52 protein-coding genes, 2 tRNA genes and 1 pseudogene (1 of these 55 cut by a window edge) are annotated in these 55,771 nt (G+C 61.3%); 24 read left to right on the forward strand and 31 right to left on the reverse strand.

What is annotated here, in order from left to right; translation table 11 throughout:
- Positions 1-223: 223 nt before the first annotated feature.
- The 3 genes from LQ232_RS21300 to LQ232_RS21310 form a co-directional block, all read right to left on the reverse strand.
- Positions 224-1,120 carry a putative phage abortive infection protein gene (locus tag LQ232_RS21300; protein ID WP_230182409.1) on the reverse strand — a complete coding sequence of 299 codons (897 nt, stop codon included), beginning with the start codon at positions 1,118-1,120 and terminating at the stop codon, positions 224-226.
- 471 nt (positions 1,121-1,591) lie between these two features.
- Positions 1,592-1,735 carry a hypothetical protein gene (locus tag LQ232_RS21305; RefSeq protein WP_230182410.1) on the reverse strand — a complete coding sequence of 48 codons (144 nt, stop codon included), beginning with the start codon at positions 1,733-1,735 and terminating at the stop codon, positions 1,592-1,594.
- Complete coding sequence (locus LQ232_RS21310) at positions 1,732-2,079, reverse strand: zinc ribbon domain-containing protein YjdM (RefSeq protein ID WP_230182411.1); 348 nt, start codon at positions 2,077-2,079, stop codon at positions 1,732-1,734. Before LQ232_RS21310 ends, LQ232_RS21305 begins: the two co-directional genes overlap by 4 nt.
- A 238-nt stretch (positions 2,080-2,317) precedes the next feature.
- Between LQ232_RS21310 and LQ232_RS21315 the strand changes: the two genes are divergently transcribed.
- A complete protein-coding gene (locus LQ232_RS21315; RefSeq protein ID WP_230182412.1) occupies positions 2,318-3,145 on the forward strand; it encodes a hypothetical protein in 828 nt (275 codons plus the stop codon).
- 340 nt (positions 3,146-3,485) lie between these two features.
- Here LQ232_RS21315 and LQ232_RS21320 read toward each other — a convergent pair whose 3' ends face one another.
- From LQ232_RS21320 to LQ232_RS21380, 13 genes are all read right to left on the reverse strand, one after another.
- Entirely contained in the window at positions 3,486-3,953 is a 468-nt protein-coding gene (locus LQ232_RS21320; protein ID WP_230182413.1) for an ImmA/IrrE family metallo-endopeptidase, read from the reverse strand.
- Positions 3,950-4,273 (reverse strand): hypothetical protein, encoded by a 324-nt coding sequence (locus tag LQ232_RS21325; RefSeq protein ID WP_230182414.1) that lies wholly within the window; start codon positions 4,271-4,273, stop codon positions 3,950-3,952. Before LQ232_RS21325 ends, LQ232_RS21320 begins: the two co-directional genes overlap by 4 nt.
- Positions 4,274-4,557: 284 nt before the next feature.
- Positions 4,558-4,633 (reverse strand) — tRNA-Asn (locus tag LQ232_RS21330).
- A gap of 116 nt (positions 4,634-4,749) precedes the next feature.
- The gene (locus tag LQ232_RS21335; RefSeq protein ID WP_230182415.1) at positions 4,750-6,936 is read right to left on the reverse strand and encodes a TonB-dependent siderophore receptor; all 2,187 of its coding nucleotides are present in this window, start codon (positions 6,934-6,936) and stop codon (positions 4,750-4,752) included.
- Between the two features lie 42 nt (positions 6,937-6,978).
- Positions 6,979-8,052, reverse strand: coding sequence for an NAD(P)/FAD-dependent oxidoreductase (locus tag LQ232_RS21340; protein ID WP_371820350.1), 1,074 nt, complete (start codon positions 8,050-8,052; stop codon positions 6,979-6,981).
- A 2-nt stretch (positions 8,053-8,054) separates the two neighbouring features.
- The gene (gene fdxA / locus LQ232_RS21345; RefSeq protein ID WP_230182416.1) at positions 8,055-8,378 is read right to left on the reverse strand and encodes a ferredoxin FdxA; all 324 of its coding nucleotides are present in this window, start codon (positions 8,376-8,378) and stop codon (positions 8,055-8,057) included.
- A 43-nt stretch (positions 8,379-8,421) separates the two neighbouring features.
- Positions 8,422-9,243, reverse strand: a complete 822-nt coding sequence (gene cobA, locus LQ232_RS21350; RefSeq protein WP_230182417.1) for a uroporphyrinogen-III C-methyltransferase — start codon at positions 9,241-9,243, stop codon at positions 8,422-8,424.
- Positions 9,244-9,254: 11 nt separating this feature from the next.
- Positions 9,255-10,559, reverse strand: a complete 1,305-nt coding sequence (locus tag LQ232_RS21355; RefSeq protein WP_230182418.1) for a sulfate adenylyltransferase subunit 1 — start codon at positions 10,557-10,559, stop codon at positions 9,255-9,257.
- Positions 10,559-11,518, reverse strand: coding sequence for a sulfate adenylyltransferase subunit CysD (gene cysD / locus LQ232_RS21360; RefSeq protein ID WP_230182419.1), 960 nt, complete (start codon positions 11,516-11,518; stop codon positions 10,559-10,561). The genes LQ232_RS21355 and cysD overlap by 1 nt, the downstream gene beginning before the upstream one ends.
- A gap of 33 nt (positions 11,519-11,551) precedes the next feature.
- Positions 11,552-12,322 (reverse strand): phosphoadenylyl-sulfate reductase, encoded by a 771-nt coding sequence (locus tag LQ232_RS21365; protein ID WP_230182420.1) that lies wholly within the window; start codon positions 12,320-12,322, stop codon positions 11,552-11,554.
- Positions 12,319-12,804 (reverse strand): DUF934 domain-containing protein, encoded by a 486-nt coding sequence (locus LQ232_RS21370; protein WP_230182421.1) that lies wholly within the window; start codon positions 12,802-12,804, stop codon positions 12,319-12,321. Before LQ232_RS21370 ends, LQ232_RS21365 begins: the two co-directional genes overlap by 4 nt.
- A 20-nt stretch (positions 12,805-12,824) precedes the next feature.
- Positions 12,825-14,525 (reverse strand): nitrite/sulfite reductase, encoded by a 1,701-nt coding sequence (locus LQ232_RS21375; RefSeq protein WP_230182422.1) that lies wholly within the window; start codon positions 14,523-14,525, stop codon positions 12,825-12,827.
- 82 nt (positions 14,526-14,607) lie between these two features.
- The gene (locus LQ232_RS21380; protein ID WP_230182423.1) at positions 14,608-15,303 is read right to left on the reverse strand and encodes a sulfite exporter TauE/SafE family protein; all 696 of its coding nucleotides are present in this window, start codon (positions 15,301-15,303) and stop codon (positions 14,608-14,610) included.
- 178 nt (positions 15,304-15,481) lie between these two features.
- On the opposite strand from LQ232_RS21380, the gene LQ232_RS21385 reads away from it, so the two are divergent.
- Complete coding sequence (locus LQ232_RS21385; protein ID WP_230182424.1) at positions 15,482-16,411, forward strand: patatin-like phospholipase family protein; 930 nt, start codon at positions 15,482-15,484, stop codon at positions 16,409-16,411.
- A 3-nt stretch (positions 16,412-16,414) separates the two neighbouring features.
- Here the strand turns inward: LQ232_RS21385 and LQ232_RS21390 are convergent, their stop codons facing one another.
- Positions 16,415-16,876, reverse strand: coding sequence for a DUF192 domain-containing protein (locus tag LQ232_RS21390; protein ID WP_230182425.1), 462 nt, complete (start codon positions 16,874-16,876; stop codon positions 16,415-16,417).
- 204 nt (positions 16,877-17,080) lie between these two features.
- On the opposite strand from LQ232_RS21390, the gene icd reads away from it, so the two are divergent.
- Positions 17,081-18,334 (forward strand): NADP-dependent isocitrate dehydrogenase, encoded by a 1,254-nt coding sequence (gene icd / locus LQ232_RS21395; RefSeq protein ID WP_230182426.1) that lies wholly within the window; start codon positions 17,081-17,083, stop codon positions 18,332-18,334.
- Positions 18,335-18,417: 83 nt separating this feature from the next.
- Here icd and LQ232_RS21400 read toward each other — a convergent pair whose 3' ends face one another.
- Together LQ232_RS21400 and LQ232_RS21405 are read right to left on the reverse strand one after the other, a co-directional pair.
- Positions 18,418-18,726, reverse strand: coding sequence for a hypothetical protein (locus tag LQ232_RS21400; RefSeq protein WP_230182427.1), 309 nt, complete (start codon positions 18,724-18,726; stop codon positions 18,418-18,420).
- Positions 18,723-19,355 (reverse strand): TetR family transcriptional regulator, encoded by a 633-nt coding sequence (locus LQ232_RS21405; protein WP_230182428.1) that lies wholly within the window; start codon positions 19,353-19,355, stop codon positions 18,723-18,725. Before LQ232_RS21405 ends, LQ232_RS21400 begins: the two co-directional genes overlap by 4 nt.
- Before the next feature lie 197 nt (positions 19,356-19,552).
- On the opposite strand from LQ232_RS21405, the gene LQ232_RS21410 reads away from it, so the two are divergent.
- Together LQ232_RS21410 and LQ232_RS21415 are read left to right on the forward strand one after the other, a co-directional pair.
- Positions 19,553-20,293: a fumarylacetoacetate hydrolase family protein gene (locus LQ232_RS21410; protein ID WP_230182429.1), complete on the forward strand. Its 741-nt coding sequence runs from the start codon at positions 19,553-19,555 to the stop codon at positions 20,291-20,293.
- Between the two features lie 2 nt (positions 20,294-20,295).
- Positions 20,296-21,348 carry an MBL fold metallo-hydrolase gene (locus tag LQ232_RS21415; protein ID WP_230182430.1) on the forward strand — a complete coding sequence of 351 codons (1,053 nt, stop codon included), beginning with the start codon at positions 20,296-20,298 and terminating at the stop codon, positions 21,346-21,348.
- A 26-nt stretch (positions 21,349-21,374) separates the two neighbouring features.
- Here LQ232_RS21415 and LQ232_RS21420 read toward each other — a convergent pair whose 3' ends face one another.
- Both LQ232_RS21420 and LQ232_RS21425 read right to left on the reverse strand, forming a co-directional pair.
- A complete protein-coding gene (locus tag LQ232_RS21420) occupies positions 21,375-22,544 on the reverse strand; it encodes a zinc-dependent alcohol dehydrogenase (protein ID WP_230182431.1) in 1,170 nt (389 codons plus the stop codon).
- Between the two features lie 169 nt (positions 22,545-22,713).
- Entirely contained in the window at positions 22,714-23,511 is a 798-nt protein-coding gene (locus tag LQ232_RS21425) for a tetratricopeptide repeat protein (protein WP_230182432.1), read from the reverse strand.
- A 174-nt stretch (positions 23,512-23,685) separates the two neighbouring features.
- On the opposite strand from LQ232_RS21425, the gene LQ232_RS21430 reads away from it, so the two are divergent.
- Positions 23,686-25,215, forward strand: a complete 1,530-nt coding sequence (locus LQ232_RS21430; RefSeq protein ID WP_230182433.1) for a hypothetical protein — start codon at positions 23,686-23,688, stop codon at positions 25,213-25,215.
- Between the two features lie 67 nt (positions 25,216-25,282).
- Positions 25,283-25,828 carry a hypothetical protein gene (locus LQ232_RS21435; protein ID WP_230182434.1) on the forward strand — a complete coding sequence of 182 codons (546 nt, stop codon included), beginning with the start codon at positions 25,283-25,285 and terminating at the stop codon, positions 25,826-25,828.
- On the opposite strand, the gene LQ232_RS21440 is transcribed toward LQ232_RS21435, so the two are convergent.
- Positions 25,797-26,276: a DUF421 domain-containing protein gene (locus LQ232_RS21440; protein WP_230182435.1), complete on the reverse strand. Its 480-nt coding sequence runs from the start codon at positions 26,274-26,276 to the stop codon at positions 25,797-25,799. The genes LQ232_RS21435 and LQ232_RS21440 overlap by 32 nt on opposite strands.
- A gap of 564 nt (positions 26,277-26,840) precedes the next feature.
- On the opposite strand from LQ232_RS21440, the gene LQ232_RS21445 reads away from it, so the two are divergent.
- Genes LQ232_RS21445 through LQ232_RS21455 form a run of 3 tightly spaced genes read left to right on the forward strand, consistent with a single transcriptional unit; the run spans position 26,841 to position 29,933 of the window.
- A complete protein-coding gene (locus LQ232_RS21445) occupies positions 26,841-27,152 on the forward strand; it encodes a hypothetical protein (protein ID WP_230182436.1) in 312 nt (103 codons plus the stop codon).
- A gap of 19 nt (positions 27,153-27,171) precedes the next feature.
- Positions 27,172-28,551 (forward strand): TolC family protein, encoded by a 1,380-nt coding sequence (locus LQ232_RS21450; protein WP_230182437.1) that lies wholly within the window; start codon positions 27,172-27,174, stop codon positions 28,549-28,551.
- The gene (locus LQ232_RS21455) at positions 28,548-29,933 is read left to right on the forward strand and encodes a multicopper oxidase domain-containing protein (RefSeq protein ID WP_230182438.1); all 1,386 of its coding nucleotides are present in this window, start codon (positions 28,548-28,550) and stop codon (positions 29,931-29,933) included. Before LQ232_RS21450 ends, LQ232_RS21455 begins: the two co-directional genes overlap by 4 nt.
- On the opposite strand, the gene LQ232_RS21460 is transcribed toward LQ232_RS21455, so the two are convergent.
- Positions 29,927-30,118, reverse strand: coding sequence for a heavy-metal-associated domain-containing protein (locus tag LQ232_RS21460; RefSeq protein ID WP_230182439.1), 192 nt, complete (start codon positions 30,116-30,118; stop codon positions 29,927-29,929). The two genes, LQ232_RS21455 and LQ232_RS21460, sit on opposite strands and share 7 nt — an antisense overlap.
- A gap of 208 nt (positions 30,119-30,326) precedes the next feature.
- Here LQ232_RS21460 and LQ232_RS21465 point away from each other — a divergent pair, with 208 nt between their 5' ends.
- On the forward strand, positions 30,327-32,501 hold the full coding sequence (locus LQ232_RS21465; RefSeq protein ID WP_305878759.1) for a cation-translocating P-type ATPase: 2,175 nt from the start codon (positions 30,327-30,329) through the stop codon (positions 32,499-32,501).
- Positions 32,498-32,899, forward strand: coding sequence for a Cu(I)-responsive transcriptional regulator (gene cueR, locus LQ232_RS21470; RefSeq protein ID WP_230182440.1), 402 nt, complete (start codon positions 32,498-32,500; stop codon positions 32,897-32,899). Before LQ232_RS21465 ends, cueR begins: the two co-directional genes overlap by 4 nt.
- On the opposite strand, the gene chrA is transcribed toward cueR, so the two are convergent.
- A complete protein-coding gene (chrA, locus tag LQ232_RS21475; RefSeq protein ID WP_230182441.1) occupies positions 32,896-34,245 on the reverse strand; it encodes a chromate efflux transporter in 1,350 nt (449 codons plus the stop codon). The two genes, cueR and chrA, sit on opposite strands and share 4 nt — an antisense overlap.
- Positions 34,246-34,430: 185 nt before the next feature.
- Between chrA and LQ232_RS21480 the strand changes: the two genes are divergently transcribed.
- Together LQ232_RS21480 and LQ232_RS21485 are read left to right on the forward strand one after the other, a co-directional pair.
- Positions 34,431-36,056, forward strand: a complete 1,626-nt coding sequence (locus LQ232_RS21480) for a ShlB/FhaC/HecB family hemolysin secretion/activation protein (protein ID WP_230182442.1) — start codon at positions 34,431-34,433, stop codon at positions 36,054-36,056.
- A gap of 23 nt (positions 36,057-36,079) precedes the next feature.
- Positions 36,080-36,595, forward strand: a complete 516-nt coding sequence (locus LQ232_RS21485) for a hypothetical protein (RefSeq protein WP_230182443.1) — start codon at positions 36,080-36,082, stop codon at positions 36,593-36,595.
- Positions 36,596-36,772: 177 nt separating this feature from the next.
- Here LQ232_RS21485 and LQ232_RS21490 read toward each other — a convergent pair.
- Positions 36,773-36,967 (reverse strand): annotated as a pseudogene (locus LQ232_RS21490) (cold-shock protein); the annotation flags it as partial.
- A gap of 285 nt (positions 36,968-37,252) precedes the next feature.
- Here LQ232_RS21490 and clpS point away from each other — a divergent pair.
- Both clpS and clpA read left to right on the forward strand, forming a co-directional pair.
- Positions 37,253-37,606 (forward strand): ATP-dependent Clp protease adapter ClpS, encoded by a 354-nt coding sequence (gene clpS, locus LQ232_RS21495; RefSeq protein WP_230182444.1) that lies wholly within the window; start codon positions 37,253-37,255, stop codon positions 37,604-37,606.
- On the forward strand, positions 37,603-39,924 hold the full coding sequence (gene clpA, locus LQ232_RS21500; protein ID WP_230182445.1) for an ATP-dependent Clp protease ATP-binding subunit ClpA: 2,322 nt from the start codon (positions 37,603-37,605) through the stop codon (positions 39,922-39,924). The genes clpS and clpA overlap by 4 nt, the downstream gene beginning before the upstream one ends.
- 68 nt (positions 39,925-39,992) lie before the next feature.
- Here the strand turns inward: clpA and LQ232_RS21505 are convergent, their stop codons facing one another.
- From LQ232_RS21505 to LQ232_RS21525, 5 genes are read right to left on the reverse strand one after another with little or no spacing between them, the layout of a single operon-like run.
- Positions 39,993-40,790 (reverse strand): UDP-2,3-diacylglucosamine diphosphatase, encoded by a 798-nt coding sequence (locus LQ232_RS21505; protein WP_230182446.1) that lies wholly within the window; start codon positions 40,788-40,790, stop codon positions 39,993-39,995.
- A gap of 4 nt (positions 40,791-40,794) precedes the next feature.
- On the reverse strand, positions 40,795-41,295 hold the full coding sequence (locus tag LQ232_RS21510; RefSeq protein ID WP_230182447.1) for a peptidylprolyl isomerase: 501 nt from the start codon (positions 41,293-41,295) through the stop codon (positions 40,795-40,797).
- Between the two features lies 1 nt (position 41,296).
- The gene (locus tag LQ232_RS21515) at positions 41,297-41,839 is read right to left on the reverse strand and encodes a peptidylprolyl isomerase (protein WP_230182619.1); all 543 of its coding nucleotides are present in this window, start codon (positions 41,837-41,839) and stop codon (positions 41,297-41,299) included.
- A 29-nt stretch (positions 41,840-41,868) separates the two neighbouring features.
- Positions 41,869-43,122 carry a murein L,D-transpeptidase family protein gene (locus LQ232_RS21520; RefSeq protein WP_230182448.1) on the reverse strand — a complete coding sequence of 418 codons (1,254 nt, stop codon included), beginning with the start codon at positions 43,120-43,122 and terminating at the stop codon, positions 41,869-41,871.
- Complete coding sequence (locus LQ232_RS21525; RefSeq protein WP_230182449.1) at positions 43,122-44,180, reverse strand: nuclear transport factor 2 family protein; 1,059 nt, start codon at positions 44,178-44,180, stop codon at positions 43,122-43,124. Before LQ232_RS21525 ends, LQ232_RS21520 begins: the two co-directional genes overlap by 1 nt.
- 284 nt (positions 44,181-44,464) lie before the next feature.
- Between LQ232_RS21525 and cysS the strand changes: the two genes are divergently transcribed.
- The 7 genes from cysS to LQ232_RS21560 all read left to right on the forward strand — a co-directional run bounded on the left by cysS (position 44,465) and on the right by LQ232_RS21560 (position 52,968).
- On the forward strand, positions 44,465-45,868 hold the full coding sequence (gene cysS / locus LQ232_RS21530) for a cysteine--tRNA ligase (RefSeq protein ID WP_230182450.1): 1,404 nt from the start codon (positions 44,465-44,467) through the stop codon (positions 45,866-45,868).
- A complete protein-coding gene (locus tag LQ232_RS21535; protein WP_230182451.1) occupies positions 45,868-46,572 on the forward strand; it encodes a DNA-3-methyladenine glycosylase in 705 nt (234 codons plus the stop codon). The genes cysS and LQ232_RS21535 overlap by 1 nt, the downstream gene beginning before the upstream one ends.
- A gap of 33 nt (positions 46,573-46,605) precedes the next feature.
- Positions 46,606-47,577 carry an acetyl-CoA carboxylase carboxyltransferase subunit alpha gene (locus tag LQ232_RS21540; RefSeq protein ID WP_230182452.1) on the forward strand — a complete coding sequence of 324 codons (972 nt, stop codon included), beginning with the start codon at positions 46,606-46,608 and terminating at the stop codon, positions 47,575-47,577.
- Between the two features lie 5 nt (positions 47,578-47,582).
- Positions 47,583-48,935, forward strand: coding sequence for a tRNA lysidine(34) synthetase TilS (gene tilS, locus LQ232_RS21545; RefSeq protein ID WP_230182453.1), 1,353 nt, complete (start codon positions 47,583-47,585; stop codon positions 48,933-48,935).
- Positions 48,936-49,030: 95 nt separating this feature from the next.
- A complete protein-coding gene (locus LQ232_RS21550; RefSeq protein ID WP_230182454.1) occupies positions 49,031-50,290 on the forward strand; it encodes an aspartate kinase in 1,260 nt (419 codons plus the stop codon).
- Between the two features lie 95 nt (positions 50,291-50,385).
- Positions 50,386-50,476, forward strand: a tRNA-Ser gene (locus LQ232_RS21555).
- A 455-nt stretch (positions 50,477-50,931) separates the two neighbouring features.
- The gene (locus LQ232_RS21560; RefSeq protein WP_230182455.1) at positions 50,932-52,968 is read left to right on the forward strand and encodes a PAS domain-containing sensor histidine kinase; all 2,037 of its coding nucleotides are present in this window, start codon (positions 50,932-50,934) and stop codon (positions 52,966-52,968) included.
- Between the two features lie 363 nt (positions 52,969-53,331).
- Here the strand turns inward: LQ232_RS21560 and hmpA are convergent, their stop codons facing one another.
- On the reverse strand, positions 53,332-54,507 hold the full coding sequence (gene hmpA / locus LQ232_RS21565; RefSeq protein ID WP_230182456.1) for an NO-inducible flavohemoprotein: 1,176 nt from the start codon (positions 54,505-54,507) through the stop codon (positions 53,332-53,334).
- 146 nt (positions 54,508-54,653) lie between these two features.
- Here hmpA and norR point away from each other — a divergent pair, with 146 nt between their 5' ends.
- Positions 54,654-55,771: the 5' portion of a nitric oxide reductase transcriptional regulator NorR gene (norR, locus tag LQ232_RS21570; protein WP_230182457.1), read on the forward strand. It continues 418 nt past the right edge of the window; 1,118 of the gene's 1,536 nt are visible here — the first part of the coding sequence; its start codon is at positions 54,654-54,656; the stop codon falls past the right edge of the window.

Here is a 55,771-nt window from a genome sequence, read left to right on the forward strand (position 1 = left end):
GCTTGAGCCCATCGGCTACATCCCACCAGCCGAGGCTGAGGCAAACTACTACCGGCAACTCGCCAATCAGGTCAAGACCATTGCCTGACTTAAACCAACCGGCCTCCACAAAACCCGGGGCGGTTCATGATGCCGTATAGCCTGTACGCCTCAAGACGTCCTGAGTCCAAGCAGGACCATCGGCCCTCAAGGTTCGGTTTCCGAAAAGTTGCCTACCCAGCTGTTATTTTTTATCAAAATCCTCGTATGCATTGAGTTCTGACAGCGCGTCTCGATCCAGCGGTGAAAGAAGGAATCTAATATTGATGAAAGCGAGCATTCTGGTTTTTAGAATCTGATGGCGCATGTGCCCTTTACCTCTCTCGGAGAAGCAGTAATAAAATAATATTGCTGCTTCCTCGTCTGACCACTGAGCAATTATGAGGTTAAAATAAAGTTCTTTATCTTTGGCTAAGCTTTTTTCCACATAATCTATAAGATGTGAGAGCGTGTCATAGTATTGAATAAGGTGCGTTTGATGTTCGTTCCACACGCGTTGAAACGTTGCTCTCAATAATGTTAACCTATTATCAAATGATCTGGATTCTTGGTTTAATTTATAGGTATTTGTGAGATTCTCGTAGATGAGCGGCAAACAATCTCTGCCCTTTATCAAATCGTTCGATGCATTTTTGCAGGTTATGCTTTCTATTATTTTATTCAGCAGGCCCAGGATTTGAAAAAATGTGGACTCAAGTGCTTGTCGATGAGAAATTTGTAGTTGCTCGCTCAGCTGTTCTATTTGCTTATCCATTTGCACTCTTTGCTCAGCCATTTCATTTCGCGTAAAGCTTATCTCGTAGCGCTGAAGTGAAATTTCCTTGCGCTGTTGTAATCCAGCATAAATAAGGGCGGCAAGTGCAAGGCCCGAAAACAATGAGTTTATTGCTCCAAACATGTCTCCGAAAGTACCGCGATTAGGATCTTTATACAAGAATACAGCTGAGCCGGCCCAAAGCATAGCTATGATAATGAACGCAATAAACGTTCCACGAAGATCGCTTAAATCTAACTGACTGTTCTGTTTTTTTGAAGATCGAGCTGACCGATATAAATTGATGTGCTTGCTACTCTTTGGCATAGATTTTCATCATGAAGTATTTGCGGAGTGCTGTATTTTGATTTTTCATTGATGCTGGCTTATTTTCCACCAATCATTGATGTATAAAAAAGATCAAAAAAATTCCATCAATCCACCTCCAAAGTTGGGTGCCGGCTAATACATCATGCCGCAAGATCACCTTGGCATTGGCACTTCCAGTGCTTCACGTCAAGGTTGTTGGATTCGGCCCCCAAGGGCCTGAACAAGACCGCCGACTTGAGGTTCGTTTCCGAACCGGCAAAGAAAAACGCCTCCAACATTGCTGCTTGAGGTTTCCAACTTGTGCACCATCCGCAGGTGCGGTCCTCCGGCTATGCCTGCGTCAGTGGCGCGTCAACTTCCTTCGTGATGCCATCGTCCGAACCCACCTCAGGCGGCTCGATCTTGCGCAACCATGACTGTGCACAGTCCACGCTGCCGCCCACCGCGCCGTATTCACTGATCAAGCCTTCACCCTCGACCTTCCAGATGCGGCGTACTCGCTGTGTTCTCCACGCGGCACCACGACACGGACTTATTGCCGACGTTCGGACCCTTGGTGCCGAGGGCGCCTTCAATGATCTCGGCGTGGTCGCCGGCTTGGATTGGTTTCATGAGAGCTTCCTGACGAATTCTGATTTCAGGCCCATCGCGCCGATCCCATCGATTCTGCAGTCGATGTCGTGATCGTCGTCGGCCAGGCGGATGTTCTTGACCTTGGTGCCGACCTTGACCACGAGCGAAGATCCCTTGATCTTCAAGTCCTTGATCACCGTGACCGTGTCGCCGTCTTTGAGTTCATGGCCGTTGGCATTGCGGATCACGCGGATGTCATCGAGTGTCGACGATGCCGTGGAGGCCGCTGACCACTCGTGTCCGCACTCAGGGCAGATGAGTTGAGCGCCGTCTTCATAGGTGAGGGCGGACTGGCACTGAGGACAGGCGGGCAGGGTGCTCATGGGGAACTCACTTTGGTCTCGGCGTGATCGTCGGCTTGGATTAGTTTCATGAGCCCTTTGCAATAAAGCAAAAAGCCCTAAGCACTACTGCTTGAGGCGTACGGGATTTTACCCGGTCATCGGACGAACCCGGCGAGATGCGCGCGATACATACATCGAGTCGCGCTCGTGGTCTTGTTCCTGTTATGAAAGGCTCGTATTATGGCCTTCTTAATCAGAACTATTTCCTAGGGATACTATGCCAAAAAAACACGTTATTGCCTTATCGAAAGACGTCAAGGCAAACGCAGAAATATATGCTACTACGCAAGGTGCCGACTTGGTGACAAATTATACCCTTGAAAAGGTACAAGATAACGATACCATCATCCTGTATACACATGGTTATTATGACGATGACAAGGACGGGATGCCTTTCTCCACCAAGTGCATTATATGGGAAACGAAAGCTGGCAAAAAAGACTTGGACGCAGCTGACACGGCGGTGGCTCTTCAAAACGAGTTGAATCTCAAACGGGTTAGTAACCTTACAGTTGTAGTTCATGCCTGCTTCAGCGCAGGTACTGTTGAGGAGCGACAAAAGTTGAGGCCCTTGAACACCTTCGCGGGGCAGCTGTGTGGCAACCTGGCGCCATACTTTCCCGGCGTCCGAGTGCTTGGATACCAAGGCCAAATGAAAGCTGGATTCGCGGGGTATGGGGTCAAGGAAGCCGTGGGAATTCGGCGCCTGACCCGTAGTAGTAACGATGTAAACAAGGGTGAGGATTGGCATGCCGAGTATGCATTCGACAGCAAGGACAACCTAGTTATCGTTAGTAATCAAGGGAAGAACGTAGTGTTTAATGAAAAGATTTCGCCTCCTCAGTCGCCCAAAATGGCGGCGTCAAATATCGTCGCCCCATCTGCTGCTGCGACGGCGGCCTCTTCTTCGTCTTCAGCGACGGCTTCGTCTTCTTCAGCGACGAGAGCGGCGAACCCGCGACGGGGCGCCGCTGCTACCGCTACAAGATTTCCCGCGATAAAGGACGGCCCGGCCTTCCACACAAGAAGCAAGGAGAAGGGCTGAAGGCTCGCGCAGCCTCTGGCCGTGTCGGCATTTCAGAAGTAATTGAGAAATATCGGGGGCCTTTAGAAATCGAACTTCCTTCTTGACGCCATCTTCAGTTTTCTCTTGAGGCGGCTCGATCTTGCGTAGCCATGACTGAGCGCAGTCCACTGTCGTCCCCACCGCACCATATTCGCTGATCAAGCCTTCGCCCTCGACCTTCCAGATGCGCCCATGTTCACTGTGTTCGCCACGCAGGATCACCACGCGGACCTTCTTGCCCACGTTCGGGCTTTTGGTCCCAAGAGCGCTTTCGACGAACATGAACAGGCTTCTTTCGTGAGCCTGGGCTTATGAGGCGTCAGGCGCGCTCGTGGAAGGCAAACCATTCAGTGCGGAGTCCCGCGGCGATCATCTCCACTTGATTGACCATGGGCGGGAAGGGGCTCACGCCCGCTGCCCGCAGTAAACGGGCTTTCTCGGCCGCATAGCGGTGGGCAAAGTCTTCCTTTTGCGACGAGGTGCGTGTGTTCCAGGTTTCTTCGGTGCAATCGCGGTGGTCCACGTGGTGTCCTACCTCGTGCAGAAGCGTTCTGTAAAGCACGGTGTTCCGAAGTGATGCAAAGCTCGGGTGGATGTCGTACTGACGTTGCCCCCTGTGGATCTGGTGGCCGTCTTCCGCCAGCCGTTCGAGTTCCCGTACCCTTTCTGGTGACAGCGACAGGGGCCAGGGGATCGGCGCCAGTTCTTGCGCTTCAAGGATGATGGCGCTGCCATTGAAGGCGTTGGCCTCGAAGTAGAAGATGGCACGGCCCCATACCGGGCTCAATATGCGCTGCTTGCGGGTTGGCTGGCGATCACGATCAGCTCCAACGTCTTCAGATCCTGCTGGGGCAGCTGCGCAAGAACCTTGCAGGCATCCTCCACCGTGATGACGTGAAACCAGTTCGCCTGTGTCGGCTCAACCAGGAAGGTGATGTCGTGGGTGCCGATCCGTCGCTTGATGGACACAAACGAACTCAGCTTTTCGTAAAAGCACTTCAGTTCGTGCCAGGACTCGGGGATTGATAGGCGGTTGTTCTCACCGTGCCCGTGGGCTTTGGTTCCAACGTTTCTGTTGCGTCTGCCTGGATTCCAGCCTGATCGCATACCGCCATCCTCCTTGTGTATCCGCATCATAGCGATGCGATTTGTGCCGGGAGGCGGTGGTTGGTTGCTAGCTGTAACTTCAGTGATAACAGTAGACGCCGGAGCGGGCGCGAGAAATGTATTGAAGGCGCTAATGGCGATTAGGGTCCACCATACCAAGCAGGGCGATCAGCGTTGCCAAACTCAGGTATCTCTATGCGGCGGGCTTCCACCGACCATCCAAGTTCGGTTTCCGAACCCACCAAGCAAAAAGCCCCGTACTTTCGTACAGGGCTTCGCTTATTTGGCTCCTCGACCTGGGCTCGAACCAGGGACCTACGGATTAACAGTCCGGCGCTCTACCGACTGAGCTATCGAGGAATATGTCGGTTCAATTGTGCTGCTTGGCTTGCGCGTTGCAGTGATCAATCGAGAACGAAACTATAGCAGTTTTTCAGCCTACTCAGCAAGTGGGCGCGTTTTTTTGCGCATTCACCTCAGAAGTCGGCTTGCACCGACGCCGTCACCGTGCGCCTGGCCAGGGGGAAAAGGTAAACGTGGTCGAACTGCTTGGGGGCTTCGCGCCAGGCGCGTTTGTCGAACAAGTTGCGAACGCCCAGGCGCCAGGTCAGGCTGCCTTGCTGGCTGAAGGCCTGCTGCACATAGCGCAGCCCGGTGTCGAAGCGCGTCCATGAGGGGATGCTGATACTGTTGTCATCCAGCACCATGCGTTTGCCCTCGTGCACCACCTGGCCTTGCAAGGTCAGGCCTTGGAGGGCCGCCACTTTGTAGTCGGCCGACAACTTCACCGTGTGCTCGGGCACGTTCACAGCTTGCTTGCCGTTGATATCGGCGTGCGAGCTGCCTTGGCGTTTGGCATCCAGGACCATGGCGCTGCCGTTCAACTCCCAAGCGCCCCAGCGGCCTTGCAACTGGCCTTCCAGCCCGGTGTGCACGGCTTCGCCATCGATGACATAGGTGGGGTTGGGCAGGGTGTCGAGGATGCCGTCTTGTGGCTTATGCACCCGGAACGCGCTCAGGCTCCATTGCCAGGTGTTTTCATGGCCTTTGACGCCCACTTCAACCTGGCGGCTTTTTTGCGATGGCAGAGGTTGGCCGGCGTTTGTGAACGGCACAAAGAAGTAAGTAGCCGGAGCCGATTCAGGCGCATTTTTCGATTCAACCCCTTCTCCCCAGCTGGCGTAGACCTGTCGTTGTGCTGCAAAACTGTAGCCAAGGCCAACCCAGGGCGTGGTGAAGGTCTGGTCGGTGGACACAGATGGGGCGCTGTTGTCGCTGAGCACGGTATCGCGGCTCAGGCGGCTGTGGCGCAGGCCAAGCCAGGCACGCCATTGTTCAGACAAAGCCACGGCGTCGCTCACCGACAGTTCAGTACTGACGTGATGGCGCAAGTGTTGAGGTCCGAGAGGCCTGGGGTCGCGCGGGAGTGGTCCATAGTCACCTGAGATGTCGCCCTGGCCGATGCCATTGAAGGCGGCGTTATTCACGTCGAGGTGATAGCTGCTGCGCAAGGCTTCTACGTGCAAATCATGCTTCACGCTGCCTGTCTTGAGTTGGCCTTTCAGGGCCACATTCAATGCCTGTGTAAGGCGTCGTTCGTTCTCGCTGTCGTAGTCGTTCGCATCGAAGGTGCCATCGCTGCAATAGCGGTCCCCAAGGTACACGATGCCGCTGCTGCAGCCATAGGCAAACACGGTGCGGTCGTTGCTCTTCAAACGCTGGATGCCATAAGTGCTGATCAGCTTCCAATCCGGGCTCAACAAGTGTGTCCAGCGCAAGGTGCCCGTGGTGGCTGCCATGACCACGGGCATGGCCCAGGGCTGGTTGTTCAGGTTGATGTCGGGGTTGATGCTCTTCGCAGAAGGCAGGCTGTCGCCCAGCAAGCTGAAGGCGGTCACGCTGGGCTGCTCGCGCCGGCTGTGTTCAATCTCAAATTCGATCAGGTTGCTGGGGTTGATGCGCAAGTCGGTGGCCAGGGCCAGCAGATGCCGTTTGCCGTTGGCGTGTCGCTCGTTCGGTTCCAGGTGTTCATAGGCTGCGTTGATGCGCAGGCCGATGGCCTGGTCCACGCCAAATCGGTCCGACACGTCCACCGAGCCAAGGATGCTGTTGCCACCCGTGAAGCCGAGTGTGGCCGAACGCACGCGGCCTTGGGGGCGCTTGACCAGAAAGTTCACCAAGCCACCAGGTGAGCTGACGCCAGCCTGGATGCCGCTGGTGCCCTTGAGCACTTCGATGGCATCTTTGTTGTCCAGCGGGATGCTGGTTTCCGCGTTGATGGGCAGGCCTTCGCGGCGGTAGTTGTAGGCGTTGTCCAGCGTGAAGCCGCGCACCGACAGGAAGTCCCAGTAGCCCGGGGCGTTGTACGAATCGCTGATGCTGGCATCAAGGCTGGTGATGTCGGCAAGGCGCTGTGCGCCGCTGTTCTTGAGCGCGGTGCTGGTGATGGTTTGCGCCTGCATGGGCAGTTGCCACGACGGCGTGCTGCCGAAGCCGGTGATGTTGGCTTGGCCTGTGCGCGAGGCAGGCGCCGTGACGGTCACGCTGGGCAGTGAATCGGCCGGTGTGTTGGACTGCTGGGCGGACGCACTGCTGCAGAAGGCACTGGCCAATGAAGCGAGCAGGGTGAGCGCTGCGCCGCTGGGGTGGCGCAGAAGGTTCAAGGTGGGCTGCATGTGTAGGAAAAGAAAGAACGAAACAAAGAACTAGGAGGCCACGCCCAGGCGCTGGTGCAGCAAGGCGCTGGTGGTGGTGTATTGAAGGTGTTGGGGCTGATCAGGCTTGAGCTGCGCGAGGGCATGGTGCGCCGCCAAGGTGGCTTCGTGAAAGCCGCACAGCAGCAGGCGCTTCTTGCCCGGGTAGGTGTTGATGTCACCCACGGCGTAGATGCCCGTGGCCGAGCTTTGAAAGCTGTCTGGCGAAACACTGACTTGCTTGCGGTCGAGCCGGAAGCCCCAATCGACCAGCGGGCCAAGTTTGGGGCTCAGGCCCAGCCTGACCAGCAGGTGGTCGAGATGCAGCGCTTGGGTGACACCATCGGCCCCGAGGATGTGCAGGGCGGTCACGCGGCCATCTTGGATGTCAGCGCCCGAGGGCACGCCCAGGGCCAGCTTGATGCGCCCTTGCACTATCCAGGCGCGCACCTGGGCCTCCAGTGCGGGCTCGGCCTGGAACTGGTCGCGGCGGTGCAGCAAGGTGATCGCAACAGGGCTGGCGTTGGCGGGGACGTCCAGCAGCGCTGCCACGGCAGACAGGGCCTCTTCGCCACCGCCGGCAATGACCAAGTGTTGGCCAGCCCAGGGTATGGTGGCCGGTGCCTCGGGCAGGTGGTAGTGCAGATTGGCCGCGCCTTCCAGTGCTGCCAAGTTCAAAGTGCGGGGCACGAAGGCGCCCGCGCCAGCGGCCACGAACACCGCGCGGCAATGGAACTGCAAACCTTGTCTGGTGGCCACGTCAAAGCCGCCGTCGGCCCTTGGCTGTACGCTGGCAACCTGGTCGTTCAAATGCAGGTTGGTGATCTGGCCTGAGGCGTCGTCGCGCGGTAAAAAGGGCCGGGCCTGCGCCAGGAGCAGTTGCGCCAGCTCACGGCCGGTGCACACGGGCACGCCGGGCACGTCGTAAATGGGCTTGTCGGGGTACAGCGCCACGCATTGGCCGCCGGCTTCGGGCAGCGCGTCGATCACGTGGGTGTTCAGGCTCAGCAAGCCCAACTGGAAAGCCTGGAACAGGCCCACTGGGCCTGCGCCAATGACGATGGTGTCGGTGTTGATCACCGCCACGATCAGCGGATCAACTGATCCAGCTTGTCGGTCTTGTCTTTCCAGTCATCGGCCTCGGGCAAGGGTTGCTTGCGCTTGGTGATGCTGGGCCAGCCCTTGGCCAGGTCGGCGTTGATCTTGATGAATTGCTGTTGGTTGCCGGGCACGTCTTCTTCGGGGACGATGGCGTTGACCGGGCATTCGGGGATGCACACGGCGCAGTCGATGCATTCATCGGGATCGATGACGAGGAAGTTCGGGCCTTCGCGGAAGCAGTCCACCGGGCACACGTCCACACAATCGGTGTATTTGCACTTGATGCAGGCTTCGGTGACGACGTGAGTCATGACGATCTCTTGTAAGTTGAATTTCGGGACGAAAGGTCGGATTTTACGGGTGCGCGCCAGCGTCTCCGCAAATCGGCAAATGGGTCAGGGGCTCATCGGGCAGGGCGGTGGCCCCGGCGCCCACGATGACCAGGGTGGGGCGGCCAGCGTGGGTGTTGCTGGCCTGGTCCAGCGAGCCCACAGTGTGAACGGTGTGGCGCATGTCGGGCCAGCCAGCGCGAGAGACCACGCTGACGGCGGTCTCAAGCGGCCAACCGGCGTCGATCAGGCCTTTTTGCAGCGGGTCAAGCTGGCGGCCGGCCATGTAGAAGACTTCGGTGTCAGCACGCTGTCCAGGGCCCATGCCACATTGCAGCTCGCCGGTGCGCGTCATGGCGGTGGTGAAGCTGACGCTGCGTCCGGTGCCACGCCGCGTGAGCGGGCGTTGCGTGGCGGCGGCGGCGGCCAGGGCCGAGGTCACACCCGGCACCACCTCGCTGGCGATACCGGCTTCGTGCAGCACGTGCAGTTCTTCTTCAAGGCGGCCGAACAGGCTCGGGTCACCGCCCTTGAGCCGTGCCACCAGGCCACGTTCGCCGTGAATGGCACCCACGGCCAGCGATTGCTCGATCAACAACTGGTTGATGCGGGTCTGGCCGTTGTAGTCGCTGCCAGGCTGCCCAGAGAAACCGCGCTTGCCCACGTCGATCCAATCGGCATGAGGGGCCAAATCGCGCAGGGCTGGATCGGCCAGGGCGTCGAACAGCACCACTTGTGCCTGGGCCAACAGGCGGCTGCCACGCACCGTGATCAGATCGGCCTCACCGGGGCCGGCCCCAATGAAGACGACTTTGGCTGCGGTGAGCGAGCAGGGCTTGCTGTCCATGTCTTGCAAACTCAGGCGGCCTTGACCAGCAGCGCTCCGCTGGTGCGGTTGGTGGTGGGATCGACCACGATCAGGGCACCGCCCACGCGGTTGTCCAGGTAGGGCTCGACCGGCAGCGGCTGCTGCGTCTGGATCTGCACACGGCCGATCTCGTTCACGGCCAGTTGCTCGGCGTCATGGTCTTCCAGGGTGTGGATGTCCATGCGGCTGTCGATGGCGGTGATGCGGGCCTGCACCCAGCGGTTGCCATGGCGCACCCAGTACTTGCGGCCAACGACGGCAGGCTCGGTGTCCAGCCAGGCCAACGTGGCCGTGAACTGGTCGGTGGGTTTGATGGCGCCAGGCGTGGCAAGCCAGTCACCGCGCGAGATGTCCACTTGGCGGTCGAGCACGATGCCGGCTGATTGGCCTGCTTCGCCACGGTCGACCACTTCGGCGTTGTAGCGCACCTCGGCCACCACGGCGGTTTCGCCGCTGGGGAAGGCTTGCACGGCATCGCCAGCTTTGACCGAACCGTGGGCGATGCGCCCCCAGAAGGTGCGCGGCTGGTGGCCGGTGCCTTCGCCTTCGCGGGTCACATACTGCACGGGTTGCAGCAGCGCGCCGTCGTGGCGTTCGTCGGTGGCTGGCAGGCATTCCAGCAACTGCAGCAAGGTTTGGCCGGTGTACCAAGGCCAGTTGGCGCTGGGGGTGGTCACGTTGTCGCCGCGCAGGGCCGACACGGGGATCACGCCCTTCACGGCGATGCCGGCTTGTTCGGCAAAGGCGCGCAGCGAAGCCTCAACGCTTTCGAAAGCCTTCTGCGTGTCTTGCTCGATGGCGTCCAGCTTGTTGATGGCGAACACGATGTTCGGCACGCGCAGCAGGTGGGCCAGCAGGCTGTGGCGGCGCGTCTGTGCCAGCAGGGGCACGGCTGAGGCCTTCCAGTCGATCTTGGTGATGTCCACCAACACCACGGCGGCATCAGAGCCCGCAGCGGCCGTCACCATGTTGCGCGTGTACTGCTCATGGCCGGGGGCGTCGGCGATGATGAACTTGCGCGTCTTGGTGGCGAAGTAGCGGTAGGCCACGTCGATGGTGATGCCTTGCTCGCGCTCGGCTTCCAGGCCGTCGGTCAGCAGCGACAGGTCGATGGGGGCGCCAGCGGCGCGCTTTTCCAGCGCATCGAGTTGGTCGGCCAGGATGGCGCGGCTGTCAAACAGCAGGCGGCCGATCAGGGTGCTCTTGCCATCGTCAACGCTCCCGGCGGTCAGGAAGCGCAGGGCCTGGTGTTCGACTTGTTCTTTGGCGTGGCAATCAATCACGGGGGTGCTCATCAGAAATAACCTTCTTTCTTGCGGCGTTCCATCGACGCTTCGGACGTGCGGTCGTCCATGCGGGTGGCGCCGCGCTCGCTCACGGTCACGTGCAGGGTTTCGGCCACGATGTCGGCCGGGTTGATCGCATCGCTTTCAACGGGGCAGGTGCAGGTCATGTCGCCCACGGTGCGGAAACGCACGTCGACGGTCTCAACCGTTTCGCCTTCCAGCGGAGGGGTCACGTCGGTCAGGGGCACCAGCAGGCCCTTGCGGCGCATCACCTGGCGGGGGTGCTTGAAGTAGATGTTGGGCAGCGGGATCTTCTCGCGCTCGATGTAGAGCCACACGTCCAGCTCGGTCCAGTTGCTGATCGGGAAGGCGCGGAAATGCTCGCCCGGCTTGATGCGGGTGTTGAACAGGTTCCACAGCTCGGGGCGCTGTTCCTTGGGCTGCCATTGGCCGAAGCTGTCGCGGTGGCTGAAGATGCGCTCCTTGGCGCGGGCCTTTTCTTCGTCGCGGCGGGCGCCGCCCATCAGGCAGTCAAAGCGGCCTTCTTCGATGGCTTCGAGCAGCGTCACGGTTTGGTGGCCGTTGCGCGATTCGAGCGGGTAGGCCAGGCGCACGGTGCCCTTCTTGATGGACTCGTCCATGTGCGCCACGATCAGGCGCTCGCCCATCTCGGCGATGCGGCGGTCGCGAAACTCGATCACCTCGGGGAAGTTGTGGCCGGTGTCCACGTGCAAGAGCGGGAAGGGCAGCTTGCCTTCAAAGCCGCCGCCTTCCTTCTTCATCTTGAAGGCTTTTTCAGCCAGGTGCAGCACCACGCACGAGTCCTTGCCGCTGGAGAACAGCAGGGCAGGGCGCTCGAAAGTGGCGGCGACTTCGCGCAAGATGAAGATGGCTTCTTCTTCCAGCGCGTCCAGGTGGCGGTGGTCAACATCCGCCAGCAGTTGGTTCACATTCACGGGGGCATTCATATCGTGGGTCTTGACTTGGGTTCTTGAATCAACTCAATTCGGCGGGCGGATGAGGCTGGACACGATGGGCGGCAACTCTTCGGCCACGTTGTCTTCATGGACGTGCAGGCCGCACTCCTTGGCTTTCTCGTCTTCCCACCACCAGCGGCCGGCGCGGAAGTCTTCACCCACGGCGATGGCGCGCGTGCAGGGCGCGCAGCCGATGCTGGGCATGAACTCGTCGTGCAGCGGGTTGTAGGGCACCTTGTTGAGCGACACGTAGTGCCACACATCGCCCCAGGTCCAGTCGATCATGGGGTTGTACTTGGCACGGCCCTTGTCGTCTTCTTCACGGGCCAGCATGCCACCGCGGTTGTTGGACTGTTCGCGGCGCAGGCCGGTGATCCAGGCTTCGCGGCTGGCCAGCATGCGGCTGAGCGGCTCCAGCTTGCGGATGCCGCAGCAGGCCTTGCGCAGGTCGATGCTCTCGTACATGGCCTTCTCGCCGTTCTTGCGAACGAACTCGATGGTCACTTCCTGCACAGGCTGGTAGACCTCGACCTTCAAGTCATACGTGGACTCGATGGTGCCGATCATGGCCACCGTTTGCGGGTGCAGCATGCCGGTTTCCAGCGTGCCGATGGCGATGGCGATGTGGTGGCGCGCGATCAGGTCGGTGACGATCATGTCCTCGACGCCCAGGCTGGTGGCCTGGACGACCTTGCCCGGGTGCTCGGCCGCTGCGGCTTTGAGCAGCGCGACCGTGGCCGCGAGCTTGGCCTCGAAGTCGGGGCTGGCCTTGGCGTACAGGGCGATGGCGCTCATCGTGCGAACACCGGCTTGGTTTGCTGCACGTCGCCCTGGTAGTGGCCACGCGCGGCGAAGAAGCCCAACGCGCGCTCGGCGGCGGCGCGTTCCTGGTCGTGGCGCAGCACCACGGCGTCCACGCCCGAGCGTTGCAGCAGCGGCATCATGTCGACCAGCACTTCGCCGGTGGCGCGGATCTGGCCTTTGAAGCGGTAGCGCGAGCGCAGGATGTGCGCCTGGCTGTAGGCGCGGCCGTCCACCCATTTCGGGAACTGCAGCACCACCAGCGAGAGCTTGTTCACATCGCATTCCAGCACTTCGATGTCGGCATCGTTCGGGAAGATCACGCCCACGGCCTTGTCGGCCGGCCATTGCTCGCGCACGGCGTGCCACTGGCCCAAAGTCAGCAGGCTGTGGTCCACCTTGGGGGGGTGAGAGATCGGGCCGTCTTCGCCGCCGGCTGTGCGCCACTGGTCGTGGTGGGTGTCGATGAATTTCATGGTCGGAGTCTTTCTGGCGATCAGGCGGCTTGCTTGGCGGTGCTGCGGCGCACGGCGTTGGCGGCGCTCTTGAACGGGTCCAGGCCCACGCGCTGCACGGTGTCGATGAATTTCTCGTTCGCCGCGCGTTGGCCGCGGTAGGTCTCGATCACGGCTTCGATCACGTCGGTGACTTCATCGGCCGCGAACGAGGGGCCGATGACTTTGCCGACCGCGCTCACGGGCGCGTGGCTGGAGCCATCGGAGCCGCCCAGGGTGACCTGGTACCACTCGCTGCCGTCCTTGTCCACGCCCAGGATGCCGATGTGGCCGCTGTGGTGGTGGCCGCAGGAGTTGATGCAGCCGCTGATGTGCAGATCGATGTCGCCGATGTCGTACAGCTCATCGAGGTCTTGATAACGCTCGATCAGGTCGTTGGCGATGGGGATGGAGCGGGCGTTGGCCAGGGCGCAGAAATCGCCGCCTGGGCAGGCAATCATGTCGCTCAGCAGGCCGATGTTGGGCGCGGCGAAGCTGGCGGCCTTGGCGGCTTCCCACAGAGCGTACAGATCCTCTTCGCGCACCCAGGGCAGCAGCAGGTTCTGGTCGTGCGTGACGCGCAACTCGCCCTGGCTGAACTGGTCGGCCAAGCCAGCGGCCTTGTCCATCTGGTCGTCGGTGGCGTCGCCAGGGGCCTGGCCCACGCGCTTGAGCGACAGGGTCACGGCCTTGTGGCCCTTGACCTTGTGGGCGTGCGTGTTGCGCTCCAGCCATTTGGTGAAGGCCACGGGGGCGTCAGCAGGCGCGCCATTGCCGACGGCATCGTGCGCGATCACGCCCGCAGGCTGCACGAAACTGGCCGACACACGGTCCAGCTCGGCCTGGGGGATGACATGCGAAGCGCCATCGACGTCGCGCGTCATGATCTGCTTGAACTCTTGCTCGACCTGGTCAAAGAACTTCTGGCCCTCGGCCTTGACCAGGATCTTGATGCGCGCCTTGTACATGTTGTCGCGGCGGCCATAGCGGTTGTAGACCCGCACGATGGCTTCGATGTAGATCAGGATCTGCTGCCAGGGGATGAACTCGCTGATGACGCTGCCAGTGATGGGTGTGCGGCCCATGCCTCCGCCCACCAGCACCTTGAAGCCGACTTCGCCAGCGTCATTGAAGCGCAGATGCAGGCCGATGTCGTGCCAGTAGGTGGCCGCGCGGTCTTCCTTGGCGCCGTTGACGGCGATCTTGAACTTGCGCGGCAGGAAGGCGAACTCGGGGTGCAGCGTGGACCACTGGCGGATCACTTCGCAGTAGGGGCGCGCGTCGATGATCTCGTCGGCGGCCACACCCACCAGGGCATCGCTGGTGATGTTGCGGATGCAGTTGCCGGATGTTTGGATGCCGTGCATGTTGACCGCGGCCAACTGGTCCATCACGTCGGCGCTCTTGGTCAACGGGATCCAGTTGTATTGCAGGTTCTGGCGCGTGGTGAAGTGCGCGTAGCTGCGGTCGTATTCGCGCGAGATCTTGGCCAACTGGCGCAACTGCACGCTTGACAGCTCACCGTAAGGCACGGCCACGCGCAACATGGGCGCATGACGCTGCACATACCAGCCGTTTTGCAGGCGCAGGGGGCGGAACTCGTCGTCGGTCAACTTGCCGGCCAGGTTTCGCTCCAGTTGGTCGCGGAACTGCGCCGCGCGGGCGCGGACGAACTGTTTGTCAAATTCGGTGTACTGATACATGGCGTCTACCCGGTGGTGAGCCCGGGTGTCAATGTGTCAAAAAAGGGCGGATATGTCGCGCGAGTGGACTTCTTGAGAACCGTCAGGTCGCCAGCAAAACTTTGCGGGCGGCCAACAGGAGGCACAGACAAAGCGCAAAACGTGTGATTGTCTCAGGCAAATGCTTCGTCAGCTTGGCCCCCACCCAAATCCCGGGGAGGGAGCCCATCAACAATTCGATCAGGATCAGCCAGTTCACGTTGCCCAGCGAGGCATGGCCCATGCCGGCGACGATGGTCAAGGGCACGGCGTGGGCGATGTCGGTGCCCACCAGTTTGCGGATGTCCAGGCGTGGATACAACAGCAAAATCAGGGTGGCGCCCACGGCGCCCGCCCCGATTGAGCTCAGAGACACCAGCACACCCAGGATCAGGCCGCAGATCACGGTGAGCGCAGGTTGCCGGGCGGGTGTGATCCAGCGCTCCAGCCAGATGCCCACTTTGGACCAAACCGGCCGAAATGCCACGGTCACGGCCGTCAGCACCAGGGCAATGGCCAAGGCGAACGACAACATGTTGTCGCCGCTCTTGGTGATGCCCACCATGTGCATGTAGGTCAAGGTGGCGATCGCGGCCGGGATCGAGCCCGACAGCATCAATTTCGTGATGCGGTAATCAACGTGGTCTTCGCGGTGATGAGCGATCGAACCTGATACCTTGCTCAAGCCGGCGAACCACAAATCGGTGCCAATGGCCACGGCCTTGTCCAGGTGAAACACGGAAATCAGCAGCGGCGTCATCAATGATCAACCTCCAACCCCAGTCAACCCCACAATCAAGCCCACGCCCGCGCCGGCGGCCACGGCAGTCCAGTCAAAGATCATGAAAAACTACAGCTTTCTGGGTGAGGCTGTGTATAGCAGCCTGGTGAATGAGGTCGAACTGTAAAAAACTTCTATATAAATGAGAAGAACAATTTTGAATTTTGCTTATGCTCCTGTGGAATATGCGGCCAAGCGTGTTTTGTGCGCGACGCTGATCGTGGCGTTGGCCGCCTGCGGTAGCACACCGCCTGCCCCCGCGCCGGAGGTTAAAGCGCCGGTGTTGGCGCCAGTGGTTAAACCAGCCGCCAAACCGCCCCGCATCGGTCTGGCCCTGGGCGGGGGCGCGGCGCGCGGTTTTGCCCACATTGGTGTGCTCCAGGTGCTGGAAGAGCAGGGCATCAAGCCGGATCTGGTGGTGGGCACCTCGGCCGGCAGTTTGGTGGCCGCCATTTACGCCGCGGGCAAAACGCCAGGCGAGCTGGAATCCATGGCCATGAACCTGGACGAATCGACCATGACCGACTGGGTTTTCCCGGGGCGGTCGGTGATGAAAGGCGAGGCGTTGGCCAAGTTTGTGCGGGGCTTCACCGCGGGCCGGCAGATCGAGCAAATGGCGCTGCCCTTGGGCATCGTGGCCACTGATTTGAACTCCGGCCAGCCGATTCTTTTCCGCCGAGGTGATCCAGGCACGGCAGTGCGGGCCTCCAGCTCAGTGCCTGCAGTGTTTGCCCCGGTGCGCATCGCTGGGCGAGAGTATGTGGACGGTGGCCTGGTGTCGCCGATCCCGGTGAAGTACGCCCGCCAGATGGGCGCCGATCTGGTGATCGCCGTGGACATCTCGGCGATTCCGGAAGGCCAGCCGACCAAAGGCGCGGTCGACATCCTCCTGCAGACCTTCAACATCATGGGCCACAGCATCAGCCAGTATGAGCTGCAAGACGCCGATGTGGTAATGCGGCCCAGGTTGTCGGGCATTGGTGGTGGCGATTTTGGCAATCGCCGCCTGTCGATCCTGGCTGGGCGGGAAGCGGCTTTGAGCGTGCTTCAACAACTCAAGGAAAAGATCGCGGCCAAGACCCGCTGACGATTACTTGCCGGTGCCGAAGGGCTCGCCAGTCACCTTGGTGCCGGCCTTCAGTCCGCGTTTGCTGAACCAACCCTTGTTCATTTCAAGCACATAGCGCACGGGCTTGGCCGAGCAGTGCGGTTCAAGCGTTTCGGGCTTCATCTCGTCGAGGTTGACGATGGTGCCGTCATCGCCAATGAACGCCACCGACAAGGGGATCAGCGTGTTCTTCATCCAGAAGCACTGCTGGCCGGGCCGCTCGAAAACAAAGATCATGCCGTCGTTGGGCCCCATGCTGGTGCGGTGCATCAACCCGATTTCGTGCTGCTTGGGGGTCATGGCCACCTCGGCCTTGATCGTGTGGAAGGTGATGCCGAGTGCCACGGTGGGCAATTGTTGGGGCCCTTCCTGGGCCAGCGCAGGCGTGCAGGCCACGGCGCTGAGCCATAGGGCCGCGGCGGCCCGCCGTGCTGTCGTCTTCATGAGTTCGGTCGTCAAAATGGTGGTCCTGGTTGGCATGCGGCATGCAGCACTTGGAGGCGGCCATGATTATTGGCACAAAAGCACTGGCTTGCGAGTTGCTTCTTTTTAACGTGCTGCGCAGGGGGCTCGCGTAGAATTCTCAGGCACGCTGCCGACATCCATGGCAGTGTTTTAACGGAAACGCCAAACGCGGAGACGACAATCATGTTCCAGCACATCAAAGTGCCCGAAGGTGGGCAAAAAATTTCGGTCAACCCGGACTTTTCGCTCAATGTTCCCCACAACCCCATCATTCCCTACATCGAGGGCGACGGCACGGGCTTCGACATCACCCCGGTGATGATCAAGGTCGTGGATGCGGCCGTTGAGAAATCGTATGGTGGTCAGCGCAAGATCCATTGGATGGAGATCTACGCTGGCGAGAAATCCACCCGGGTTTATGGCCCCGACGTGTGGCTGCCTGAAGAAACCCTGAAGGTCTTGAAGGACTACGTGGTGTCCATCAAGGGCCCGCTGACCACGCCCGTGGGCGGTGGTATTCGTTCCTTGAACGTGGCCCTGCGCCAGGAGCTTGACCTGTACGTCTGCCTGCGCCCGGTCACCTACTTCAAGGGCGTGCCTTCGCCTGTGAAAGAGCCCGAGAAGATCGACATGGTGATCTTCCGCGAGAACTCGGAAGACATCTACGCCGGCATCGAATTCGAAGCCAAGAGCGACAAGGCCAAGAAGCTGATCGCTTTCCTGCAGACCGAGTTCGGCGTCAAGAAGATTCGCTTCCCGGAAACCTCCGGCATCGGCATCAAGCCCGTGTCCACCGAAGGCACCGAGCGCCTGATGCGCAAGGCCCTGCAGTACGCCATCGACAATGACAAGCCCAGCGTGACCATCGTGCACAAGGGCAACATCATGAAGTACACCGAAGGTGGCTTCCGCGATTGGAGCTACGCCTTGGCGCAGCGCGAGTTCGGCGCCGAGCTGATCGATGGCGGCCCATGGTGCAAGTTCAAGAACCCGAAGACGGGCAAGGACATCATCGTCAAGGACGCCATCGCGGATGCCTTCTTGCAGCAGATCCTGTTGCGCCCGGCCGAGTACAGCGTGATCGCCACGCTGAACCTGAATGGCGACTACATCTCTGACGCCCTGGCCGCGCAAGTGGGTGGCATCGGCATTGCCCCGGGCGCCAATTTGTCGGACTCGGTGGCCATGTTCGAAGCCACCCACGGCACGGCGCCCAAGTACGCCGGCAAGGACTACGTGAACCCCGGCTCCGAAATCCTGTCGGCCGAAATGATGCTGCGCCACATGGGCTGGTTCGAGGCGGCTGACCTGATCATCTCGTCGATGGAGAAATCCATCCTGAGCAAGAAGGTGACGTATGACTTCGCGCGTTTGCTGGACGGTGCGACGCAGGTGTCGTGCTCCGGCTTTGGTCAGGTGATGATCGACCACATGTGATCTGCCTCCGAGGCGCCTGATGGCACCTTGCAAAAGCCCCTGATCTTCTTTGCGAAGATCAGGGGCTTTTTATTTGGGCGGCCTCAGCGGGCGCAGATGGTGCCGCCCAGCACTTGCCGCTTCATCAAGAAGGCAACGATCTCAAAAATCGCCAGCGGTGCCAAACCCAGCAAGAGGACATCGGTGAGCAAATCGCGGTAAGCGCGCCGTTTGATGTTGAGCCTGCGCAGGTGCACGTGGGCGGTGTGGTGCAGGCGAGGGCAGTCCACGACCAGATCGTGCGCCCGGCGAAAGTGCGCGTGGGCCGCCTCCATGCGCCCCGCCTGCTCGTCTTGCATGCCCAGTTGCCAGGCTGCCTCGGCTTGGTGTGCAATGTCTTCGATGGATGTCATGGGGATCTCCTTTTTCGGGTAGGCGAGGGGGGATGCAAGGCCATGGTGCCGGTGATGAGAATGAGCAGCAGTTCTTCAGATTCGCCCAGCAAAGCGTCTCTTTGTTCCGGACTTTCCAGGTAGCGCACCACCAGGCCATAAACCGCGCGGCCATAGACGCCCAGCACCCGCAACCACACGGCGTCGTTCCCAAGCGGCAGCAGCTTCATGGCGCGCTGTTCAAGCAGCATGTCGCGGCGAAGTTCGTCCAGGCAGCGTTGCAAGCCCATGCGGCTTTCGTTGGGCGGGCCATGAAGGGTGCGGTAGGCCACCAGGAAAAGATCGCGGTGGTTGGCCGCGAAATCGAACAGCCAGCCCACGACGCGGCGCACCACCGAGGGGTCGCGCGCCACGTCTGCGCGGGCGGCGCTGGTGCCTTGCCGCAACTGGGTGGTGAACTCGTTCATCAACTCGGTTTGCAGTTGACCCAGGCTGTCGAAGTGGCGGTAGAAAGTGTTGTGATTCAGCCCGGCCTCGCGGGCCAACTCGCGAAGCGAGAGGGTCTCGGCGTGCTGCTGTCGCGCCAGCATGCGCAGAGCCGCGTCCATCAGTTGGCGCTTGCCCACCGCCATGGTTGAGGTGCTGCTCATGTTTGACATGAAGTATCCATATGGCTACATTGTATCCATTTGGATACCTAGGGGTAAAGATGCGTTGGCGTCGTATGTCATCAAACAGGGTCAATGAGGCAGTTTGGCACGTGGAAGAGTCTGGCCAGTGGCGAGTGGCCACCGAGCAAGAGGCGGCGTCACGGGCATGGTTACCCGAACCGATGACTGGTTCAAGCATGCCGTTTCAACCCCGGTCGTTTCGGGATTGCAGCCTTTATGAGCGGCATTGGATCCAGTCGTCACGGGGCTATGCCAAGCGCTTTTTGCCGGCGGCCAGTGTCTTCACATCGTTGTACGAACGCGTGCTGCGCAAGCCGTTTCCGGCGTTCAAGCCTCATCCGCTGGCCTACCAGCAACCGGTGTATTACTTTGGCAACCACCTGAGCTTCGTGCCCAGTGGAACACCCATCCGCGCACCCCGCTTCACCAAGGCCCTGGACTACGAGCTTGAGCTGGGCGCGGTGCTGTCCAAGCCGTTGCTCAATGCCTCGCCGCAAGAGGCGCTTGCCGCGATCGGGGGCTTCGTGGTCATCAACGACTGGAGCGCCCGAGACATCCAGCGGCGCGAAATGGCCACGGGGCTGGGCCCCCAGAAATGCAAGCATTTTTGCAGCTCGATGTCCGATGAGTTCGTGGATGCGCAAGATGTGCTGCCTCGCATTGAGCAACTCAAGGCGCGCGTCGAGGTCAATGGCGAGATCGTGGCCACCACCAGCACGGCCAACATGCTGCACAACTGGGCCAACACCTTGAGCCACCTGTCAACGGATGAGCCACTGTGGCCTGGTGAGCTGATCGCCACCGGCACGCTGCCCTTTGGTTGTTCGATGGAGAACGGGCGTTGGCTGAAGCCGGGTGACACCCTGCGCCTGGTGATCGATGGCGTGGGTGAAATCAAGCACGAGTTGGTGGGGTGAGCATGGCCCGTCTGATTGCTGGCACGGGCCGCACCCAAACCCGGATGGGCGATGTACCGAATTTTGCCGAAGGACTTTATGAGTTGGCGGCGGACACGTTTGCCTGGCTGGTGCCCAATGGCAGCTGGGGCGAGACCAACCTGGGCCTGGTGCGTTGCGGCGACCAATCGGTGTTGATCGATACCTGCTGGGATCTGCATTTCATGCGCGAGATGCTGAGCCATGCCGCGCCCATCTTGAAGGTGGCGCCGGTACGCCACGTGATCAACACGCACGCTGATGGCGACCATTGCTGGGGCAACCAGCTGTTCGCCGACAAGGCCATCACCGCCACACACGCCAGCGCCGCGCAAATGCACCGGCATCCACCTGCCCAGTTGCGCGCCTTGAAATGGGGCTCGGCATTATTCCAGCGCTTGCCGGTGGGCAACATTGATGCCCTGGGCCGCTACATGGGCGACATGCTTCGGCCTTATCGATTCAAGGGCGTGACCGTGCAGGCTCCGAACCAGACCTTCTCTGGCACTACAACAATCGATGTGAATGGTGTGGTGTTGAGGCTCATTGAAGTGGGGCCAGCGCACACCGATGGCGATTGCATCGTGCATGTGCCGGAGCGCGAGGTGGTCTACACCGGGGACATCCTGTTCGTGGGTGTCACGCCAGTGGCTTGGGCTGGGCCGGTCGCCCAAATCGTGTCGGCGCTGCGGCAGGTTCAGTCCCTGCATGCCAAGGTCATCGTGCCGGGGCATGGGCCCCTGGCCACGCTGGCGGATGTGCAGTTGCAGATCGACTATTGGGATTGGTTGCAGTCAACTTTGCAGCCGCTGGCGCAACGCGGCATCAGCCCTCACCGGGCCAGCCGGGCATGCCTGCAGTCCAAGGCCTTCAGGGAGTCGGCGTTTGCCCGCTGGCTGGCCCCAGAGCGTCTCTTCACGTCGGCCTGCACCTTGTACCGGGAGTGGGGCCTTGACACCTCCGGGATGGGCGGGCCGTTGGGCACGCTGGATCATTTTCGTAAGCAGGCGAGCCTGGCGGCCCTTGCAGTTCGGTAATTGGGCTGGGCAAGAGCTGCACCAGGTCAAGGCTTGATCACCACCTTGATGCAGCCATCGGCCTTGTCGCGGAAGGTCTTGTACATCTCGGGCCCATCTTCCATGCCCACGGTGTGTGTGATCACGAACGATGGGTCGATCTGCCCGTCCTGGATCCTGCGCAGCAGGTCATCGGTCCAGCGGTTCACATGGGTCTGGCCGGTGCGCACCGTCAAGCCCTTGTTCATCAAGGCGCCAAAAGGCACCTTGTCGATCAGCCCGCCATAAACACCGGGGATGGACAGGATGCCCGCGGGGCGGCAGACGTAGATCATCTCGCGCAACACGTGTGGCCGGTCGGTTTCGAGCATCACGGCTTGCTTGGCCCGGTCGTACAGCGCGTCAATCGAGCGTGTGGCGTGGCTTTCCATGCCCACGGCGTCGATGCACTTCTCGGGGCCTTTGCCACGCGTGAGTTCCGCCAGCCGTTCAACCACGCTTTCTTCTTCAAAGTTGATGGTGACGGCGCCTGCTGCCTGGGCCATCACCAGCCTCTCAGGCACGTTGTCAATGACGACGATCAGCTTCGCGCCCATGAGCGCGGCGCTGCGGATGGCGAACTGGCCCACGGGGCCGGCCCCCCAGATCGCCACGGTGTCGGTGGGCTGGATGTCGCATTGGGCCGCGGCCTGCCAGCCGGTGGGAAAGATGTCGCCCAGAAAAAGCACCTGCTCGTCGGTCAGCCCATCAGGGATCAACACTGGCGCCACGTCGGCATAAGGCACGCGCACATATTCCGCCTGGCCGCCCGGGTAGCCACCGGTGAGGTGGGTGTAACCGAACAGGCCCGCCGTGGTGTGGCCAAAAGCCTTGTCCGCCAGGTCCTTGCGGCGGTTGGTGCGTTCGCACACCGAGAAATTTCCGCGTCGGCACTGTTCGCATTCACCGCAGATGATGGTGAAGGGGACGACCACCCGATCGCCCACTTTCAGCTTCTTGTTGTCGGAGCCCACCTCCACCACTTCGCCCATGAATTCGTGGCCCATGATGTCGCCGCTTTCCATGCCGGGCATGAAACCATCGAACAGATGCAGGTCTGATCCGCAGATTGCGCAACTGCTGACCTTGATGATGGCATCGCGTGAATGCTCGATGATCGGATCGGGGACGGTGTCGCAACGGATGTCGTGTTTGCCGTGCCAACAAAGTGCTTTCATGATGGACTCCTTGGGGTTGATTGCCCTGCGTTCATGGGCCAGTGCCGGCCAGCAAGCCTTGTTCCCAACACCAAACGGAATGCAGTTGCTGCGAGGGTTGGATACCTCATCAACTGTTCCTGGAGGTTGATGCGCTCGCCACCGGGGCGTGATCAAGCCGGGTTGTCGATCATGGCGCGGGGCCCGACGCCCGGTTTACCAGGGCCGCCAGGCCAAGCTGCCCCCGTTTTCGGGCTTCAGAGATGCTGGCCTGAAGGCGGGTCACGTCCAGGTCTTCGATGGGCCCGATCTGCAGCATCTTTTCCCACGACCTGACCGCAGCGTCGTAGTCATGTTGCTCGAAAGCCATGGCACCGGCAAGCCACAGCGCTTTCAGGTTGGCTGGGTCCAGGGCCAGGGCTTTGCTCACCATGGCCCTTTCCGCCTCGCCAAATGGCCCGCCTTTCAGGGCCGCTTGAACCTGAGCGTACTCAGCCAACCAGCTCGGGTTGTCCGGGCTCAAGGCCAGCGCCTTGGCATACGCCTGGCTGGCCTGCTGCGGTTGGTCCAGCAAGGCATGCGAACGCGCGAGCATGATCCAGCCTGGCGCGTTGTCGGGATGACGCTGGAGGTTTTGCGACAGTGTCTGGGTCATGGCGGCCATGCGGGCTCGGTCAGGGGGCTGCGGCAACTGCGCCTGGGTGGCATCCGATACTTGGCTCGGTGCCTTGGTTTGAACTTGGGCGCGAACACCCGCCGCTTGCAACCACATCGCGGCCACCAGCACCGTGGCGGCTCCCAATCCGGCCAGGAACCACGGCAAGGATGGACTGGACGGCTTGAGACCCTCATCGGCCAGAACCAGGTCCACCAATTCCCGTTCGATTGATGAGCGATCCCTGTCGTGATCGGCATCACTGATGACGCCACTGGTCCGCAAACGGGCAAGTTGTTGCAACTGCTTTCTCAAATCGAGGATGCGGTTCATGGGTCCAGCCCTTGCCAACAGTGAAGCCAGCGCGGGATGTTAAAGGCGTCTCCAGGCACACCGGCCAAGCCCTCGACCTTGTCATGGGCAAATCTAAAACCCGCCATTTTTGGCTAAGGTAGCGCGGCCAACCCTCTTCATGCAGTCCTGAAGTTCCCATTCCAGGAGCCCCTCATGAATCGACTTGCTTTGCCGCTTGGCGGCGCTTTGCCCATGGTGGCCGTTTTGCTGGCCGTGACCGCCGCCACTGCCCAGAACAATCCTGGCGCCGATGACGCGGTGCGCCGCGCTCAAGCGCCAGCTGCCTCAGTGCCGGTGGCGCGCGTTGAACAGCAAAAAACCGCGAACGACCGGCCCGAGAAGTTCATGGCGCCCAACGCGCAAGCGCTGTCGCCCGCCTTGGCCGGCCAGCCCGATGGCGGAAAGATCACTGGTTTCGATTTTTACAGGGATCCGCTGAATGCCAAGCGGCCCATGCAGACCTTTGAAGAGACCATGGCCGCCGATGTTCGCGATAAGCCGGGCGTCATGCAGGGCCAACAGAACCTGCTGTCCAGCCGTTACAACCTGACCCCGAAGCTGGACCCACTGGCCAAGATGTCCAGGGGCAAACCGTTGGCAGTGGGCCCGACGGCCAGGCTACCCAAGGGTCTTACCTGGCAAGAGCTGGCATCGCTGTCCCCGGATGAAATACGCCGTCGAAACCTGTTCCCATACCCGGCGCTTCCGCACCCCCAGCATGTCACCGGTGGGCAAGTTTTCCCGGCCATGCAGATCGACATGTTCCCCAGGCTTCAGCGCTTCGATGTCGACTTCGATTTGCCCGAGGCTTTTCTGCCCGAGTTTCCTCCGGCGATCTACCTTCAGAACCGGCCCGAGCTGGGCGACGTGTCTCGCGGAGAGGTGGTGTCCATCAACAACTTCTACCGCTTGTTCAAGGATCTGTTGACACCGGTTCAGCTCAACGGCCTGCAATTTTTGCTGACGCCATTGCCGCAAGAAGAGTTCAATCCCACTGATGATCGGAAGACGGCACAGCCCAGCCTGGGTGTGTCGTGCTTCGACTGCCATGTGAATGGGCACACCACCGGGCAGTTTCACTTGAACCCCGACACGCGGCCCCAGGAGCGCCGCATGCGGCTGGACACGACCAGTCTGCGTGGCCTGTTCAACCAGCAGATCCATGGGTCCAAGCGAAGCCTCAGATCGGTCGAGGACTTCACGGAGTTCGAGTTCAGGACGGCCTACTTCAATGGTGACCCGGTGCATGCCATGAAGAAAGGTTTTCCCATCATCGACCGCATTCACGTCAGCCACATGGCGCAATTGCAGAACATGCTGGATTTTCCGCCCGCGCCCAAGTTGAATCTGGAGGGCCGGCTCAACTCGGCGATGGCCACCGAGAGCGAACGGCGAGGCGAGCAACTGTTCTTTGGCAAAGCGCGGTGCGCAAGTTGCCATGCCGCACCACATTACCTGGATCACCAGATGCACGATTTGCACCTGGAACGCTTCACCAAGGAGCCGGGCGACGGGCCCATGAAGACCTTCACGCTGCGGGGCATCAAGGACAGCCCACCCTATCTGCACGATGGCCGACTGTTGACGCTGGAAGACACCGCCGAGTTCTTCAACCTGGTGCTGCAACTGGGGTTGACCGAAGGCGAGAAGCGCGACCTGGTGGCGTTCATGCGCCAGCTGTGAGCGGCTGGTTCGGCGGCATAATCCGGGCATATTCAACAGGGAGGCGATTGTCAAATATGCAGCCCTCATGAAAACTCGCCAAGTGACGCTTCTCAGCGGTCAAACCTTTCAAGTTCCCCAAGGCATCCAGCGGATCGACTCCACGTCGACCCACGGGTGGCAAGTCCGGTACCAAGGCACCAAATTCTTTTCGGATGGCCCGAATGGCTCACCGGGGCAGTCGCTGGTCAATGCGATGCGTGAATTGCTCGCCCGCATCACCACCATGCCCGTGTCATCGGCCCTGAGCCGCGGGCCCAGTGCGCACAAAACCACGGACCTGCCTTCTGGCATCTCTGGCCCCATCGTGCGAGAGCGCCCTGGCCGGGCCATGACGGCCGAGTTGTCGGTGCTGCTGCCGCGCTTTGGGCGCAGTGCGCTGAACAAGAAGATCTACATTGGCAGCCAGAACACCTACACACCTGAAAGGTACGTTCAGGCGCTGGCCAGAGGCATTGAAATGCGCGCCCAGGCCATGGCGCTCTACGCTCAGGGTGAAGAGAAGGCCCGCAAGGTACTTGCAACGCAACTGCGTTCGCAGATCAACTCGCTCCGTTCTGGCGCAACACGCTGATCTTGCCGTCGCCTTCCATGTAGGCGTGCTTGACGTGCTGGACTTCTTCGACGCCTTGCTTGCGCAGCTCGCTCATCAGGTCATCAACACTGAGGAACTCCTGGCGCAAATGGCGGTGGATGATCTGTCCGTGGCGGATGAGCGGAAGCTTGGGGGCTTGAAGCAAGTTGTGAACCGCTTTGAACCGAAACGCCGCCCAGTCCAGCAGGTAGTTCCAGGCCACGATGCTGCCCACCAGCACCATGCCGTCGGCCACCGTTTTGTACTCGCCAGCCATGGCGTTTTGTGAGGCGTCGGCCACAATGACCAGCAGCAGGATGTCGGAGATGGCGATGGAGCCCACGTCTCGCCGCAAAATGAACCTGAAGATCAGGAACAGGAACCAGTACATGAGTGAGCCCCGGACAATGAGCTCCAGGGGCGGCATGGAGAAGGTGAAAAGTTTCACCCAATCATCGGCATTCATCACGGGTTTGATCCCCTTGTAGGTCGTGTTTTTAAAGAGCAAACCCCGTGCCGGCGACTGGAGCGGCCGGGTTGCCACCAGGGGCCCGCCCTGCAATAATCAACACTGAATGACCAAGTTGCTCAAAATCCTCCTTGTTTGGCTTTGCGTTCTGTCGCTCCCTGTTCAGGGCTTGGCGGCAGTCACCAAGCTTTCTTGCGGGAGTTCACATCACCACCTGGTGAAGGCGCCGCATGCCGGCCATGGTGCGGGTGCTGATCACGCCAAGGAGCATGCCAAAGCTCACGCCAGTGCCGCTGACAAATGCAGCGTTTGCGCTTCATGTTGCACGGGCCTTGGCTTGGTCTCCACGGTCGGCCATTGGCCGCCGGTCTCTCAGCAACACGCGGCCTTGATCGCGACCTTGCAGCTGCCCTTGCCCTCTTTCGTTCCAGAGGGGCTGGAGCGACCACCCAGATCCACCCTCGCTTGACCACCTGACGTCGTGTGTGCGCCGCGTCCTCATGCGCGCGCGTTTGCTTCAAGTCTTGTTCTGCGAGGTTTCCCATGTTCACTTCATCCCGGGCGCATGCCTGGTCGACCGTCGCTGCCCTGGTGGGGAGTGCGGCCATGGCGCTGTGTGCGCTGCCGGCCCAAGCCGCGCCGACATCGGCTGATCCCGCCGACCCCCAAACCACCGTGCCCCCCCTGGTCTATCAGTCGCCCTTTGCAGGCGTTCGCACGCTGAGCGAAGGGGCTGTCGGCGATTGGCGGAAAGCCAATGAGCGCCTTCTGACTCCTGGTGTTGCACGCGCTGCGTCGGCCCCCGCAGAAGCCAAACCCGACCCGCATGCCGGGCATTCACACCCTGGCAAGTGAGGCGGTTATGAAGATACCCATGACAGGAAGACGCCTGACCCAAGCGGTGCTGATGGCGTCCGCTTTGACGTTGGGCGGATGCGCCAGTTTTTCCAACGATGGTGGCTTTGGCGAAGTTCAACGAATCACCAAGAGCCACACCGGCCTGGATGCCGGTTGGCACAAGACCGATGTGGAGTTCAGTGCTGCGCGGCAGCGCGTGGCAGAGTTGCTCGCCAAGCCCTTGTCGGTGGACGACGCGGTGCAGGTGGCGTTGCTCAACCACCGAGGGTTGCAGGCCTCGTACTCTGAACTGGGCATCTCTGAAGCCGATCTGGTTCAGGCTTCGCGGTTGCCCAATCCGCGCTTGTCCTTTGGCCGCTCTGCGCGTGGTGCCGAGCGCGAAATCGACCGTGGCTTCCACGTCGACCTGACGCGCCTGTTGTTGGCACCGTTGGTGTCCGGGATTGAGGCTCGGCGCTTTGAGCAAGCCCGCCGGCTGGCAGCACTGGAAACGCTTTCAGTGGCTTCTCAGGCGCGCAAGGCCTGGTTCCAGGCCGTGGCGGCTGACGAGTCCTTGCGCTACACGCAAGAAGTGCTCAAGGCCGCGGATGCAGGAGAGGAGCTGGCGTCCAGAATGGCCCAGGCCGGCAACTGGAGCCGCCTTGACCATGCACGCGAGCAGAGCTTTTACGCCGATGCCGCGCTCAACGTGGCCAGGGCCACGCAAGCCCAGAGATCCGCCCGCGAACGGCTGACCCGCCTGATGGGCTTGTGGGGCGATCAAACTCAGTTTGCGTTGCCGCCGCGTTTGCCCGAGCTACCCGCCACGCCAGACGAGTACCAAGACATCGAACAGCATGCCGTGGACCAAAGGCTGGACCTCCAAGCCTTGCGGTCACAGACCCAAAGCCTGGCCAGCAATTTGGGTCTGAGCAAAGTCACCCGGGTGATCAACGTGCTGGAGGTAGGGGCCACCCGCAACTCCTTCAGCGATTCGCCAACCACCGAGCGCGGCTACGACATCAGCCTGGAAATCCCATTGTTCGATTGGGGCGGCGCCCGTGTGGCCAAGGCCGAGGCAGTGTACATGCAGTCGGTCAATCAACTGGCGCAAGCCGCGATCGAGGCGCGGTCCGAGGTGCGCGAGGCCTACCTGGGTTACCGCAGCAGCCACGATGTGGCCCGCCACTACCGCGATGAGATCGTGCCGCTGCGCAAGCGCATCTCCGAAGAAAACCAGCTGCGCTACAACGGCATGTTCATCAGCGTGTTTGATCTGTTGGCCGATGCCCGCGAGCAGATCACCGCGGTCAATGGCTACATCGACGCCTTGCGCGATTTCTGGCTGGCCCAAAGCGATTTGCAGATGGCCATGATTGGCCAACCCAAGATGACAAGCGATGGGAGGCAACCATGAGTTCCAGAAGAAGTTTTCTGCAGGCCTTGGGCCTGACGGGCGGTGCGGTAGCGGCCGCCACGGTCAGCCGCGTGGCCATGGCGGCCTTGCCCGAACCGGTCATTCAAACATCGCCCGACACCATGGCGCCCTTGCTGCCGCCCACTGGCCGGCCATACAACCCGGTGGTCACGCTCAATGGCTGGACCCTGCCGTGGCGGATGAACCAGGGCGTCAAGGAGTTTCACCTGGTGGCTGAGCCTGTGGTGCGCGAAATGGCACCCGGAATGAAGGCGCACCTGTGGGGCTACAACGGGCAGTCGCCTGGGCCCACGATCGAGGTGGTCGAAGGTGACCGCGTGCGCATCTTTGTGACCAATAAACTGCCCGAGCACACGACCATGCACTGGCATGGCCAGCGTTTGCCCAATGGCATGGACGGCGTTGGCGGATTGACGCAACCCACCATCAAGCCAGGCAAGACCTTTGTCTACGAGTTCGTGGCGCGTCGCCCCGGCACCTTCATGTACCACCCTCACGCCGACGAGATGGTGCAAATGGCCATGGGCATGATGGGCTTTTGGGTCACACACCCCAAAGGCAAGCACCCCTTGATCGACGACGTGCAGCGCGACTACTGTTTTTTGCTGAACTCGTACGACATTGACCCGGGCAGTTACACACCCAAGATCATGACCATGCTGGACCAGAACCTGTGGACCTGGAACAGCCGGATGTTCCCGGGCATCGACCCCTTGGTGGCACGCCAGCACGACAAGGTGCGCATCCGCATTGGCAACCTGACCATGACCAACCACCCCATTCACTTGCATGGACACGAGTTCACCATCACTGGCACCGATGGTGGCCCCACGCCCAAGTCCACCCGCTGGCCTGAGGTCACCACGGACGTGGCCGTGGGCCAGATGCGGCAGTTGGAGTTCGTGGCCGATGAAGAAGGCGATTGGGCTTTGCATTGCCACAAGAGCCACCACACCATGAACGCGATGGGCCATGCCATTCCCACCATGATCGGTGTGGACCACCGGGATGTCTCACGCCGCATCACGCAGTTGATCCCGGACTACATGGTGATGGGTGAGCGGGGCATGGCCGACATGGCGCAAATGGAGATGCCTTTGCCTGACAACACCGTGCCCATGATGACGGGCCAAGGCCCGCACGGCTCGGTGGAGATGGGCGGGATGTTCTCGATGGTCAAGGTGCGCAGGGACCAGAAGGCGGGCGACTACAAGGACCCAGGCTGGTTCAAGCCACCCGCCGGGTCAATGGCCTACGAATGGACCGGCCCGCTGGCGCAGCCTGCACGGCAGACAGACCAAGCCTCGGCGCCCCAGCTTGAGATGTCAGTGCGCAAGCCGGCCGGGCACGAAGGTCACTGAACCGGGTAGCCGGCTTCGGCCAGCGCGGCCGCGATGGCCGCGCGTTGCAGTGAGGTCTCGACGGTAACCTGGTGCTGGGCCAGGTTCACCTGCACCTTGGCTTGGGCGTCCACCGACTGCACAGCTTCGGTCACGGCCTTGATGCAATGGCCGCAGCTCATGGACGGAATCTGGAATTCAAACATCGTGGTACCTCTCAAACGATTGATCAGGCTCAAACTGTCGGGCTTCCCACGATGGTAAGGTCAAGCGGAGGGTCTTAGACAGCCGGTTCTTGACCTTCCCATCATGGGAAGCTTTAAAGTGGTCGCGTTGATTCTTCTGAAGAAAGACTTTGCCATGAGCGCGCCACCTGTTGCCTCTGCTTCCGCGATGCCATTGCATGAGTGGACCATGTCGATCGAAGGCATGAGTTGCGCTTCGTGCGTGGGTCGTGTCGAGCGGGCTTTGAGCAAAGTGCCTGGCGTGACGTCGGCCGAGGTGAATCTGGCCACCGAGATGGCCACGGTGCAGGCCAGCCAAAATGACGTGGGCTTGCCCGCCTTGGTGGCCGCAGTCGAGAAAGCCGGCTACACAGCGCACCCGGTCGAGCCGGAGGCGGCGCCAGCCCCCCCCGCGCCTCAACCTTGGGCGCCCGACTGGTGGCCCATTGCTGTGGCCGCCGCCTTGTCCATGCCCCTGGTCCTGCCGATGATCGGGATGCTGTTTGGCCAGCAGTGGATGTTGAACGGTTGGCTGCAACTGGCCTTGGCCACACCCGTCCAGTTCTGGTTGGGCGCGCGCTTCTACGTCGCGGGCTGGAAGGCCGTGCGGGCTGGCTCGGGCAACATGGACTTGCTGGTGGCCCTGGGCACTTCGGCGGGCTACGGGTTGAGTTTGTACATGCTCTTGCGCCATGGGGGGCACGACATGCCCCATTTGTACTTCGAGGCGTCGGCCGTGGTGATCACGCTGGTCATGCTGGGCAAGTGGCTGGAGGCGCGGGCCAAGCACCAGACCACCGAAGCCATCCGCGCGCTCAATGCGCTGCGCCCGGACACGGCCCGCGTGCGCCGGGGTGGGCGAGACCTTGAGCTGCCCGTGGCGCAGGTTCGTGTCAACGATATCGTGGTCATCCGCCCGGGCGAGCGTGTGCCGCTGGATGGCGAGGTGACCGAAGGCAGCAGCGAGGTGGATGAGTCACTCATCACGGGCGAAAGCCTGCCCGTGGCCAAGCACGAGGGCAACCGCGTCACCGGCGGATCGGTCAACGGGCAAGGCTTGTTGATGGTGCGCACGACCGCGGTGGGGGCCGAGTCCACCTTGTCGCGCATCGTCCGTCTGGTTGAGTCTGCGCAGGCCAGGAAGGCGCCCATCCAAAGGCTGGTGGACCAGGTCAGCGCAGTCTTTGTGCCGGTGGTGATTGGCATCGCCATGATCACATTGCTGGCCTGGGGCCTGGGCACGGGCGAGTGGGAGGGTGCCATCTTGAACGCCGTGGCGGTGTTGGTCATCGCCTGCCCTTGTGCTTTGGGTTTGGCCACGCCCACGGCCATCATGGCAGGCACGGGTGTCGCGGCACGCCATGGCATCCTCATCAAAGACGCCGAGGCCCTGGAGGTGGCGCACGCGATCAAGCTGGTCGCCTTTGACAAGACCGGAACACTCACCGAGGGCAAGCCCCGCTTGGTCGCCTGGGAAGCTGCCAGCGGCAGTCCGGCCGAGCTTCTGACCGACAGCGCGGCCATCCAGGCCGGCAGCGAGCACCCATTGGCCCACGCCGTTTTGCAGGCTGCGCAAGAGGAGGGCGCCCCGGTGGTTGCCGCCCATGAGGTCCGGGCACTCGCGGGCCGAGGCGTGGCCGCGCTCGTGGGCGGGCGAGACCTCAGGCTGGGCAGCACCCGCCTGATGCAAGAGCTGGGCGTTGAGCTGCATGCATTGCAGGAGCGGGCCGAGGAGTTACAACAACAAGGACGCACGGTCTCCTGGGTGGCCGATGTCACCGACCCTGGCCGGCCGCTGTTGCGAGGCTTGCTGGCTTTTGGCGACACGGTCAAAGCCTCGGCCGGTCGAGCGATTTCGCGCCTGCACGAGCACGGCGTGCGCACCGTGCTGCTCACCGGCGACAACCGTGGCAGTGCCCAAGCCGTGGGCCAGCAACTGGGCATTGACGAAATCCGTGCCGAGGTCTTGCCGGAAGACAAGGCCTCCATCGTGGCTGAGCTCAAGGCCACAGGCTTGCGTGTGGCCATGGTGGGCGATGGCATCAACGATGCCCCAGCCCTGGCCGCTGCGGATGTGGGCATCGCCATGTCCACGGGCACCGACGTGGCCATGCACGCGGCGGGCATCACCCTGATGCGCGGCGACCCCGCCTTGGTGTTCGACGCCATCGACATCTCTCGGCGCACCTACGCCAAGATCCGCCAGAACCTGTTCTGGGCGTTCGTGTACAACCTGGTGGGCATTCCGCTGGCCGCCATGGGCTTGCTCAACCCGGTGATCGCTGGTGCGGCCATGGCGTTCAGCAGCGTGAGCGTGGTCACCAATGCCTTGATGCTGCGCCGCTGGAAAGGAAGCTCTACATGAGCGCTGAAACCTTGAACATCGGCCAGGCGGCGGCGCAGTCTGGCGTCTCGGCCAAGATGGTGCGTTACTACGAATCGCTGGGTTTGCTGCCCAAGGTGGCGCGAACACAAGCCGGTTACCGGCAATACGGCGAGCGTGAGGTGCACACCTTGCGCTTCATCAAGCATTCGCGGCAACTGGGCTTTGGCATGGCCGAGGTGGCCGAGCTGCTCAAGCTCTGGCAGAACCGCAAGCGATCGAGTGCCGACGTCAAGCGCATTGCCTTGGCCCATGTGGCCGATCTGGACCGGCGCATGCGCGAGATGGCCGACATGAAGCGCACCCTGGAGCGACTGGCGCAGTGTTGCCACGGCGACAGCCGGCCCGACTGCCCCATCCTGGACGAGCTGGCCGATTAGCGTAGCCAGGTGGTGGCCAGGCCAACGGCGGCACACAAGCCCAGCAAGGGCATGACGCCCAGCTTGAAGCGGAACAAGGCCACGCCTGCGCCGAGTGCAATCACGACCGAGCCCCAATCAAAGCGCCCATTCAGACCTTGGGGCCACAGCACGTGGTAGGCAAAAAACATGGCCAGGTTCAGGATCACGCCGACCACGGCCGCCGTGATGGCCGTCAGCGGGGCGGTGAACTTCAGCTGGCCATGCGTCGACTCGATCAAGGGACCGCCCGCCAGGATGAAGATGAAAGAGGGCAGGAAGGTGAAGAAGGTCACCACGGTGGCCGCCGTCGCCCCAGCCAGCATCAGGCTGTCGGGCCCGAACACCTGCTGAGTCCAGGCGCCCACAAACCCGACAAACGCCACCACCATGATCAATGGGCCGGGCGTGGTCTCGCCCAAGGCCAGGCCGTCGATCATCTGGGGACCTGTCAGCCAGTGGTAGTGCTCCACCGCGCCTTGGTACACATAAGGCAGCACGGCATAGGCGCCGCCAAAGGTGAGCAGGGCGGCCTTGGTGAAGAACCAGCCCATCTGCGTGAGTGTGCCTGCCATGCCTTGGGTGAATAGCAGCAGGGCCATCGCGCCAGTCCACAGCGCCAAGCCGATGACCAGCACCCGGACCAGGTGGCCCCGTGTGAAGCGCGCGTGGGTCGGCGTTGGCGTGTCGTCATCGATCAAGGCGGGTCCATAACCCTGTTGGGCTGAACCGTGTCCACCACCCACGGCAAAGATCCGAGGTGCCACCCGGCCGCCGAGGTGCCCGATGACGGCGGCCGCCAACACAATCAGGGGGAAGGGTGCCTGCAGCGCAAAGATGGCCACGAAGGAAGCCGCTGCGATGGCCCACAACCATCCGTTCTTCAAGGCCCGCGTGCCGATGCGGTGGGCCGCGTGCACGACCAGGGCCGTCACCGCCGGTTTGATGCCGTAAAAGATGCCCGCCACCACCGGCACTTGGCCAAACGCCACATAGACCCAGGACAGGGCGCCCAGGATGAACAGCGAGGGCAGCACGAACAAGGCACCAGCCACGATGCCACCCCAGGTGCGGTGCATCAGCCAGCCGATGTAGGTGGCCAGTTGCTGGGCTTCCGGACCGGGTAACAGCATGCAGTAGTTCAGCGCGTGCAGGAAGCGCTTCTCGCTGATCCAGCGGCGGCGCTCGACCAGCTCGGTGTGCATGATGGCGATCTGACCAGCCGGTCCGCCAAAGCTGATGAAGCCCAGCTTGAGCCAGAAGCGGAAGGCCTCCCAGAAGGAGATGGGAGCAGGGCGGGTGGCGCTGGTGCGGGTGGTCTCGGTCATGCTGGAAGTCTAGATCTCCTGGTGCTGACAACGAATCGGTCCGCCGTTGTGTTTTGCCGTGGCGGCTGTCAATTGAATGGGCGTTGATATACCATCGGCCCGACCTCACGGGTGCTCGGGAGGACTGCTGCGCCTGTGAGCCCACGCAGCCTTGCGAAATCACCATTTCAAAAGGGATCGTTGCCGTGCGTTTTGCGTCTTTGAATTTGAAAGTCCTGGCCGCTGCGGCCCTCTTGATGGTCAACGCTGGGGTCTGGGCTCAGCCCGCTGCACCAGCTTCACCATCAGCGCCTCTGCGCGAGTTGGGCAAGCCCGAAGAAGACATGGCCCTGGACGTGGTCTCCTACCAGGTCGATGGTTTGCCCGATGCTTCAGCCGCGAGGTTGGCCGCCATCACCGCACCCTTCACCGGCAAAGGGCGCAACTACGAAGACCTGGTGAATGCCACTGCCGCTGTGACCTTGTACATGCAGCGCGAGCTGGGTTACTACGTCGGCTTCGCCTATCTGCCCGAACAGCAGGCCAAGGATGGCATCGTGCACATCGCGGTTCTCGAAGGCCGCCTTGACCAAGTGCAACTGAACTGGCCCGACACCGGTGTGCCTGTTAACCGCGAGGTCCTTGAGGGCTACTTGGCCGCCTTGAAGCCCGGTGAGGTCATCCGTGTGAAAGACATCGAGCGGACGGTTTTCCTGGTCAACGACCTGCAAGGTGTCCGCACTCGCTTCGAAATTGGCGAAGGGCGTGAGCCTGGCACCGCATCGCTGATCGTCACCCCCACGGCAGAGGCGAGGGTCAGCGGCCGGATCGAGTTGGACTCCCTGGGCTCGCGCTACACCGGCATGGGCCGCATCAGCGGTGGACTGACCGTGGCCAGCCCCACTGGCCATGGCGATGCCGTGTCGGTCAATGCCCTGAGCTCCTTCAGTGGTGGCCTCGCGTTCGCGGGTGTGAGCTACGTGTCCCCGGTCGGCGCCAGCGGCTTGAAGTTGGGGGCCGCCCTTTCCAAAGTGCGCTATGAGCTGGACCGGGAGTATGTGTCGACCGACCTGACTGGTACCGTCGTCGCGGCCAGCGGCTTTGCCCTGTACCCTCTGGTGCGTTCGCGCAACCTCAACGTGTTCAGCCTGCTGAGCTATGAAAACAAGCGGTTTGACGATCGGGAACCCGGCACGGCCATCCGCAAGACCAGTGACGACGTGCAGTTGGGCGTGGTCGGGGATTTCCGCGACAACTGGCTCAATGGCGGGGTCAACACCTACGAGCTGAGCTGGTTGCAAGGGCGGATGAAGTTTGATGCCGCCGATGTCACGACCACTGGCCTGAAGAGGGATTTTGGCAAGGCCAACCTGGGCTACTCCCGCCTGCAAAACCTGGTGGCCGGCCGGCTGCAGCTTTATGCGCGCTACAAAGGCCAGATCGCCGGGACGACCTTGGATGCGACCGAGCGTTTCGCAGTAGGCGGGCCCACCGGCGTGCGTGCTTATGCTCCGGGCGAAGCTGCGGGCGACACCGCCCATGTGGTGACCACCGAATTGCGTTTCTTGCCGCCCGAGGCCTGGGTGGGGCGTTTTGCGCAAGAACTGGCGTTCAGCACTTTCTATGACTGGGGTCATGCCAAGACGGCGCCAGACTCCTTTTCGCCGTCGACCAGCCGCAGCCTCAGCGGTTATGGTGTGGGCATGATCTGGGCCCGCCCCAGTGACTTTGCCTTGCGCCTGAACCTGGCATGGCGGGCCACGGGTGAGCCGCTGGCCGACAACAACACCCACCAGCCGCGTGCCAATGCTGTGCTGACCAAGAACTTCTGAGCATGAATGTCGAGGCTATCAACATGACCCATCGATCATATTTTTCTGGCGCCCTGGCAGCTGTGGCTTTGTGCTGTGCCGGTGTCTCGTCATCCGTGTGGGCGCAAGCCTCTTCTCCCACCGAGGGCGGCCAGCAGCCCACCACCCAGTCTGAGGCACTGATGCCTCCGGGTGTGGCAGCCAAGAACTCGGCGGTCAAGACATTGGACCAAACGCAAGGCACGCCTGCGACCCGCTCCTTGAAGCAGGGCGACGCCCTCAGCATCCGGGGTGGCCTGATCACCCATGTGGGCTCGGGGCAGCCGGTGTCCGAAGGCAGTCGTGTTTTGCGCTTGCCAGGCAAATGCACGCCCAAAACCAACAGCTTGGACTGTGTGGCCGAAGCTGGACAAGCGCCGACAGGCGCCAACGTGTCATCCCGGGTGCGCAATAGCGTGATTGGCGAGGTGGGTGCGGGGCGCGCCGCGACCGAGGGCAGCGGGACGGTCAAACGCAAGGAGGCCTGCACACCTGCGCCTGGCAAGTTGACATGCGACTAGCGCCTAACCTAACAAGAGTCACAACCTGAAACAAGAACCCCGCCTTGAAGGCGGGGTTCTTGTTGGCGCGCGGCGTCAGTGCGGCAAGCTGTGCCCAGGCCCTCCAGACAATTCCCTGAAGTGCATGTCACTCAGAGCATCGGGTTGAGCCTGCTCCGCCGTGAGGGCGTCAACGGGCTGAATGTTTTGCGCAAGCATGCCTTTGGGGCCGGCTATCAGTTCGTACTGAACTTTCGAGCCCTGCTTGAGCGTGCGGAACCCATCCATCTGGATGGCTGAAAAGTGGGCGAAAACATCTCCCCCACCCTGATCGGGTTCAATGAAGCCAAACCCTTTGGCGTCGTTGAACCACTTGACAGTGCCAATAGCCATACTGTCCCTCCTGTTAGTTTGTTGTCATTTTCTAGGCCGAACCCACGGGTGTCAAGCACTCAAGATTGGATTGGTTTTTGGCCTTGACATGCCAAAGATTTTGTAATGTGAAATCATCTTGAATTCATGGGGTGACGACCCAAGCTGGGTTGGGCCTGGGCATGGTCGCGCAATCAACGGTGCTTTGAAAAGTCGTGAAAGCTGGGTGAATTTCCCCCCTTGAACTCAGGTGGGTTACCGCAACATGTGAAGACACAAAGCAATGGCGTCTCGTAGAATGAATTCATGACTGAACCGTTAAAACCCCACTCATCCGAACCGCCCGTGGGGCCTGGTGAAGGTGGAGAGGGGCTGGCAATTGCCGAAAAAGAAACTGTCAGCCTGGAGCCCCCCAAGCTCTACAGGGTGGTGATGCTCAACGATGACTTCACGCCCATGGAATTCGTGATCATCGTCTTGCAGGAATATTTCCGTCACGACATAGAGACAGCGACGCAAATCATGCTCAAAATCCACCACGAAGGTCGTGGTGTGTGCGGGGTCTATACCAAAGACGTCGCGGCCACGAAGGTCGAACTCGTTCTTGCCGCCGCCCGCAGAGCCGGGCACCCCCTGCAGTGCATTCTGGAGACCGCATGATTGCGCAAGAGTTGGAAGTGAGTCTGCACATGGCCTTTGTCGAGGCCCGACAGCAACGCCACGAGTTCATCACCGTCGAGCACTTGTTGCTCGCCTTGATTGACAACCCCTCCGCTTCCGAGGTGTTGAAAGCTTGTGCGGCCAACCTGGAAGAGTTGCGCAAGAACCTTGATCAGTTCGTGCGCGACAACACCCCCACCGTGGGCGGTACCGACGAAGTCGATACCCAGCCAACCCTGGGTTTCCAGCGTGTCATTCAACGCGCCATCATGCATGTCCAATCCTCGGGCAGTGGCAAGAAGGAAGTGACTGGCGCGAACGTGCTGGTTGCCATCTTCGGCGAGAAGGATTCGCACGCCGTGTACTACCTGCACCAGCAGGGCGTGACACGACTGGACGTGGTGAACTACATCGCCCATGGCATCCGCAAGGCCGATCCCCCAGAGCCCATCAAGTCTTCTTCAGAGTCCAGTCCCGCTGAGACCGAAAAAGAAGAAGGCGGTGAGCCCAAGGCTTCGCCGCTGGAGCAGTACACCCAGAATATCAACGCGATGGCACGTGACGGCAAGATTGATCCGCTGATTGGGCGCGATCATGAAGTCGAGCGCGTCATTCAGATCCTGTGCCGTCGCCGCAAGAACAACCCGCTGCTGGTGGGTGAAGCTGGCGTGGGCAAGACCGCGATCGCCGAGGGTCTGGCCTGGCGTATCACGCAAAAAGACGTGCCCGATGTGCTGGCCGATGCCGAGGTGTATGCCTTGGACATGGGCGCGCTGCTGGCCGGCACCAAGTACCGTGGAGACTTCGAGCAACGCCTCAAGGCCGTGATCAAGCAGCTCAAGGAGCAGCCCAGCGCAATCCTGTTCATCGATGAGATCCACACCTTGATCGGTGCGGGTGCGGCTTCCGGCGGCACCCTGGACGCCAGCAACCTGCTCAAGCCTGCGCTCAGCTCGGGCCAGCTCAAGTGCATCGGCGCCACCACCTTCACGGAATACCGTGGCATCTTCGAGAAGGATGCGGCCCTGTCGCGTCGCTTCCAGAAGGTGGAAGTGGTCGAGCCGTCGGTTGAGCAAACCATCGAGATCCTGAAGGGCCTGAAGTCGCGTTTCGAAGAGCACCACAGCGTCAAGTACGCCTTGGGCGCTTTGCAAGCAGCGGCAGAGTTGTCTGCCAAGTTCATCAACGACCGCCATTTGCCTGACAAGGCCATTGACGTGATCGACGAGGCTGGCGCGGCACAACGCATCCTGCCCAAGAGCAAGCAGAAGAAGACCATCACGCGGGCCGAGGTGGAAGACATCGTCGCCAAGATCGCGCGGGTGCCTTCAACCAGCGTCTCCAACGACGATCGCTCCAAGCTCAAGAGCCTGGACCGTGACTTGAAGAGCGTGGTGTTCGGTCAGGACAACGCCATTGATGCCCTGTCGGCCGCGATCAAGATGTCGCGTTCTGGCTTGGGCAAGCCAGACAAGCCGATCGGCTCCTTCCTGTTCAGCGGCCCCACCGGCGTGGGCAAAACGGAAGTGGCCAAGCAACTGGCCTACATCCTGGGCATTGAGCTGATCCGCTTCGACATGTCGGAATACATGGAGCGCCATGCGGTCAGTCGTCTGATCGGTGCGCCTCCGGGCTACGTTGGTTTCGACCAAGGCGGCCTGCTGACCGAAGCCGTCACCAAGAAGCCGCACTGCGTCTTGCTGCTCGATGAAATTGAAAAGGCCCACCCGGACGTTTTCAACATCCTGCTGCAGGTGATGGACCATGGCACGCTGACGGACAACAACGGCCGCAAGGCTGATTTCCGCAACGTGATGATCATCATGACGACCAATGCAGGCGCCGAGACGCTGCAGAAGTCGACCATTGGCTTCACCACCCAGCGTCAGGCGGGCGATGAGATGGCCGACATCAAGCGTGTCTTCACGCCGGAGTTCCGCAACCGTCTGGATGCCATCGTGGGCTTCAAGGCGCTGGACGAAGAGATCATCCTGCGGGTGGTCGACAAGTTCCTGCTGCAGCTCGAAAGTCAACTGGCCGAGAAGAAGGTGGAAGTCACCTTCACCGACGCCTTGCGTGCTCACCTGGGCAAAAAGGGCTTCGATCCGCTGATGGGCGCACGTCCGATGCAGCGCCTGATCCAGGACACGATCCGTCGTGCGCTGGCCGACGAGTTGCTGTTCGGTCGCCTGGTGGATGGCGGTCGCCTGACGGTGGACGTGGTGGAAGGTGCCGACGGCGAGATGGAAGTCAAGCTGGACATCCAGCCCAACAAGAAGAGCGACAAGCCCAAGGCGGAGGCCGCCACGGCCGAGTGATGTTTTGAGGCCAGATTGGACAAGGGCTCAGCTTCGGCTGGGCCCTTGTTGTTTGGGCCAAAGAAGCCTCAGCTCGTTGCGTTGGACAAAGCCAGGCGTTCAAAACCCTGGGCGCTGAAGCGGAGCACTTCGCCGCGTGGGTGGGCGCCATCAAAATCCCAGTCACTCAGCACATGGCGGGTGCCATGGGGTGGGCCAAATGGCACGGTCTCAGGGCGGTGCGTGTGCCCATGGACCAGCACGGGTGTGTGGGCGGTTTGCATCCACGAGCCGGCAGCGGCTTCATCCACATCGGCCCAGTTGTCTGGCGTTTGCTGATGCTGGTGTGCTGCACTGGCTTCGCGCATCTGGCGGGCCACCATCAGGCGATCGGCCAGCGGTTTGGCCAGGAAGGCATCACGCCAAGCACGTTGCCGGACTTGGGACCGGAATCGAAGGTAGGCCTGATCGGCCAGGCACAGGGCGTCGCCGTGGGTGAGCAGCACCCGCTGTCCAAAAGCATTCAGGATGGTCGGGTCGGCCAAGGCGTGGGCATGGCAGGCGGCCACCATGTCCTGGCCTAGCAAGAAATCGCGGTTGCCCACCATCATGCCCAGGTGCAGCCGTTGGCCAGCCTTGGCCAGGAAGGCGGTGCAATCGGCCTCGAAGCCCGTGTGGCGCATGTCGTCGCCAACCCAGGCCTCGAACAAATCGCCCAGGATCATGACGGCGTCAGCAGGCGTGTCTTGCAGGTAGCGCGCCAGCGCTGCTGCGGTGTGCGGCAAGCCAGCGTGCAGGTGCAGGTCCGAGACAAAATCAATGCACCGCCACGAGGGCGGTGCATTGAGCGTGTCGGCGGCAGGAAAGGGGAGGGTGTCCCCCGTCATGGCATCACACTTCCGTGGCTTGGGTGATGACCACGTTTTCAACGGGCACGTCATCGTGGCCACCACTGCGGCCAGTCTTGACCTTCTCGATCTGGTCGACGATCTCGGTGCCGGAGACCACCTTGCCGAAAACGGCGTAGCCCCAGCCACTGGCGGTTTCCGACTTGAAGTTCAGGAAATCGTTGTTGGTGGTGTTGATGAAGAACTGGGCGCTGGCTGAATGCGGCGCGCTGGTGCGGGCCATGGCCACGGTGTAGTGGTCATTCTTGAGGCCGTTGTTGGCTTCGTTCTGAATCGTTTCGGTGGTGGGCTTTTGCTTGAGGCCGGGCTCGAAGCCGCCGCCTTGCACCATGAAGCCCTTGATCACGCGGTGAAAGATCGTGCCGTTGTAGTGGCCGGCGCGAACATAGTTCAGGAAGTTCTCGACTGTGGCTGGCGCCTTGGCGTCGTCCAGTTCAAGGCGGATCACGCCTGCCGTGGTTTGCAGTTCAACGGTTTTGGTCATGTTATTTCTCCAGGGTAGCTTGTTTGATCACGATGGGTTTGACAGGCACATCGCCGTGAGGACCCTTCTGGCCGGTTTCCACCATCCGGATCTTGTCGACCACGTCCATGCCTTGCACGACTTTGCCAAACACGGCATAGCCGTTGCCATCGGGTGACTGGGCCGCATCAAGGAAGTTATTGTCCTTGACGTTGATGAAAAATTGCGCAGTGGCCGAGTCGGGAATGCTGGTACGGGCCATGGCCAAGGTGCCGCGCACATTGCTCAGGCCATTGCGGCTTTCCAGGGGGATGGGCGCGCGCGTGGGTTTTTCTTTCAGGTCGGGCGTCATGCCGCCGCCCTGGATCATGAAGGTCTTGATCACGCGGTGGAACACGGTGCCGTTGTAGTGGCCCGATTTGACATATTGAACGAAATTTTCCACCGTCTTGGGCGCCTTGGCCGCGTCCAGCTGAACGACGATGTCGCCCTCGCTGGTGGACAGCTTCACCGTTTGTGCCAGGGCGGAGCCCATGGTCAGGCCACCGATGGCCGCGGCCATCATGCCCGCATGGGTGAGTTTGCGCAGGTAGGTCATCCGATCACTCCTTCAAAGAATATTTTCCAAAGGCCACCTTCTTTGCCCCAGTATTGACGCTTGATGGCCCCAGTGCGTTGACCGTCGGACACTTCGCCGAAGGTCACCACCAGAATGTCACTCTTGTCGCGCCAGCCCAGGATGGCCAGATCCTTCAGTTGGAGGGACCGGCCGCGCTGGCTGACTACTTCTTTTTCCAGCCATTGTCGCCACTGATTGACATCGCGGGTGCCGTTGGAGAACTGGCTGGAATAAAACGACATCAGGCGGGTCAGGTCACCGCTGGCCCGTGCCACCCGCCAACCTTCTATGAGGTTGCGCATGTTGCGCCGTTCCTGTTCGGCCGACTTGGTGGGCACCCACGTCAGGCTTTTGGCGATGACGACCGGGGTGGTGCGCGGTTGCACGCTTTCCAGGATGCTTTTCAGCTCGGGGTTGGCCAAAGCCACACACCCGTCAGTGCTGTTGGGGCTGCGGGCGTAGCTGTCGCTGGGCACGCCATGCAGCCAGATGCCAGAGCCCGTGCGACCCTGTCGGCGGTCGTACTCGTTGGGATAGTTCAAAGGCAAGGCGCCCACGCCGTAGAAGTCGGTGAGCTGCTTGCCATCCAGCCGGCTGGTGATGTAGTAAACGCCCAAAGGCGTGCGCTGGTCACCCTGCGCGGCTTTTTCGGCGCCCAGGCGCCCGATGGAGGCGTAGTGGTCGGCCACCACACGCAGGCCGTGAGGGCCGTTTTCAAACAGGTACAGGCGCGAGCGGCTGGCATCAACGGCGATGGCGTGCCGGGTGCTGGGGGGAATGTCGATGAACTGGGCCGGCAACGCGTCAGCGGGCGGACGCTCGCGAAGGGCGAAGAGCCGGCGCTCGGCTTCGATGCGCAGTTGCTCGATGCGTTGAGGCGCGCGCTCGATCAGGTCGGCTGGCGCGCTGCCCATGGCTTTGAGTGGGGCCGTTTGGGCCAGAAGCAGATCGCCGTAAACCAGTTGGGCCAGCTGGAAATTGGGCACCTCTTCGACCAGCGTCTGGGCCTTTTTCAGGGCCAACTTGCCTTGTCCGGTACCGATCAGGCGGTAAATCTCAAGCAGGCGTGCTTCGGCAGGCTGGCTTGCTGGTGTTGGCTTGAGGGCATGGGCAGGCCCTGCGCCAGCAAGGCTCAGAGCGATCGTGCTCACCAGCAGCATGCTCTTGACGAGCATGGACAAACGCCGACTTGCCGCTGGCTGCGGCAGTCGGCCCAGATAACCACTCATCACGAACCGGTGCTTTCCTTCACGATCACCCATTCACCGCCAGTGCGCACCAGTTCAACGCGTTTGCCGCTGCTGATGTCCAGGCTGTCGGCCTTGTAATCCTGGCGGAAACGGGCGGTGGCCTTGTTGCCGTTGATGGAAATGTCAATTTTTGAGAGCTTGACCGAGATGTTGCGCTTGCCCTGGATGCGCTCGCGGCGCTCTTGCTCCCAGGCCTTGCGCGATTTGCCGCCGTTGAAATCGCGGCTGTAAGCGGCGAAGTAGGCGTTGAGGTCTTTCCTGCTCCAGGCCGTTGCCCAGGCTTGCAGCGCCGACTCGACTTCGCGCTCTGCCGCCTCAGCCTTGGCTTCGGTGGGTGCTGGTGCTGGCGGTGTGGGCTTGCTGGCTGGGACAGGGGCGGGTGCTGGCGTTGGGGCTGGCTTGGTAGCAGGCGTTGGCGCGGGCAAGGGGCCCGGCGCGGGGGCGGGCGTCGCTGAAGGGGTGCTGCTGTTGGTCAATCCAGCCACGGCCGTGCCGCCACGTTCTTTGGGGAACAGGTCGCGGATCATGGCCAGCTTGGGCGCCACAGCGGAGCGTGTGTCGATCTGCAGGGCCTTGGAATAAGCCTGGCTTGCCAACTTGGCATAGACATCGCCCAGGTTCTCGTAGGCGGTGGCGTAGCTGGGATTGGTGCGGATGGCCATTTCCAGGGCATTGCGCGACTTGTCGTACTGACCTTGCTGGGCATAAAGCACTGCGAGGTTGTTGAACGGCTCGGGCAGCTCTGGGTAGTCTTCGGTCAGCTTGGTGAACGCGGTGATGGACTCGGGGATGCGGCCAGCCTGCGACAGGCTGATGGCCCGCAGGAAACGCATCATCGGGTCACGCGGACGGGCGGCCAGGAACTGGTCGGCACGCTGCAAGGCTTCGGTGTTTTTGCCGGCCGACAGCAGTTTTTGAACATCGCCGACTTCATCAGCACGAACCGCCACGGCGGTCATGGTCAGGGCGGCAATGGCCAGGCACTTGGCGGCCGTGGCCGTGAAGCGGATTCCAAACTTAGGCGCAACAGCTTGCATGAGTGGTATTTATCCGATGGGTTTGTGTTGATTGTGTCGGGCACACAAAGCGGCCAGAGAAAGCCTGCCATTTTTCGAGGATACCAGCCGACCATGGAGCGCAAAAGTGTCTGTCATCCTTGGTGGCGGGCGGGCCGCTATACTCGTTGGATTGTATCTGAGCGTTGCAAGTTTGATGGGGCCCGTGCATGCCCCGCGCACTTGTTGCTTTGCCGCAAGTGCCGCATGCCCCGTGTCGCCCGACACCGGATGCGGCCTTGGGCGCTTGACCAGAATTTGTCTCCATGAGCTTGCGTATTTTCAACAGCCTGTCGCGGCAGGTCGAGTCGTTTGTCCCCCTGGTTCCGGGCCGGGTCGGTTTGTACGTGTGCGGCATGACCATTTATGACTTGTGTCATGTGGGCCATGCCCGCATGATGATGTCTTTCGACGTGGTGCAACGTTGGCTTCGGGCCTCTGGGCTGTCGGTCACCTACGTGCGCAACATCACGGACATCGATGACAAGATCATCCGCCGGGCGGTGGAGCGTGGCATCACGATCCGCCAGTTGACCGACGAGATGACGGTGGCCATGCACCAGGACATCGGTGCCCTGGGCATTGAGCCGCCCACCCATGAGCCGCGTGCCACCCAGTATGTGCCGCAAATGCTCGACATGATCGGCAAACTGCAGGCCAATGGCCTGGCTTATCAGGCCATCAATGGCGATGTGAACTACGCGGTGCGCAAGTTCGAAGGCTACGGCAAGCTGTCGGGCAAATCGCTGGACCAACTGCGCGCGGGCGAACGCGAGTTGAACGGTGCTGGCAACCGCGCCGCCGATGGCAAGCTCGATCCGCTGGACTTTGTGCTGTGGAAAGCCGCCAAGCCCGAAGAGCCTCAGGATGCCAAATACGAGTCGCCTTATGGCGCCGGCCGCCCGGGTTGGCACATTGAGTGCTCGGCCATGGCCTGCTCGCTGCTGGGCGAGCAATTCGACATCCATGGTGGCGGGCTGGATTTGCAGTTTCCCCACCACGAGAATGAGATCGCGCAAAGCGAGGGCGCCAGTGGCAAACGCTTTGTCAACTACTGGATGCACAACGGTTTCTTGAACGTGGACAACGAGAAGATGTCCAAGTCGCTGGGCAACTTCTTCACGATCCGCGACGTGCTCAAGAGCTACGATGGCGAGACGGTGCGCTTTTTCATGTTGCGCACGCACTACCGCAGCCCTTTCAATTACAGCGATGCCGGCCTGGACGACGCCCGCAATGGCCTGCGCCGCTTGTACACCGCCTTGGGCACCGTGGCCAATGTGCCTTTGATGGACATCGACTGGGCCCACCCTCAGGCAGCGCGCTTCAAAGCGGCCATGGACGAAGACTTCACCACGCCCATCGCGGTGGCGGTGTTATTCGACCTGGCCGCGGAAGTGAATCGTTCGGGTTCGTCAGAGGCCGCGTCCTTGCTCAAGGCCTTGGGCGGCGTGTTAGGCTTGCTTCAGCAGTCGCCCGAAGCCTACATGCAAGGCGGTGGCGAATCGGGTGGCTTGGAGACCTCGGCCATCGAAGCCTTGATCGAGGCCCGCACGGCCGCCAAGAAAGCCCGAAATTTTGCGGAATCCGACCGCATCCGGGATGAGCTCGCCCAGCAAGGCATCGTGTTGAAAGACAGCCCACAGGGCACGACATGGGTGAAAGCCTGATGCCGTCCTCAGCCTCCTTCTCGGCAGCCGATGCCGCTGCCGCGCCGCTGCCCGCCGCTTTGGTGACGCCCCACTACTGGGACGAAGCCTGCAAGCATCTGTCCAAGCGTGACCGCGTCATGCGCAAGCTGGTGGCCGACTATGGGCAGGGCCGCCTGTACAGCCGCCGCGACGCCTTCACCACTTTGGCGCGCTCCATCGTTGGGCAGCAGATTTCGCCCAAATCGGCGCAGTCGGTCTGGGAGCGCTTGTTGACCTTGATGGGGCAGCAGCCCCCTGAGTCGCGGGCGCCCTTGTCGGTGCAGGTGGTGTTGGCCATGAGCGTCGACCAGCTTCGAACGGCGGGCTTGTCGGCCCGCAAGGCCGAATACCTGCAAGACCTGGCGAAACACTTCGCCGAAGGCCGCGTCCATGTGAACCATTGGGAGCGCATGGAAGACGAGACCATCATCGAGGAGCTGGTGGACATCCGCGGCATCGGCCGCTGGACCGCCGAAATGTTCCTGATTTTTCACCTGATGCGGCCCAATGTGCTGCCGTTGGACGACACCATACTGATCAAGGCGATCAGCCAGAGCTATTTCAGCGGCGAACCCGTGTCGCGTGCGGAAGCGCGTGACATTGCGGAAGCCTGGGCACCCTATCGCACAGTGGGAACGTGGTATCTGTGGCGCAGCCTTGACCCGCTGCCTGCAGCGTCATAAAAACCTGTTGCGCGTGACCGAGGACAACCTGCCATGAGCAAACGACATTTTCTGGAATTCGAGCAACCGATTGCGGAGCTTGAAAGCAAGATCGAAGAGCTGCGCTACGTGCAAAGCGAATCGGCCGTGGACATCTCGGAAGAGATCGACCGGCTGAGCAAGAAAAGCCTGCAGCTGACCAAGGACGTGTATTCCAGCCTGACCCCCTGGCAGGTGACCCAGATCGCGCGGCACCCGCAGCGGCCTTACACGCTGGACTACGTGAACGAGCTGTTCACCGACTTCCAGGAACTGCACGGCGACCGTCACTACGCGGACGACCTGTCCATCGTGGGCGGCCTGGCGCGTTTCAACGGCCAGGCCTGCATGGTGCTGGGCCACCAGAAGGGCCGTGACACCAAAGAGCGTGCCATGCGCAACTTTGGCATGTCGCGCCCTGAGGGCTACCGCAAGGCCTTGCGCTTGATGAAAGTGGCCGAGAAGTTCAGCCTGCCGGTGTTCACTTTCGTTGACACCCCCGGCGCCTACCCAGGCATTGGCGCTGAAGAGCGCAACCAGTCCGAGGCCATTGGGCGCAACATCTTCGAGATGGCGCGCTTGGAAGTGCCGATCATCACCACCATCATCGGTGAAGGTGGCTCGGGTGGCGCATTGGCCATCAGCGTGGCCGACCAGGTGTTGATGCTGCAGTACTCGGTGTACTCGGTGATCTCGCCCGAGGGCTGCGCCTCCATCTTGTGGAAGACCTCTGACCGCGCCGAAGAAGCGGCCGAGGCGCTGGGCATCACGGCGCACCGGCTGAAGGCCCTGGGCCTGGTCGACAAGATCGTCAGCGAGCCCGTGGGCGGGGCGCACCGCGACCACAAGCAGGCGGCGGCCAACCTTAAGCGCGGCTTGAACGATGCCATGCGCCAACTCAGCGACCTGAAGGTCAAAGAGCTGCTGCAGCAACGTTATGACCGCCTGCAAAGCTACGGCCGCTACAACGACACCAAAGAACATTGAGCGCCATGGGCGCCGTTGACGAGCACGGCGGCCAAGCCATTGCCGTGGCTTACAGCGGCGGCCGCGATTCCACGGCCTTGCTGCACGCCACCGCCGTGGCCGCCCTCGAGCAACCCGGCTTGCGCGTGGTAGCCCTGCATGTGCACCACGGCTTGAGCGCACATGCCGACCAGTGGCTGGCGCATGCCCAAGCGCAATGCGAGGCTTGGGCGGCACAAGGCCTTCCGGTCAGCCTGGTGTGGCGCCGGCTCAAGCTGAATCAGAACCCGGGTGACAGCGTTGAAGCCCTGGCGCGTGAAGGGCGCTATCGGGCCTTGACCGAGATGGCGCAGGAGGTTGGCGCAGACACCGTGCTGTTGGCCCACCACCGCCGTGATCAGGCCGAGACCTTTTTGCTGCAAGCGCTTCGTGGGTCAGGGATCGCCGGTTTATCGGCCATGCCTTCAACGGTTGATCGCCATGGCATTTGCTGGGCGCGGCCATGGTTGGCGCATCCAAGGCGCGCCATCGAAGCTTATGTGGCGCAGCACGGACTCAGCCATGTGGAAGACGACAGCAATGCCGATCCCCGTTTCGCCCGCAACCGCGTCCGGTTGACGGTCTGGCCGGCCTTGGCCTCAGCGTTCGAGCAAGCCGAGGTGTCTTTGGCGCAGTCTGCCGCCAGGGCCGCCGATGCCCGCGCTTGCCTGGATGACTGGCTGGCGCAGTCCTTGGCCCCCTTGTTGGTGCCTGGGCGGGCAGATGCCTTGAGTGCACCCGCCTTGCTGGCCTTGCCTTTGCCGCACCAGCGGGAGTTGCTGCGGCACTGGTTCACCACTTGCACTGATCGGCATCTGCCAGCCAGTTCGGTGGCGCGCCTGACGCAGGAATTGCCCGCATTGGTGGACACTGGCCGGTCCATCCAATGGCGGGCCGGCGCTTTCGATGTCTGCCTGTACCGAGGGGTGTTGATTTGCCGACCGGCTGCGCTGGCCCGGCAGTCGCCTGGTGATGATGTGTGCCCCACGGTGCTGCTGAACATTGATCGGCCGGGGCGGTATGCCTTGCCACAGTGGGGCGGCGAGTTGGTGGTGTCGGTGGTCGATCAGGGCGGCGTGGCCTTGTCTCGTCTGGCGCACGTCGAAATCCGGGCTCGCCAAGGCGGCGAGGATTTTCAGCTCGGCCCTGGCCGGCCTTCGCGTGCCTTGCGCAAGCAGTTTCAGTCGCAAGCGGTGCCCGAGTGGGAGCGGGCCGGCCCTCTGGTGTTTGCCCGGGACCAATTGGTGTTCGCTCGGGGCCTGGGGGTGGATGCCCGTGCGTTGGCCGCCCCTGGTGAGCCCCAAGTCACCCTGATTTGGGTGCCCAATCTGACAATTTAACGTGTCTCGATCATGGGAGGCGGGGCTGTGCTGGCTGAACGGGCTAAAATCGAAGGCTCGACCGAGTAAATCGTTACCCTACAACTTCATCTGACATGGCACTGATCGTTCACAAATACGGCGGCACGTCGATGGGCTCCACGGAGCGCATCCGCAACGTCGCCAAGCGCGTGGCCAAGTGGGTGCGTGCTGGCCACCAACTGGTGGTCGTGCCCTCGGCCATGAGCGGCGACACCAACCGCCTGCTCGGCCTGGCCAAGGAAATCTCCGACCGCGCCAGCCCCCGCGAACTCGACATGATTGCCTCCACGGGCGAACAGGTGTCCGTGGGCCTTCTGGCCATCGCGCTGCAGGCTGAAGGCCTGGAGTCGGTGAGTTACGCTGGTTGGCAGGTGCCCATCAAAACCGATTCGTCCTTCACCAAGGCCCGCATCGAAAGCATCGATGACGTGCGTGTGCGCGCCGACCTGGCTGCGGGTAAAGTGGTGGTCATCACCGGCTTCCAGGGTGTCGATCCCAATGGCCACATCACGACCTTGGGTCGCGGTGGTTCGGACACTTCCGCCGTGGCGATTGCCGCGGCCATGAAGGCCGACGAATGCCTGATCTACACGGACGTGGACGGTGTGTACACCACCGACCCGCGCGTGGTTCCTGAGGCGCGCCGTCTGAACAGCATCAGCTTTGAAGAGATGCTGGAGATGGCCAGCCTGGGCTCCAAGGTGCTGCAGATCCGTTCGGTTGAATTTGCCGGCAAATACCGTGTGCCGCTTCGCGTTTTGTCCAGCTTCACCCCCTGGGACATTGACCTCGATGTGGAAGCCGCATCGGGCACGCTGATCAGTTTTGAGGAAGATGAAAAAATGGAACAAGCCGTCGTCTCTGGCATCGCTTTCAACCGCGACGAAGCCAAAATCACCGTGGTCGGCGTGCCCGACACCCCGGGCATCGCCTACCAGATCCTGGGCAAGGTGGCCGAGGCCAACATCGACGTGGACGTGATCATCCAGAACGTGTCGCACGATGGCAAGACCGATTTCTCGTTCACCGTGCACCGCAACGATTACGCGCGCACGATGGAGTTGCTGGAAACCAAGGTGGTGCCGGCTTTGGGCGCGCAGCAAGTGGTGGGCGACCCCAAGATCTGCAAGGTCAGCATCGTGGGCATCGGCATGCGCAGCCACGTGGGCATCGCCAGCACGATGTTCCGTTGCCTGTCGGAAGAGAGCATCAACATCCAGATGATCACCACCAGCGAGATCAAGACCTCGGTCGTGATCGATGAGAAATACATGGAGCTGGCGGTGCGTGCCTTGCACAAGGCCTTTGGCCTGGAAGAAGCCCGCGCAGCTTGATGCCAAGGCGGTGAACGCGCCGTTGTTTTGAGGGCTGTTTTTAAGAGCAGCGTCAAGGCTGGCGCGGTTTTCGCGGCTATAATGCTAGTTGTGCTGGAGATGTGGCCGAGTGGTCGAAGGTACTCCCCTGCTAAGGGAGCATACGCCAAAAGCGTATCGAGGGTTCGAATCCCTCCATCTCCGCCAAAAACAGAATGCCCCCTATGAGACCGGTTCTCGTAGGGGGTTTTTCTTTGAACCGTCCGGCATGTGCCCGGAACGACCAGTTCCTTTCGGGCTCCTTGGGCACTCCAGACTTAAAGGAGGCCCATGTTCGTGCCCCCGCTGAGGCTGTCCGTGTTCGGGTCTTGGCTGATGATGAGCGCCTAAGAAAGAACCCCGTCAAGTTGGCCCAGTCTTTGAAGGTCTGGTGGTTGGGTCTGCACGTAAGGCGGCACCCATCGGCGCCCTATAAATTTTCGGTACTCCACCCGGTGAGCTAAAGGCCACGGTGAGGTCATCGCAATCCAAGATCTCGTGTAAGACTTTCTTGCGTTCCAGTAAGCTCCTGCGACCTGGCAGGTCGACACCAAGTCCGCGGCTCAATCGGGGTATGGTGGTAGTACCGCTATGTGTGCAAGGTGCCACCATTCAGATTACCCGTGAAGTCCATTGGCCGTATGACTCATTCAAAAACAGGCAAGGATGGCGACCAAATTCGTCAGAGCGAGCAGCGATTCCGGCTCTTAATAGAAAGCGTGCGCGATTACGCCATCTTCATGCTGGATCCGACAGGCCACGTTCAAACCTGGAATCCCGGCGCCGAGCGCTTCAAGGGCTACCAGGCGAATGAGATCATCGGTCAGCACTTTTCTCGTTTTTATCCGCCGGAGGCGTTAGCGCGCCGTCTTCCAGAACATGAATTGGAGGTCGCTGCTGAAGTGGGTTCGTTTGAGGACGAAGGTTGGCGAGTGAGAAAAGACGGCTCGCTTTTCTGGGCCAATGTGGTGATCACGGCTTTGCGTGCGCCTGACGGGACGCTTGTCGGATTTGCAAAGGTAACGCGGGATCTTACCCAGCGCCGGAATCACGAAGAGGAGCTGCGCCGGAGCGAAGAACGCTTTAGGTTGCTGGTCGAAGGGGTTTCCGACTATGCGATCTTCATGCTCGACGTCAACGGTAACGTTGCCACATGGAATGTTGGCGCTGAACGCATCAAAGGCTACAAGAGCGAAGAAATCATCGGGCAACATTTCTCAGTTTTTTACCCGCCCGAGATCAGGGAGACCGGCTGGCCCGACTACGAATTGCAGGAGGCCACCTTGAAGGGCAGCTTCGTTGACGAAGGCTGGCGCCTGAGGAAAGACGGCAGCAAATTATGGGCGAATGTCACCATCACAGCGCTGAGAGACGACGCCGGCCGGCTAATCGGCTTTGCCAAGCTTACGCGCGACCTGACAGAGCGAAAGCGAAACGAGGCAGCTGAGGCTGCAACGCATGAGCACGAAAGTTTGCTTGAAGCCGAGCGCACCGCGCGCATGGAAGCGCAGCGAGCCGCGCGGGCAAAGGATGAGTTCCTAACCGTCCTGTCGCATGAGTTGCGCACGCCCTTGAGCGCAATCATGGGTTGGACTCAGATCCTGCTGAGAGATGACTCGGGCATGTCAGACAAGCAGAAGAAGGGGATCCAGGTCATCGATAGAAACGCGCGGGCGCAGGCGCAGCTCATCAATGATCTTCTTGACCTCGGCAGGATCATGAGCGGGAAGCTGCGGCTCGACATCCGACAAATATCCCTGTCGGACATCGTTCAGGCCGCCGTAGACACTGCACGCCCCTCTGCCGAGGCCAAAGACATTCGCATGAAGGTCATGCTTGACCCGGTCCAGACGGTGGTCTGCGGCGACAGTGATCGCTTGCAGCAGGTGGTGTGGAACCTCTTGACCAACGCGGTCAAGTTCACGCCGAAGGGCGGGCAGATCCATGTCCTTCTTCAGCGCATCAACTCACATCTCGAGCTGAGCGTCAGCGATACGGGTGCCGGCATTCCGGCAAACTTCTTGCCATACGTGTTCGATCGCTTTGCCCAGAAAGACAGTTCAACAACGAGAGCACACGGTGGCCTTGGGCTTGGGTTGTCAATCAGCAAGCAGTTGGTTGAGCTGCACGGTGGATCAATCCGTGCATCAAGCCTGGGCGAAGGAAAAGGGTCGACGTTCTTTGTCAATCTCCCCGTCTCCATAGTGCAGCTGGAAGACGAGCGCGAACTGCGCATTCATCCCACGTCAGAGGAGCCGTCTTCAGACAATTTAGGACTGCCTGATCTTACGGGAGTTCACATATATGTCATAGACGACGAGGCTGACGCACGTGAGCTGCTACAGCGCGTACTCGAAGGTGTGGGCGCTGAGGTCACCTGCTTCGAATCCGCGCAAGGCGCTATGGCAGCCCTTCAGCAACGCAGGCCTCGAGCCATTGTGAGTGACATCGGCATGCCGGGAATGGATGGCTACCAATTCATGCGCTTGCTTCGTGCGAACGAGGCAAAGAACGAGAAAATTCCGGCGCTTGCCCTCACTGCTTTCGCGCGGGCCGAAGACCGAAAAAAGGCGTTGCTTGCGGGTTACCAAGCCCATCTGGCTAAGCCGTTCGACGTAGCCGAACTCATCCTGCTGCTGTCAGATTTAGTGGTGAGGTGAGTTCACCAGCTTGATCCTGCCCATGCCCGGGGCATGACGTGCCGAGACGTGAACCGCAGGCGGCTTCCTAGGCAAGGGCTTTGAAAAGGCGACAGAGCAGTTCAATCGCCTTGGACAGCGTCAGCAATGCAATGCAAATGGAGCAAACCCAGATGAGCAAAGCGAGGCGTTGCTCCGCACGATTCATGGGCACGCGCGCATTCACCCGGGTGATTTCAATCCGGGCGAAAGTGTCTGGCATAGAGCGGGGCTGCAAGCGCCGTTCGTGTTGGCTGGTCACGACATGTCTCCCGAGCCAAACTCGGATGCATGCTTTGTGCCAGCCCGGGGGCAGCGGAGCCGCTCACGACCCCGCTTGATGGTTCATGCCAGGGCTTCAGTGGGCCCAAAAAATTCGAAGCGCAGCCGGTTGGCCTGCACGCCCAGGTCTTTGCCAAACTGGTAAATGGCCTGCATGAAGGGCTTGGGGCCGATGAAGTAGACGTCCACATCACGGTCATCCGGCAAATGCTGGCTGAGCAAATCCTGGCTGACCCTGCCGATGGTGTGGGGTGCCTCGGTGCCACGCGGCTCTTCGTAGACGTACGTGGCGCGCACGTTCGCATGTTGTGCGACAAGTTCATCCACCCGTGCACGGAAGGCGTGCACACCGCCATGCCGGGCAGCGTGGATGAAGTGGATGGGGCGGCCCGAGCCGGCATGGGCTTCGAGCATGCTCATCGCGGGTGTGATGCCCACGCCGCCGGTGATCAGCACCAAGGGGCGGGTGGCTTCGTCCAGCACGAAGTCGCCACTGGGCGCCTGCACCTGCAGTTCTTGCCCAACCTGGACCTCGTCATGCAACCAGTTGGACGCCAGCCCACCGGCTTCGCGTTTGACGCTGATGCGCAGCCAGGGCTTGCCGGGCGCGTCTGACAAGGAATAGTTGCGGCGCAGTTCTTGCCCATGAACCTTGAGCACCAAGGTCAGGTACTGGCCGGGCTGGAAGGCCGGCAGCGCTCCGCCATCGCTGGGCTCCAGGTAGAAGGAGGTGATCAGCTCGCTTTCAGTTTCCTTGCGCGCGACCTTGAAGGCTCGGGTGCCACGCCATCCGCCCAGCTTGGCGGCATTGGCCTGATAGACCTGTTCTTCTGCATCAATCAGCAAGTCGGCCAGGGCCGTGTAGGCCTCACCCCAGGCGGCGATAATGTCGTCGGTGGCGGCATCACCCAACACCTCCTTGATGGCGCGCAGCAGGCATTGGCCCACGATGGGGTAGTGCTGAGGCTCAACGCCCAGAGACACGTGTTTTTGGATGATGCGGGGCAGGGCGCCTGCCAAGGCTTCCAGGCGGTCGATGTTGGCGGCGTAGGCCAGCACGGCACCTGCCAGGGCCCGCGCCTGGGTACCTTGCGCCTGGTGGGCTTCATTGAAGAATGCCTTGAGCTCCGGGTGCTCGCGCAACATCAACTGGTAGAAGTGCGTGGTGATGGCTTCGCCATGCTGTTGAAGCACGGGCACGGTGGCCTTGATGAGGGCGATGGTCTGGGCTGAAAACATGCTTGGGCTCCTGGAGGTGGTTTGAACGTTTGCCGATTCAATCCAAATTCCGTGCCAAACCCACGGCGCTTGCAAGTGCTTGATTTATCACACACCGGTGTAGTGCGTTGTTAAAATGACTGCAACGTAATTGTTGTCGAAATGACATGAATGTTGTCGAATTGACCAAAGAAGGCGTGATGACGCCATGCCAGCGGCTTCTTTCTGCGGCGCGGGCACTGGTGAAGTGCGATGCGGCGGCCTTGCTGCGGCTGGAGGGCGATGTGCTGGTGCCCGTGGCCATTGATGGCTTGAGCGAAGACACGCTGGGCAGGCGGTTTGCCGTGTCGCAACACCCCAGGCTGGCGCAATTGCTGTCCAGCGGCCAGGGCTTGCGTTTTCCCCCTGATTGCCCTCTGCCCGATCCCTACGATGGCCTGGTGGCGGGGCACCCGCACATCCTGCCGGTGCACGACTGCATGGGCGCACCTTTGAGGTTGGGAGGGCGCTTGTGGGGTTTGGTCACCCTTGATGCCTTGACGCCCGGCGGCTTGGCCGATGTGTCGCCCGAGCAACTGCGGGCGTTGACCGCTTTGCTGGAAGACGGCATAGAAAAGCAGGACACCATTGGCGCGCTGGCCGAGCGTGCCGAACGTGAGCAGGCCGTGTCACGGGCCTTGCTGCAAACGGGCCAGCAGCCGCGGCGCTTGTTGGGCCACAGTGGGCCGCTGCAGCAATTGCTGAGCGAGATCAACATCGTGGCGTCTTCGGATCTGACGGTGCTGATCCTGGGCGAAACAGGTGTCGGCAAGGAATTGGTGGCCCAGCAACTGCATGCCCAATCCGCCCGCCACGATCGACCCCTCATCCAGCTCAACTGTGCGGCCTTGCCCGACACCCTGGCCGACAGTGAGCTGTTCGGTCACAAGCGAGGCGCGTTCACCGGGGCGGTTCAGGACCGCGTTGGCAAGTTCGAGCTGGCCGATGGCGGCACCTTGTTCCTGGATGAGGTGGGTGAACTGTCACCGGCGGTGCAGGCCAAGTTGCTGCGGGTGCTGCAAAGCGGGGAGCTGCAAAGGCCGGGCAGCGACAAGGCACTGCGGGTAGACGTGAGGGTGGTGGCCGCGACCAACCGGGATCTGAAGCAGGAGGTGGCGCAAGGGCGTTTTCGCGCCGACCTGTACCACCGCTTGTCGGTGTATCCGCTGCATGTGCCGCCCCTGCGAGAGCGTGGCCGCGATGTGCTGAGCCTGGCGGGCGGGTTTCTGGAAGAAAACCAGCACCG

It is taken from the genome of Aquabacterium sp. CECT 9606 (assembly GCF_918741295.1).
Classification (GTDB): domain Bacteria; phylum Pseudomonadota; class Gammaproteobacteria; order Burkholderiales; family Burkholderiaceae_C; genus Aquabacterium.

What these genes read in the sequence shown, in the direction of transcription:
- LQ232_RS21300 (WP_230182409.1), bottom strand. Translation starts at nt 1,120, where the DNA reads ATGCCAAAGAGTAGCAAGCACATCAATTTATATCGGTCAGCTCGATCT.
- LQ232_RS21305 (WP_230182410.1), bottom strand. Translation starts at nt 1,735, where the DNA reads ATGAAACCAATCCAAGCCGGCGACCACGCCGAGATCATTGAAGGCGCC.
- LQ232_RS21310 (WP_230182411.1), bottom strand. Translation starts at nt 2,079, where the DNA reads ATGAGCACCCTGCCCGCCTGTCCTCAGTGCCAGTCCGCCCTCACCTAT.
- LQ232_RS21315 (WP_230182412.1), top strand. Translation starts at nt 2,318, where the DNA reads ATGCCAAAAAAACACGTTATTGCCTTATCGAAAGACGTCAAGGCAAAC.
- LQ232_RS21325 (WP_230182414.1), bottom strand. Translation starts at nt 4,273, where the DNA reads ATGCGATCAGGCTGGAATCCAGGCAGACGCAACAGAAACGTTGGAACC.
- fdxA (WP_230182416.1), bottom strand. Translation starts at nt 8,378, where the DNA reads ATGACTCACGTCGTCACCGAAGCCTGCATCAAGTGCAAATACACCGAT.
- cobA (WP_230182417.1), bottom strand. Translation starts at nt 9,243, where the DNA reads ATGGACAGCAAGCCCTGCTCGCTCACCGCAGCCAAAGTCGTCTTCATT.
- LQ232_RS21355 (WP_230182418.1), bottom strand. Translation starts at nt 10,559, where the DNA reads ATGAGCACCCCCGTGATTGATTGCCACGCCAAAGAACAAGTCGAACAC.
- cysD (WP_230182419.1), bottom strand. Translation starts at nt 11,518, where the DNA reads ATGAATGCCCCCGTGAATGTGAACCAACTGCTGGCGGATGTTGACCAC.
- LQ232_RS21365 (WP_230182420.1), bottom strand. Translation starts at nt 12,322, where the DNA reads ATGAGCGCCATCGCCCTGTACGCCAAGGCCAGCCCCGACTTCGAGGCC.
- LQ232_RS21370 (WP_230182421.1), bottom strand. Translation starts at nt 12,804, where the DNA reads ATGAAATTCATCGACACCCACCACGACCAGTGGCGCACAGCCGGCGGC.
- LQ232_RS21375 (WP_230182422.1), bottom strand. Translation starts at nt 14,525, where the DNA reads ATGTATCAGTACACCGAATTTGACAAACAGTTCGTCCGCGCCCGCGCG.
- LQ232_RS21380 (WP_230182423.1), bottom strand. Translation starts at nt 15,303, where the DNA reads ATGACGCCGCTGCTGATTTCCGTGTTTCACCTGGACAAGGCCGTGGCC.
- LQ232_RS21390 (WP_230182425.1), bottom strand. Translation starts at nt 16,876, where the DNA reads ATGAAGACGACAGCACGGCGGGCCGCCGCGGCCCTATGGCTCAGCGCC.
- icd (WP_230182426.1), top strand. Translation starts at nt 17,081, where the DNA reads ATGTTCCAGCACATCAAAGTGCCCGAAGGTGGGCAAAAAATTTCGGTC.
- LQ232_RS21400 (WP_230182427.1), bottom strand. Translation starts at nt 18,726, where the DNA reads ATGACATCCATCGAAGACATTGCACACCAAGCCGAGGCAGCCTGGCAA.
- LQ232_RS21405 (WP_230182428.1), bottom strand. Translation starts at nt 19,355, where the DNA reads ATGAGCAGCACCTCAACCATGGCGGTGGGCAAGCGCCAACTGATGGAC.
- LQ232_RS21410 (WP_230182429.1), top strand. Translation starts at nt 19,553, where the DNA reads ATGCCGTTTCAACCCCGGTCGTTTCGGGATTGCAGCCTTTATGAGCGG.
- LQ232_RS21415 (WP_230182430.1), top strand. Translation starts at nt 20,296, where the DNA reads ATGGCCCGTCTGATTGCTGGCACGGGCCGCACCCAAACCCGGATGGGC.
- LQ232_RS21420 (WP_230182431.1), bottom strand. Translation starts at nt 22,544, where the DNA reads ATGAAAGCACTTTGTTGGCACGGCAAACACGACATCCGTTGCGACACC.
- LQ232_RS21425 (WP_230182432.1), bottom strand. Translation starts at nt 23,511, where the DNA reads ATGAACCGCATCCTCGATTTGAGAAAGCAGTTGCAACAACTTGCCCGT.
- LQ232_RS21430 (WP_230182433.1), top strand. Translation starts at nt 23,686, where the DNA reads ATGAATCGACTTGCTTTGCCGCTTGGCGGCGCTTTGCCCATGGTGGCC.
- LQ232_RS21435 (WP_230182434.1), top strand. Translation starts at nt 25,283, where the DNA reads ATGAAAACTCGCCAAGTGACGCTTCTCAGCGGTCAAACCTTTCAAGTT.
- LQ232_RS21445 (WP_230182436.1), top strand. Translation starts at nt 26,841, where the DNA reads ATGTTCACTTCATCCCGGGCGCATGCCTGGTCGACCGTCGCTGCCCTG.
- LQ232_RS21450 (WP_230182437.1), top strand. Translation starts at nt 27,172, where the DNA reads ATGACAGGAAGACGCCTGACCCAAGCGGTGCTGATGGCGTCCGCTTTG.
- LQ232_RS21455 (WP_230182438.1), top strand. Translation starts at nt 28,548, where the DNA reads ATGAGTTCCAGAAGAAGTTTTCTGCAGGCCTTGGGCCTGACGGGCGGT.
- LQ232_RS21460 (WP_230182439.1), bottom strand. Translation starts at nt 30,118, where the DNA reads ATGTTTGAATTCCAGATTCCGTCCATGAGCTGCGGCCATTGCATCAAG.
- LQ232_RS21465 (WP_305878759.1), top strand. Translation starts at nt 30,327, where the DNA reads ATGTCGATCGAAGGCATGAGTTGCGCTTCGTGCGTGGGTCGTGTCGAG.
- cueR (WP_230182440.1), top strand. Translation starts at nt 32,498, where the DNA reads ATGAGCGCTGAAACCTTGAACATCGGCCAGGCGGCGGCGCAGTCTGGC.
- chrA (WP_230182441.1), bottom strand. Translation starts at nt 34,245, where the DNA reads ATGACCGAGACCACCCGCACCAGCGCCACCCGCCCTGCTCCCATCTCC.
- LQ232_RS21485 (WP_230182443.1), top strand. Translation starts at nt 36,080, where the DNA reads ATGACCCATCGATCATATTTTTCTGGCGCCCTGGCAGCTGTGGCTTTG.
- clpS (WP_230182444.1), top strand. Translation starts at nt 37,253, where the DNA reads ATGACTGAACCGTTAAAACCCCACTCATCCGAACCGCCCGTGGGGCCT.
- clpA (WP_230182445.1), top strand. Translation starts at nt 37,603, where the DNA reads ATGATTGCGCAAGAGTTGGAAGTGAGTCTGCACATGGCCTTTGTCGAG.
- LQ232_RS21505 (WP_230182446.1), bottom strand. Translation starts at nt 40,790, where the DNA reads ATGACGGGGGACACCCTCCCCTTTCCTGCCGCCGACACGCTCAATGCA.
- LQ232_RS21510 (WP_230182447.1), bottom strand. Translation starts at nt 41,295, where the DNA reads ATGACCAAAACCGTTGAACTGCAAACCACGGCAGGCGTGATCCGCCTT.
- LQ232_RS21515 (WP_230182619.1), bottom strand. Translation starts at nt 41,839, where the DNA reads ATGATGGCCGCGGCCATCGGTGGCCTGACCATGGGCTCCGCCCTGGCA.
- LQ232_RS21520 (WP_230182448.1), bottom strand. Translation starts at nt 43,122, where the DNA reads ATGAGTGGTTATCTGGGCCGACTGCCGCAGCCAGCGGCAAGTCGGCGT.
- LQ232_RS21525 (WP_230182449.1), bottom strand. Translation starts at nt 44,180, where the DNA reads ATGCAAGCTGTTGCGCCTAAGTTTGGAATCCGCTTCACGGCCACGGCC.
- cysS (WP_230182450.1), top strand. Translation starts at nt 44,465, where the DNA reads ATGAGCTTGCGTATTTTCAACAGCCTGTCGCGGCAGGTCGAGTCGTTT.
- LQ232_RS21535 (WP_230182451.1), top strand. Translation starts at nt 45,868, where the DNA reads ATGCCGTCCTCAGCCTCCTTCTCGGCAGCCGATGCCGCTGCCGCGCCG.
- LQ232_RS21540 (WP_230182452.1), top strand. Translation starts at nt 46,606, where the DNA reads ATGAGCAAACGACATTTTCTGGAATTCGAGCAACCGATTGCGGAGCTT.
- tilS (WP_230182453.1), top strand. Translation starts at nt 47,583, where the DNA reads ATGGGCGCCGTTGACGAGCACGGCGGCCAAGCCATTGCCGTGGCTTAC.
- LQ232_RS21550 (WP_230182454.1), top strand. Translation starts at nt 49,031, where the DNA reads ATGGCACTGATCGTTCACAAATACGGCGGCACGTCGATGGGCTCCACG.
- hmpA (WP_230182456.1), bottom strand. Translation starts at nt 54,507, where the DNA reads ATGTTTTCAGCCCAGACCATCGCCCTCATCAAGGCCACCGTGCCCGTG.